Origin of the sequence: Hyphomonas sp. (genome assembly GCF_013823385.1) — a bacterium.
Lineage (GTDB): Bacteria > Pseudomonadota > Alphaproteobacteria > Caulobacterales > Hyphomonadaceae > Hyphomonas.
The window spans coordinates 1-57,671 of the sequence record NZ_PNMA01000006.1; the positions used below are offsets into that span (position 1 = coordinate 1).

Consider the following 57,671-nt stretch of genomic DNA (forward strand, 5'->3'; position numbering starts at 1 on the left):
GCCGATGCCCAGGATGATGCCCGCGATGCCCGGCAGGGTCAGCGTTGCGCCCAGGAATGTCAGGATACCGATGGTCAGCGCCACGTTGAGAAACAGGGCCAGCGAGGCTATGAGACCCCAGCCGCGATAGAGCAGCGTCATGAAGCCCACCACCAGCGCAAAGCCGATCACGCCGGTATAGAGGCCCATATTGATCACGTCGGCGCCAAGGTCTGGCCCCACCGTGCGCTCCTCGATCACCGTCAGCGGCGCGGGCAGAGCCCCGGCCCGCAGCAGCGCGGAGAGAACCACCGTATCCTCAATCGTGAAATGGCCGGTGATCTGGCCGGAACCGCCGAGGATTGGCCCCTGAATGACCGGCGCGGTGAGCACCTTCCCGTCCAGCACGATGGCGAAGGGCTTGCCGACATTCTGCTTGGTAATCTCGGCGAACTGTTTTGTGCCGAGGGCATCAAACCGGAAGGTGACAATCGGCTGGTTGGTCTTCTGGTCAAAGCCGGACCGGGCGTCCGACAGGCGCTCGCCGCTCAGGGCCACCCGGTCATAGATCGGCATCGGCTGGCCGGTCTTGGCATCCGGCAGCAGGCTGACGCCTTCGGGCGGTGGCGCGCCATAGGTTTCCGGCGCCACCATATGGAACGACATCTGCGCGGTGGAGCCGAGCAGTTCGCGCAGGCGCGTGGGATCCTGCAGGCCGGGCAGCTGGACGAGGATACGGTCAGCCCCCACGCGCTGGATCGTCGGCTCGGCGACGCCCACCTGGTCCACCCTCTGGCGGACAATCTCGACGCTCTGGGCAATCGCCTGGTTGATGCGGTCTGCCGTGCCAGCTTCCGACAGGGACAGCATGATGAGATCGCCGCTCGGCTGGATCACTATGTCCGGCACCGAGCCTTTGAGACCCACCTGCTGTACAGGCGTCACCTGCTCGCGCAGCTTGTGGAGAATGCGCGCGCGGCCATCAGGATCGGTGATCCGGACGGTCACGGTATCGCCGTCCACCTCCACCTTGCCGCGCACCGCTTCGGTGCTCATCAGGGTGCGTGTTTCAGCGGCGAGGGATTTCAGCCGGTCGGCCTGCAGCGCCGGCGCGTCCACCTCCAGAACAAGATGAGAGCCGCCCCGCAGGTCCAGTCCCAGAGTGATCTGCTTCTTCGGAAGCCAGTCCGGCATCGCCGCGATCTGCTGGGGGGATAACACGTTCGGCAGGGCCGCGAGCAGCCCGATGACGATAATGAGAATATAGGTGACCAGTGCGGTCCGGCTAGTGCGCATGCTGAGTTCCTTCGAGTGCCTGAAACCGGAGGCCATCGAGCATGGCGGCCGGTGATGGCGCCGCGCGGAGTGCTGGGTCCGCAGGCGGCGCGAATGGGCTGCAGGTCATCCGATAGGCGGCCGGGACGAAGGTCCACGCAGGCTCAGAGACGGCTGGGGAAGCAGCGCCTCTGACAGGGGTACGAGCATGAGGAGTATGATCTCCGCCCCGGCCTGGGATCTGCCTGCGAGGGAGGCAAGGCAGACCACATCTGATCGGGATGAACGGCAGGCTGCGCTACTGGCGCAGCGATCCGTGCATCAGGCCGGAACGGGGGGCGCGCGAGGCGCGGAAAAACGGGTGGAGAGATGCGGCGCAGCGTCCGCGCAGAGCGGCGGATCAGGCAGCGACTCCTGAGCGGCCGGCGGGAAGGAATAACCCTCAAACACCGCAAAAACGGCCGGGGGCATGTCATCGCCATCCGATGGCACCACCTGCAGGCGCAGGCGCCCGTCGCGGTCAGCCTTCGGCAGAACGGCGTGGGCAATCCCGGCCGATCCGTTGCTGGCTTCAGCCACGGAGAGCACAGGCTGGGCCGCCATGTTCACGGACGAAATCGCCGCCGCCATGAGCATCATGAGCCCGAGCCCTGCGATCAGCAGGCTTCTGGGATGCAGGATTCCTGTGCGGGAGGGTCTGCGGCTCATCGCGCCTATTTAGACATTGTGCCACGACTGCGCCATAGAAAAACGTCAGCCTGGGGATTGGACTCACCCGGCATCCCTCTCCCCGGCCCCTGCATGAAACGCGCACCGCTCCCGCCCCCTCCAGAAGCTGAGCCTTCCTCACAAAGGAGGCGAACCAAACGAAGCCGCTTGACGGGCATGGCAATAGTGAGTAAATACTCACTTATAAACGAAGACGACACTCTCAGAGGTCCGCCATGTTGAATGCAGCCCTTCTTGGCACAGGCGCCCGCGCCGGAGGCAAACGCCTCCCCTCCGCCGAAATCGATGCGCGCCTGGGCAAGCCAGCCGGCTGGCTGGAAGCCGCCAGCGGCGTCATTTGCCGCCCTGTCCTGGCCGAGGGCGAAACGCAGGAGAGCCTGGCGCTGGACGCGGCGCGGCAGGCGCTGGCGGACGCAAATCTTGATGCGTCAGACGTTGACCTTCTCCTCTTTGCCTCCGCCGTCGGCCGCCAGCCGATCCCCTCAACCGCCACGCTGCTGAAGCGGGAGCTGGGCCTCAACCGCTGCGCCTCTCCCGCCTTTGACGTGAACGCCACCTGCCTCAGCGCGGTGGCCGCGATGGAAATCGCCGCGCTCTATATCGGCGCCGGCCGCGCCCGGCATGTGCTGATTGTTGCCAGCGAGATCGCCACCCGCGCCCTGCCGTGGGCGGATGATCCGGCCACCGCTGCCCTGTTCGGCGATGGCGCCGCCGCCATCGTGCTCGGCCCCGCGCAGCCTGCCGGCCTGCACCTGCGCGAGGTTGCCATCGAAACCTGGGCGGAAGGCTATGACTATTGCGCCCTGCCCGCTGGCGGCACCCGCTATGACTTTCACACCAATCGCGCCGCCTTCGAGGAGAACGCCTTCTTCCGAATGGACGGCCACGCCCTGTTCAAGCTGACGCGCACGCGCCTGCCGGCTTTCATAGACCGGCTGCTCGCCCGCACCGGCTGGCGTCAGGAGGAGGTGGATCTCGTCATCCCCCACCAGGCAAGCCCCCTTGCACTCGAGCATATGGCGCGCAAATGCGGCTTTGCGCGCGACCGCGTGCTCTCCACCGTCACCCAGACGGGAAACCTCGTGGCCGCCTCCATCCCGATGACGCTCGACACCGCCCGCCGCGAAGGCCGTATCTCAACCGACAGCAAGATCCTGCTGATCGGCACATCCGCAGGCGTCTCCATCGGCGGGGCCACGCTGGAAGGATGAGCGGCACGATCATCACCGGCGCCACGGGTTTTCTCGGCGGCGCGATTGCCAGGCGCCTGCTGCAGGAGGGCGGCCGCGTCATCGCGCTCGGCCGGGACCGCGCAAAGCTCGCAGCTCTGGAAGCCCTTGGCGCCGAGACCTGCGCGTTTGATCTTGCCTCGGATGATCCGCTCCCGGCGCTTGATGCAGACGGCCTCATCCACTGCGCCGCGCTTTCCTCCCCCTGGGGCACGCGCGCTGCCTTCGCGCGCGCCAACATCACCGGCACGCGCCGCGCCATTCTGCTGGCCCATCAGGCCGGCGCCCGCCGCCTTGTCCACATTTCCTCGCCCAGCGTCTATTTCCGCTTTGCCGATCAGGAGGGCGTGGCCGAAGACGCGCCCCTGCCGCCCCCGGTCAACGCCTATGCCGCTACCAAGGCGGCAAGCGAAACGCTGGTTCTGGCGGCGCCGGAGCTTTCCCCGGTCATCCTGCGCCCGCGCGGGCTTTATGGCCCCGGCGACACCGCCCTCCTGCCCCGCCTGCTGCGCGCGGGCGCCAGCCGCCCCCTGCCCCTGATGCGCGGCGGCGTTGCGGCGACAGATCTCACCTATATCGACGACGTGGCGGACGCCGCGATCACCGCCCTGCGCGCCCCCGCGCCTCCTTCCCACATCTACAACGTATCGGGCGGAGAAGCCCTTTCCATCCGCGAAGTGGCCGAGCGCGCGGGGGCCATGGCGGGCATTCCCGTCCGCTGGCGGAAGATGCCCTGGCCCCTTGTGCTGGCCGCCGCGCGCGCCGGCGAAGCGCTCTGCAGCGCGCTGCCCGGCCGGCCGGAACCCCCGGTCACGGCCTACAGCGCGGGCCTCTTCGCATTCCGCCAGACACTCAATCTTGACCGAATCAAACGGGAACTTGGCTGGCACCCGCGTGTTTCTTTTGACGAAGGCGTAGCCCGAACGTTCCGGAAGGTGACCCCATGATTGAACCGGACTTCCCCAACAGCGCCTTTGTGACTGCGCCCGAGCGGCTTGTTCTGAAGGGCGGCGGCTGGCGCCCATTGCGCATCCCCGTGCGCTATGGCCGCTTTGATCACCGTATTTTCGGGCGGTGCCTGATCGATACCGGCTATTCGCCGCGCGTCACCACCGGCCAGCGCAGCGCGCCGCTTTGGCTCTATTCGAAAATTCTCGCCCCGAAGCTGACAGACCGCGCCCTGCCCCGCGCCGAGCCTGCGATCAACGTCATCCTGCTTTCCCATCTTCATGCCGATCATGTCAGTGCCCTGAGGGATTATCCTGAGGCGCGCATCTTCGCCGATGGCGCCGCCCTTGACCACTTCCTGGCGAAAGGCTGGCTCGCGCGCACGCACAAGGGATGCTTCCGCGAGCTTCTGCCGGATGATCTTAAGGAAAGGGTGATCCGGTTTGAAACCCTGCCCCGCGAGGAAGCGCCCCTAGGCCTTGGCGAAGCGGCAGACATTTTCGGAGATGGCAGCGTGCTAGCCGTTCCCCTGCCCGGCCATATGCGGGGCCATACCGGCTTCCTGTTCAGAAATCCCGTAGCGCCAATTCTTTACGCGGCAGATGCGGACTGGCTGTCCCGCGCCATTCTGGAGGATCGCTCTCCGGGCTATCCCGCCCGGTTTATCCTGGACGACCCGGAAGCCGCCGCGCAAACGGCGATCCGTATCCGGAACTTTGTGTCTCTCGGCGGCAGGCTTGCGCTTTGCCATGATCCGGAGGCGCCCGCATGAACCCCGCCGCCGCCTCGTTCACCCTTGCCGCCTTCATCGAGGCGCGCCGCCGCCAGATGCTCTACCGGACCCGCGAAAGCATGTTGCGGGCACAGGAGCGGCGGCTTTACGCATTCCTGCGCCGCAAGGCCGGCAGGGTGCCTGCCTTCGAGGGCATCCGGGGGCGCTTCCTGCAGGATTGGCCGGTCATGGACAAGGCGGCCCTGATGGCGGATTTTGCCCGCTATAACCGCCTTGGCCTCACTGCCGCCGAAGGCTGGGCCCATCTGGAAGCGGGCACCGCGCCCAAAGGCTACGCCATCGGCGCCAGCACCGGCACCTCGGGCAATCGCGGGCTCTACATCGTCTCGGAACGCGAGCGCTATCGCTGGCTCGGCACCATCCTCGCCCATGCGCTGCCGGATTTCCTCTGCCGCCGCCACCGCGTGGCGATCGTCCTGCCCGCCAACAGCCGGCTCTATGACGCTGCCAATGAAAGCGGGCGGCTGCAGCTGCGCTTCTTCGATCTGGGCCTCGGCAGCGAGGCGCAGTTTGCGCCGCTGGCGGAATTTCAGCCCACGGTCATCGTTGCGCCGCCGAAATTCCTGCGCGCCCTGGCCGAGAGCGATACGCAGATCACCCCGCAGCGCCTCTTCTCGGGCGCCGAAGTGCTGGATGAGGAAGACCGCCGCATCATAGAGACCCGCTTCGATCTCATAGTCCGCGAGATCTATATGGCCACAGAGGGCCTCTTCGGCATCGCCTGCCGGCATGGCACGCTGCACCTCCTGGAAGATCAGGTCGCATTCGAATTCCTGCCCGTCGAGGGCAGCGCAAGCCTGGTTACGCCCCTGATCACCGATTTCTCCCGCGAGACGCAGGTAATGATCCGTTACCAGATGAACGACGTGCTGGAATTTGCGCCCATCCCATGTCCCTGCGGCCGGCCACACCGGGCGATCCAGCAGGTACATGGCCGCTGCGATGATATCTTCACCCTGCCGAGCTTCGGCAGCCCCGTGCGGATTACGCCGGATGTGATCCGCAATGCCGTGCTGAAAGCGGACAAGCGCATCTCCGATTTCCGTGTCATCCAGACGGGCCGGAACACCGTGCGCGTGGAACTGAACGCTGAAGAAGCCGATTGCCTGCCTGCGGCGGCAGCGAGCCTGCGCGCCCTGTTCACAGCCTGCGGCGCCGCGCCGGAGATCAAGCCGGTCGCCACCGTGCTGATCCCACCTTCAGATCGCAAATTGCGGCGGGTGCGCGTGGATATTGCATGAAGGTCTCGATCCAGACCCTGGGCAGCCTGGGCGATGTGATGCCCTACATCACCACCGCGCGCGCCCTGATGGCCGGCGGCGCGGACGTGACCCTGATGGCGCCGCGCGACTATACCGCCACCATCGCCGCCCATGGCGTGACGCCTGCGCCGCCGCCGGCCTTCTCGCTCAATGAATGGAACGCGGAGGCTGAGCGGCGCGGCACACTGACCAATCCGGTCAGATTTTTCGCCCAGTGGAACGAGATGATCGTGCCCTATGTGGACGATATCACCCGTCATTGCCTGAAGGCGGCGGAAGGCGCCGATATCGTTCTCGGCAACAGCATCTGCGCGCCCGCGCGCGTTGCCGCCGAGGCCTACGGCATTCCCTATATCCTCAGCGCGCAGCAGACAGCCCTCAGCCCGACCCGGCAGGTTCCCTGCGCCATGATGTGGCATCCCTGGCATGGCAACTGGCTGACGCCGGTGGCCTATGGCGCGGTCGGCCTTGCCCAGCGGCTGATGCTGCACGCCCTAAAGGGCCATCGCCGCGCCCTCGGCCTGCCGGCCATGCCCAACGGCGGCACAAGCCGGCATCTGGGCCAGCCGCTGCCGCGCGTCACCAGCGTCTCGCCCGCCCTCATTTCCGCTCCGCCATCAGACTGGAAGCCGAACGACTATCTGATGCCCTATCCCTCGCTGGATATTCAGGGGCCGGAGGTTTTGCCCCCTGCCCTGATGGACTTCCTGCGGGCCGGCGGAGCGCCCATCCATGTCGGCCTCGGCTCCTTCGAGAGCGATGCCGAGCAGGAACAGATGTCCCGCCTCATGCGCGCCATCCGGCGGCTGGGCCTGCGCGCCATTCTCTCTGCCGGCCTTGCGGAGAGGTTGCCTGCCGACCTCACGGAAGGCCATCTGGTGGCCGGCCCCGTGCCCCATCCGGCGCTCTTTCCGCTCTGCGCCGGGGTGATCCATCATGGCGGCGCCGGCACGCTCGACACCGCCCTGCGCGCAGGCGTGCCGCAGCTGATCGTGCCAGACCGGCTGGACCAGTTCTGGCATGCCGCGCGCCTGCGCGAGATCGGCGTCGCCCCCGCCCATATCACCGGCAGGACGACGGAAGACGAGATGGCCGCGCTGTTGACCGCGCTGACCAGCGCTGAAATGGCCGCCCGCGCCCAGGCCCTGGCCCCGCCCCTGCGCGCCCGTGATGGCGCGGCAGACCTTGCCGCCTTCACACGCGCCGAAACAGAGCGTTTCCAACATAATGCGAAATCACGCCCATCAGGATGAACACCGCCTGCCCGCCTGCCAGCAGCGCCCATTTGTGCGCCCGGATATAGGCCTCGACATCCACATCCCCGCGTGCGGCGCCCCAGGCAATCAGATAGCCGAGCGCCACGAACATGCCGACGCCCAGCGTCACGCCGATGGCCGATCCGGCGGCAAAGCGCGGCCAGGCCATGCCCGTGCTGCCGCAAACGGGCGGCATGAACCACGCCACCGGCCCCAGCAGCCGCGACGCGGCCACCGCCTTGATGCCATGCCGGCCCAGCAGCCGCCGCGTCTTGTGCAGCACGGCCCGGCGTGACCGGCGCGCCAGCACAAATCGGTGAAACCAGGGCCGCATCTGCCGCCCGATGAAGAAGCCCGTCTGATCGGCCGCATACGCCCCCGCCAGCACCGCCGCGACCGCCCAGAGCGCATGCTCGGTAAACAGCAGGCCGCCCGCCATCAGGAAGAAGGCTTCCCCGAACACGAAGAAACAGAAGCCCAGCGTCGCATCGAGGAAGGCGCCGAGAAAGAGCGTCAGAAGCAGCGAAACCGACATGGCATTCCCGGCCAGATGGACGAAGGCCGCCGCGATGTCCGCAGCGGCCTTGCCTGTCTACAATTCCTGTCCGGATTTGTCCCGATCTGTCACCAGACTGTCCGGGCCTGTCCTATTTGAGGCGCGAAAGGACGCTGAACGGGCTATCGGAAGGCTTGGATGGCTCCTTCGCAGGCGCTGACTTGCCAACCGGCGCAGACCCGCCCTTGGGCGCTGGTCCAGCCGGGCGCTTGCCGCCCTGTTTCATGCTGAGGCCAATCCGGTTGCGCGCCACATCCACATCCATGACCACGACGCTGACAACCTGCCCGGTCTTCACCACTTCATGCGGGTCCTTGATGAAGGTGTCCGACATTTCGGAGATATGAACGAGGCCATCCTGCTTCACGCCCACATCCACGAAGGCACCGAACGCGGTCACATTGGTCACCACGCCCTCAAGCCGCATACCGGGCTTCAGGTCGGTCACCTTCTCGATGCCCTCCTGGAAGGTTGCCGTCTTGAATTCGGGGCGCGGGTCACGGCCCGGCTTTTCCAGCTCTTTCAGGATGTCCTTGATGGTCGGCACACCGAATGTGGCGTCGGCAAAGTCTTCCGGTTTCAGCTTTGAAATGAAGGCTTTATCGCCGATGATCGTCTCGACCTTGCGGCCCGCCGCCTTGGCGATACGCTCCACCACCGGATAGGCTTCGGGGTGGACGGCGGAGGCGTCCAGCGGGTTCTTGCCGTTCATGATGCGCAGGAATCCGGCGGCCTGCTCATAGGCCTTCGGCCCGAAGCGCGGCACCTTCTTGAGTTCGGTGCGCGCCTTGAACGGGCCGTTCTGCTCCCGATACGCCACGATGTTGGCAGCAATCGTCGCATTGAGACCGGCCACCCGCGAGAGCAGCGCCACAGACGCCGTATTCACGTCCACGCCCACCGCGTTCACACAGTCTTCCACCACCCCGTCGAGCGAGCGGGCAAGCCCGGCCTGGTCCACATCATGCTGGTACTGGCCCACGCCGATGGCCTTGGGCTCAATCTTCACAAGTTCGGCCAGCGGATCCTGCAGGCGCCGGGCGATGGAGACAGCGCCGCGCAGGCTGACGTCCAGGTCCGGGAATTCCTTCGCCGCAAGTTCCGACGCCGAATAGACCGAGGCGCCCGCTTCCGACACCATGATCTTGGTGAGCTTCAGCTCCGGCAGCTTGGTACCGAGATCGCCAACCAGCTTCTCAGTCTCGCGGCCAGCCGTGCCGTTGCCCACGCTGACGAGTTCCACCTTGTGACGCTTGCACAGCGTTGCCAGCGTCATCAGCGATCCGGCCCAGTCTTTCTTGGGTTCATGCGGATAGATGGTCGCCGTTTCCAGCAGCTTGCCGGTCGCGGCCACCACGGCCACCTTGCAGCCCGTGCGGATGCCGGGGTCGATCCCCATCACCACTTTCGGGCCCGCAGGCGCCGCCATCAGCAGGTCATGCATGTTGCGCGAGAACACCTTGATCGCCTCGCGGTCGGCGCCTTCCTTCACGCGGCTGATCACATCGCGCGAGGATGAGGGCTCCATCTTGCTTTTCCAGGCAGCTTCTGCCGTTTCCATCAGCCAATCGTCGCCGGGGCGGCCCTTCTTGGCGATCCCGAATTCGGTGCGGATTTCGCGCAGCGCCGGGTGTTCGCGGCCCTGCTCCACCGGCACGGCCAGCTTCACCTTCAGCACGCCTTCCTTCTGTCCACGGAGGACAGCGAGAGCGCGGTGGGACGGCATCTGCGTGACGGGCTCATCAAAGTCAAAATAATCGGAAAACTTGGCGCCTTCCTGCTCCTTGCCTTTGACGAGGCTGGAGCCGAGCTTGCCTTCTTTCCAGACGGTCTCACGAACCTTGCCGACAAGGCGCGGCGTCTCGGCGATCCGCTCCACCAGAATATCCCGCGCGCCTTCCAGCGCAGCGTCAAGATCCTTCACGCCCTTGCCGGATGCGATGAAGGCCTTGGCCTCATCAAAAGGCGAGAGCGAGGGGTTGGCCAAAAGCCGCTCGGCCAGCGGCTCGAGGCCCGCTTCCTTCGCAATGGTCGCCTTGGTGCGCCGCTTTTGCTTGTAGGGCGCGTAGAGGTCTTCCAGCGCCACCTTGGTCATCGCCCAGTTGATCTCGCGCTCCAGCGCCGGGGTAAGCTTGCCCTGCTCGCGGATGGCGCTGAGCACCGTTTCGCGGCGCTTGGCGAGGTCGGTGAGATAATCGAGGCGTTCAGCAAGATTGCGCAGCTGCGTATCGTCCAGCCCGCCCGTGCGTTCCTTGCGGTAGCGGGCGATGAAGGGCACCGTCGCGCCTTCCTCCAGCAGTTCGATAACGGCCTGAACCTGCCGCTCCTGCACGCCCAGCTCATCGGCAATGATGCGGGCAATCGAAGGGGGAGCAGCCTGGGAAGAAGAACGAACCTGTCCGGTCATGAACGCGCGCCTTGTGCAAACGTTGGAAACTCTTGCCCACTCTGGGGCAAGCTTTCTCAATCCAACAGAACTCGTTTACACCTCGTTTACGCTCTGCATTCTCCGCGCGGGCGGTGTTTCAGTTTTACGGGCCCGCGCAGCCCTCCGGCAGAACACCCGCCATCCTGGCCGCCTCGATCTCCGCCTGCGCCAGCCTTGCCTGCGCCAGGAAGACCGGATCGGAATGCAGCTTCGCCACGGTGGCCGCGCCCATCACGCGCCCGGCCTCCACATCGCTCCGCCAGTGAACCCCGCACACCATCCGGCTCTCTGCAAACGCATAGCCGCGCTGCAGCAGGGCGTCTGCCTTCTCCGGCGCCAGCTCCGCCAGCACCAGCCCCCACGCCCAGCCAAGTGCCGCATGGCCGGAGGGGTAAGACCCGTCCCCGCGCAGCATCTCCTCCTCATGCGGCACGCAGCTTTCCTCCTCCAGCAGGGCGAAGGGCCGGGTGCGCTGATACATCTGCTTGGCGCCATAGGTGGAAAAGCCCGCATCAGTCAGCGTCCGCCGCATCAGGGTATAGAGATGGGGCGTGCCCGCCTCAGTAATGTCGACACCCAGCGCGCAGCTGTAGGAATGGATCGCCTGGGGAAATTTCAGCTCATTATCGGCCTGCGCCTGCGTCCAGCGGGCCGTGCCCTTCAGCGCGCGGGTCGTCTGGTAGGCTTCCAGATCGGCCATCGCCGCGGCAGAGCCCTCCGCTGGCGGCGGCGGCAGCAGGGCGGCGCTTTTAGGCAGCCTCTGAGCGCCCAGATAGCCGTTTAGAATACCGCTGCCTTCGCGCATCTCGCCAATCTCGGCCTGCGCCGTCGGCGGCAGGCGCGCGGCGTCCGCCTCAGGGGCTGGCCCGTTCGCCTGGCACGCGGCCATCATCAGAATGCCAGCCATCGCGGCCGCGCGCGTGAGATACTTCATCGAAACGCCCCCTTCCAACAAGGATTCGGAGCGTACCCTACATGCCAGCCGCGCGGCTGTCTTGATCCGGCAATCTGGCGCTTTGGTGAAGGGAAATGCCTAGGCTTTCTCGGCAGCGGCAGCGCGCAGATTGTCCCGAAGGTCGGCCAGCGTGCCCCGCAGCGCCGCCAGCTTCTCCACCGGCATGCCCGCCGCCTCAAAGATCTGCTGGGGCACGCAGGAGGCCTCCTCCAGCACCTTCCGGCCCTTGGCTGTCAGCGAAATCCGCACCTGCCGCTCATCGGCCTTGTCCCGCCTGCGCGTCACGAAACCTGCCGTCTCCAGCCGTTTCAGCAGCGGGGTCAGCGTATTGGACTCAAGGAACAGGTGCTCGCCCAGCTCGCTCACCGTCTGCCCTTCAGCCTGCCAGAGGGCAATCATCACCAGATATTGCGGATAGGTCAGCCCGAACCGGTCGAGGATCGGCTTGTAGACCCGGTTGAAGGCCAGCCCTGCCGAATAGACGGCGAAACACACCGCATGATCCAGCAACGCCGGACCTGTCACGGGGGAACCTTCGGCGGGGGTCTCGCGTTTTTTCCTCATGGGAGAAATATAAATCGCGCGCGATTTAATCGCAAGGCTTGAAGTCTTAACGGCGGCGCGCAATATGTATCGCACGCGATTTAATCGCCAGCGATTATGATTACTGGAACCAACACGAAAGGATGTTCCCCATGGCCATCAATGTTCTCTACAAAACCACCGCAACCGCCACTGGCGGCCGCGATGGCCGCGCCAAGACGGCAGACGGCGCGCTCGATGTCGCCCTCGCCCTGCCCAAGGAGCTGGGTGGCAGCGGCAATGGCAATAATCCCGAACAGCTTTTCGCCGCCGGCTATGCTTCCTGCTTCCTCAGCGCAATGAAGGCCGTCTCCTCCGCCGGCAACCATTTCAAGCTGCCCGCCGACACCACCGTTTCGGCCACCGTCGGCATCGGCCCGCGCGAAGACAAGGGCTTCGGCCTGGTCGTGAAGCTGGATATCGCCATTCCGGGGGTCGACCACGATGACGCTGAGAAGCTCGTCGCTGAAGCGCATGAGGTTTGCCCCTACTCGCACGCGACGCGCGGCAACATTGATGTCAGCCTGAACGTGCTCTGATCCTGCCGGGAAGGCGCCGCGCAAAAGCCGGCGCAGCGCCTTCCTCAGCGGGCCGCTTTGCGTCCGCCTGGATTCGCCTGGACATCCTGCCCGAGGGCTAAAATCACCCTCCTTTATGTTTGTATAGGATACATTGACGGGGCTTATCTCTTACGGAAACCTGCGCCCGAGTCGGCTCTAAAAACTGTAATCCAATGTTTTTAATAGATATTTTTTCAGTGCCCTCTGCGCCTCAACTACCCCTGGATGCATTTGCGCCGCCGCTGGCTGTGGTGCCCGCAGCACACCTCCTGAACCGTCATAAAAAAGAACTCAAAACCGTTTGACTGGCCGTTAAGGGTTTCCTATCGCTGCCACGGGGCACAGACCCCGGCAGCGTCGACACCATCGCGCGGCTGATAATGGCGGGAGGCGTCCTCACTGCGTGCGTGTCACGGCAAGAGGCTTCCTTGGAACAGACGAAAGCACTACGCGGCGCGGCCCTCACATGCCGTGATCCCTGAGGCTTTGCCCTGTCTGGCCATCATCTGCGCGTGCCTGCGCCAGCCCAGATGATTATCAGCCCAGGGAGAATTCTCTTGAAGAAACTCAATTGCCGCCCACTGCTCACCGGCTCGTCCGTGCTGGCCTTGGCCACCCTTTTTGCGCCCATCGCTGCCGCCCAGACCGAGCAGCAGCCCGCCGAGGAAGAAGCCGCGCAGGCCGATCTGAAGCTCAACCAGATCGTCGTGACGGCCACCCGCCGTGCCACCAATCTTCAGGAAACCGCCATCGCGGTCACCTCGGTTGATTCTGAATTCATGGCCGAAGCGCGCGTCGAGAATATCGGCGACATCACGTCCGTTTCGCCCAGCGTTACCTTCCGCAACACCTCCAACCCCGCCACTTCGGCCAACCTCCAGATCCGCGGCATCGGCACCACCGGCGCCAGCCGTGCCTTCGAGGGCGCTGTGGGCGTGTTCGTCGACGGTGTTTACCGCTCGCGCCCCGGCGCCGCGCTGCAGAACTTCCTCGATGTCGGCAGCCTGCAGGTGCTGCGCGGCCCACAGGGCACGCTGTTCGGCAAGAACACCTCTGCCGGCGCCATCCTGCTGGAAAGCTCGATGCCGGTCCTCGGCGAGACGGGCGGCGACTACTCGCTCACCATCGGCAATTATGAAGCCGTCACCGGCTCCGTCACGGTCAACGCCCCGATCGGCGAGAACGCAGCCCTGCGCATTTCCGCCATCAGCGCCAACCGCGCCGGCTTCTTCGAAAATCCCAACACCGGCGAAGACTATAACGAGCGCCGCGGCAATGGCCTCAAGGCCCAGCTCCTCTACGAGCCGACTGATGACTTCCGTATCCGGCTGATCGCAGACTATGCCCGCTCGGACGAAAACTGCTGCTTCGGCACGGTGGACAGCGATCCCGGCCCGATCCAGGATGTGGTCGACCAGATCATCCGCGAACGCGGCCTGGTGCCCACGTCCCGCCGCAAGGATCAGTATCAGTCGGTCCTGAACTATTCGCCGGACCAGCTGGTCGAAGACACCGGCTACACTGTCAAGGCTGACTGGAATGTCGGCCCCGGCAAGCTGTCCTCTGTCACCGCGCTTCGTCAGTACAAGGTCGATCAGACGACCGATGCAGACTTCTCCGGCGCAGACCTTCTGCTGCTGCACGAGAAGTTCAAGAGCAACTTCTTCTCCCAGGAATTCAGCTATTCCGGCGAGCATGGCTTCGGCGCGGAAGGCAATGCCAACTATGTGGCCGGCGTCTTCTATTCCGACGAATCCATCAAGTCGGGCCGCACCGGCTGGTGGGGCGAAGACCTGCAACGCGTCTACGCCGCCACCCTGCCCGCCACGCTCGTCTTTGATGCCTCTCCCGGTTTGCGCTCAGTGGAGGTCATCGAAGGCAACAACGAGTCCCTCGCTTTCTTCGGCCAGTGGGATGGCCGCCTGAACGAGAAATGGGGCTTCACCGCCGGCCTCCGCTGGTCGCAGGAAAAGAAGCAGGGCCAATTCGAAAACCTTTACTACCGCCCCAACCCGCTGGACGTGTACAAGGTGCTCGGCGTTCAGCCTGCACCCCACTTCAACGAGTCCAAGACCGACGAAGCCTTCAGCGGCACGCTCGGCATCCAGTATCACTTCAATGAAGATGCGATGCTCTATGCCAGCTACAACCGCGGCTTCAAGGCAGGCGGGGTGAACCTCGACGCCAACGCCGCCGGCGGCTTCCGTCAGAACCCGGACTACTTCCCCGGCGCCATCCCCGGCGATCCGCGCTATGATCCGGAATTCGTCAATGCCTATGAGCTCGGTCTGAAAACCCAGTTCTGGGATCGCCGCGGCCGCGCCAACTTCTCGGCCTTCTATAACGACATGACCGATCTGCAGGTCGCCCGCTTCGTCGGCACGCAGTTCCAAGTGCTCAATGCCGGCACGGCAGAGGTCTATGGCCTTGAGGTCGAAAGTGCGCTCGAGATAACCGACTTCCTGTCGCTTGACGCCGCTATCACCTACCTGCCCGAAGCCAAGCTCGGCGAAGATGCCTCGCTCGGCCCGGTCCTCTCTGGCCGCCGCTTTGCCGTCGCCCCGGAGCTTTCCGGCAGCGTGTCCCTGAAACTCGACAAGCCGATCAGCGACTCCTATTCGCTCGTCGGCCGCATCAACCAGCAATATTCGGGCGGTTACCTCACCAACAACTCGAACATGCTGGAACAGGGCGGCTTCGGCCTGTTGAACTTCAACCTGGGCGTCAAATCCGCCGCTGGCTGGACGCTCGAAGGCTGGATCCAGAACGCTTTTGACAAGCGCTATGTCACGAACCATTTCGCGACCACGCTCCAGTCTGGCGACAACAACGCCTATATGAGCGCCCCGCGCACCTATGGCGTCACGCTGCGCGGCTCGTTCTGAGCCAAACCTTACGTAAAGTAAGCTGCAACATCTCGCGGTCACCCCTCCAAAAAGGGGTGACCGTCCTTCTAAATCTGGCAATAAGCCGTCTCACAAGTCCGACAGAAACGCCCAGAGGAACGCCGCCCGATGTCCCAGACGCTCCTGCCGCCCAGCATTGCCAGCAACCCGCAGAGCCGCATTCGCCTCACCTTGTGGCTGCTCCTCATCGTCAACGCGTTCAACTTCGTTGACCGCCAGATCGTCAACATCCTGGCCGAACCGATCAAGAATGATCTTGGCCTCTCAGACACCCAGATCGGCCTGATGACCGGCCTGGCTTTCGCGCTGGTCTACACCACCCTCGGCATCCCGATTGCTCGGTGGGCGGACAACCCGAAATCAAACCGTGTCGGCATCGTCGCCGGGTCGCTCGCCATCTGGTCGGGCATGACGGCGCTCTGCGGCCTGGCCACGAACTTCTGGCAGCTCTTGCTGGCGCGCATCGGTGTCGGCATCGGCGAGGCAGGCTGCACGCCCGCCTCTCATTCCCTTATCGGCGATACGGTGCCGCCTGAAAAGCGCGGCTCGGCCATCGCCTTCTTCGGCCTTGGCATTCCGATCGGCTCGCTGATGGGCATGGTCATCGGCGGCGTGCTCGCCGATACGGTCGGCTGGCGGATTGCCTTCATGGTCGCCGGTGTGCCCGGCATCCTGCTGGCCCTCGTTCTCTGGTTCGCCGTAAAGGAGCCCCGCAAGGCGGGCACGGTGGCCGAAGCGGCCGCCCGCCTCAAGGCCAGCCAGGCGGTCCGCCGCTCCACCATCATGGAAACCCTGCAGGAAGTTCTCACGTCCAAGGTCTTCATCTTCGCCACGCTCGGCGCCTCTTTCGTTGCCTTCCTCGGCTATGGCAAAGGCGTCTGGAACGGCATCTTCCTCATCCGCTCGCATGGGCTGGAACTCTGGCAGGTCGGCGTCTTCTACGGCGTCGGCTCGGGCATTGGCGGCATCCTCGGCACATGGCTGGGCGGCTGGACATCCGACAAGTTCGGCGTGAACAAGCCCGCTCACTATATGCTCGCTCCGGCCGTCGCCATGCTGCTCACCGTGCCCATCCTGCTCATCGGCTATGTCGGCCCGGTCTGGGTGGCCATCCCGATGCTGACGATCTCGGCCGCTCTTTCGGGCGTCTATTACGCGCCCACTTTCGGCTGTGTTCAGCTGCTGATCAGCCCGGCCTCCCGCGCGGTTGCCGTTTCGCTGATGCTGTTCACGCTCAACCTGATCGGCCTTGGCCTCGGCCCGCTCCTCTTCGGCATCCTGTCGGATGTCCTGGCCCCGATGGCGGGCGCCGAAAGCGTGCGCTGGTCGCTCTATGTGGCGGGCGTGATGGGGGTGATCCCGGCTGTGCTCTACTGGCTCGCCAGCCGGAACATCCACCGCGAGCTTGCCGAGAAAGCCGCGCGCGATGCGGCCCTCTCCTGACGCAAATAATGGGCCGGGCGGGAGAACCCCTGCCCGGCCTTTTCTATAGAAGGCGTTAAACCCCCGGCCCGGTAAAGCGGATATTGCCCGCCGCCAGCCCCTTCAACACAATCTCCGTGCCGCCACTCTTCATCATCCATTCCAGCCGGTGATCCCGGTACTGACGCTTGAAGAGGCCCGCCTTCACCGCCTGATCCACCTGGTTCATGCCGGTGATCGAAGCCACGGACTCCCGCTGCGCCTGCGCCACGCTCTCCCGCGCATTCGCCCGGACGAGCCATGCCCCAAGACGCGTTCCCTCCGAAGGACGGATGCCAAAGCCGGCCGCGCCATTGAGATAGGGCACCACGCTCAGATCACCCCAGCCGAAGCGCTCCCCGTTGAACCATTCCCGGTCGCCCAGATAGCCTTCCAGAACGCTGAAGAAGGCCTCGGCCTGCTGGCGCGCCTTCGCCTCCATCGCGTCTTTCAACGCGCCCTCGGCGCGGCGGAAGAAATTGAGTTCGCCCAGCCCCCAGGTGATTGCTTCAAACTGGGTGTCCATCACGTCTTCGATCATCCGTACACGCGCCCGGCCGGCGGGCGCCGTCGGCAGCATGGCAGGCTCGGGCCACACATCCTCGATATATTCCAGGATGATCGTGCTGTCGAAAATCTCCACATCGCCATGGATCAGCGCTGGCACCTCGCCGCGCGGATTGGCTCTGGCAAAGCCCCCGCCGGTTGCGCCCGTGCCGATGCCCTCGGGCAGGCGCGCCTCAAACGGCACGCCCTTCTCCCGCAGAGAAATCTTCACCTTCTGCACATAGGGCGACAGCGGATGTTCATAGAGGATCAGCTCCGCCATACGCCGCGCTCCTCAATATCCCGCCAGACGGCCCAGCGGCCGCCCGTCGACGATCTGGTCCAGATACTCGCTCATGCCATAGCCGAGCTTCCCGTCGCAGCGATACTCGGTCATCGCCTCGGTAATGCGCGTCGTCAGCTCCGTCCCGTCCGGCGCCGTCCGCCGGTTGCGCAGCGGTATGAGGGAGAGCACCTTGCCGGTAACGGTATATTCCTTGCCGCTCTTTGTACGGATCTTTGCCTCAAGGTCTGTCTGGTATTCGCTGTCGTCCCAATTGCTCGAAAGCTCGGCGGCAACGATCTGGTCATAGATGCCATCGCGGAACACCATGCCGCTCTGATGCACCCCGCCTTTGCCATCGCCCATCACATTGAACATCATGCCAAAGTCCGGCCCAAAATTCATCGGGCACCAGCGATACCATTCAATCGCCTGCCAGTGGCGCGGCCCCCAGGATTTGTCGCGCAGGCCATGCCCGTCGATCTCCAGCCGCTCGCCGCCGCAGTCGATAAAGCCCTTTGCGGCGCAATGCTGCTCATAATGAGCCTTGGCGAAAGACTTCTCGGGGTCAATCTCGATCGGCGAACCATCGGCCTTCACCGTCTCCCCGCCATACATCGGCGAGAGGCCGGTATAGGTCATCTCCATCTTGCAGGGCAGGCGCGGATTGTTGCGGAAGGCCACCTTCGGATCCGCCATCTGCCCCGGCTCCTTCAGCACCAGCAGCTCGCCAGCATAAGTCACCTTCAGCGTCTTGAACGGCTCCACCACATCAATGCGCAGGCCGCCCGCGTTCATCTGTGAATTGTCACTGATCTCCGGCCGCGCAAACATGAAACCAACCCGGCCGTCGGGAAAGTAGACGCACATCGACATTTCGGCATAGCGCTGGTTGGGCCGGTTGCCGAGGCGGAACCAGGCCCCCGCCCGCTTGCCCGCGTCGAACACGTTGAAATACATGCTTTCATTGTAATTCTCGGCGGTTCCCGGATTGTGCGTGAACTCGTCTTCCGGCGCCAGAATGGTCTTGTAGCCTTCAGCAGCTGCGGCCATGGCAATCTCCCCTGATATTCAGTTATCAGACGAACCTGCCATGCGTTTCCGGCGAGACAAGCCTGTCCTCGCGTCAGACCCCGCCCCTATCCGGAACAGCCCCTATGCCTGCCGCCGGGTCAGCGCGCCGATGAAGGAGTGCCGGTCGCCGGGGAAGGTCTGCCACACATGCGTCACGGGCATGCCGTTGAGCCATGTCCGCCGCTCCAGCATCAGGCAGGGGGCGCCCTCGGCAATGTCCAGATGCGCGGCGATGCCCCCCTCCGCCGCCACCGCGAAGATCCGGTGCTCGGCCTGCGACCAGGGCACATGTCCCAGCAGCCAGGTGCCCGGCGGCGTCTCGGAGAAATCCTCCGCCTCAATCTCCGGCACGGCCGACAGGCTCACCAGCCGCCGCTCATGGCCGAAGGGTTGCCCATCGGCCCGGTGAACCCCGCGCAGCTCGATCAGCCGCCCGTCCCTCCCGGCCAGCGCCGCCTCCTCCAGCCCCTTCGCTGCCCGCACCGCCCGGTGCAGCAGCTGGTAGCCATAGGCATGCCCCTTCCGCTCCAGGTCGAGCCGGATGTCGGGAATGTCGAGGATGGTCGAGTCGCTCGGCGGGTGCGCCACGAACGACCCCGCCCGCTTGCGCCGCACGATCAGCCCCCGGCTCGCCAGCTCGCTCACCGCCTTGTTCACCGTCATGCGGGAGCAGGCATAAATTTCCATCAGCTCGCGCTCGAGCGGGATGCGGTCATCTGGCTTCAGGGCGCCGGAAAGGATCTTCCGCTCGAGGTCCGAGCGGATGCGTTCGCTGACCGAAACTGTCTCGTTTGTGTCCGGCATTTGTCCCGAAGTGTCCTGTTTTGTCCCGGTTTGGCCGGAAGTGGCCGAAAATGGCATCGATTTTGTCACGCCAGAAGCCGCCTGAGAGCGGCCTTGTAGCGCGCCTCGATTGCCGGGCGTTGAACATGTTGTCCACCGCATACGACGCGCTCTCCCCGCCTCCAGACCTCTGAGATCGCTTGGCTTTTTCCCCGGAACACCCAAGCGTCCAGCAGGGCGTCTCCCCCATCTTCGGCTTCGGGCAGCGCGCCGGCGTTGATCGCCACGAAATCCGCCGGGTTGCCCGGCGCCAGCCCAGCAGGAATGCCCGCGGCCCGCCCGCCACCAGCCAGGGCGTGTTCAAACAGCGAGCGCCCCGTTGAGGCATAGCCCGCCCCGGTCATGGCATTGCGCGAGAGGCCTTTGAGTCTCTGGGAATATTCCAGCATCCGGAGCTCATCGGCCGCGTTGATCGACACATTGGAATCGGTGCCAACGCCGTAGTGTCCGCCATAGGAAACAAAGGCGCGCCCATCGAAAATCCCGTCGCCCAAATTCGCCTCGGTCACCGGGCAAAGTCCCACCACCGCCCCGCTCTTTGCTATCCGGTGGATTTCCCGGTCGTTCGTATGCGTCGCATGTACAAGGCACCAGCGCCCGTCCACCGGCGCATTGTGCAGCAGCCACTCCACAGGCCGCGCGCCAGACCAGGCAAGGCAGTCCTCAACTTCCTTCACCTGTTCGGCGATATGGATGTGGACAGGCCCGGCCTTGTCCATCAACAGCAACGTCTTCAACTCGCCCGGCGTCACCGCGCGCAGGCTGTGCGGCGCGATGCCCAGCACAAAATCATGCTGATTGACCGTATGCTGTCCAACATCTTCCAGCAGCCCGGCAAAGCCCTCCAGGTCGCTCAGAAACCGTTTCTGGCCGTCGGCTGGCGGCTGGCCGCCAAAGCCCGAATGGGCATAAAAAACCGGCAGCAGCGTCAGCCCGATGCCTGTCTCTTCTGCAGCGCGCACGATCTGTCCGGCCATCTCTGCCGGGTCGTCATAGCGCTGCCCGTCCGGGGCGTTGTGGAGATAGTGAAACTCGCAGACCCGCGTAAACCCCGCCTCCAGCATCTCGGCATAGGCCATCGCCGTTATCGCGTGGATATCCTCCGGCCCAATCCGGCTGGCAAACCGGTAGAGTAGACTGCGCCAGGACCAGAAACTGTCCTGATCCTTTCCGCGCACTTCCGTCAGCCCGGACATCGCCCTCTGAAAGGCGTGGGAATGCAGGTTGGGCAGCCCTGGCAGCACCGTCCGCCCCCGAACCGCCCCCGAAGGAGGCGTCACACCTGTAGAAATTTTTTCGATCGCTCCGCCCGCAATCGTGATCTCGAGTCCCGTTGCCCAGCCGGACGGCAGCAAGCCGCAATCAAACCAGAGACGCTCTGAAGATTTCCCCGCCACTGGACATCCCTCCGACTCTTCTATTATGTCTATACATATTAAAAGAATATCGGCGCGAGCACAACGGGGAGCGGAGGATGCCCAAAAAGCGTATCTGGACCAACGCCCGCCTCGCCACGATGTCGCCCCGCCTGCCCGGCCTCGGCATTGTCGAGAAGGGCGCCCTCGCCGCCGAGGGAGAGCGGATCACCTATGCCGGCTCGGCAGATGAGGCGCCCCCGACAGACGGGCATGAAGTCATCGATTGCGAAGGCCGCTGGCTGCTCCCCGGCCTGATCGACTGCCACACCCATCTCGTCTGGGCGGGCAGCCGCGCGCATGAGTTTGAACGCCGCCTCGCCGGGGCAAGCTATGAGGAAATCGCCCGCGCAGGCGGCGGCATCCGCGCCACAGTCAGCGCCGTCCGCGCCGCCAGCGAGGATCAACTCGTCGCCGAAAGCCAGCCCCGGCTTGACGCCCTGATCGCCGAAGGCGTCACCACAGTCGAGATAAAATCCGGCTACGGATTGAGTGTCGAACATGAATTGAAACAGCTCCGGGCCGCCCGCGCGCTCGCCAGGGTTCGCCCAATTGACATCGAAACCACACTGCTCGCCGCCCATGCCCTGCCGCCGGAATATGAAGGCCGCGCAGACGCCTATATTGATCTTGTCTGTACAGAGATTATACCGGCAGCGTCAGATGCGGGCTTGGCCAGCGCCGTTGACGCGTTCTGCGAAACCATTGGCTTCACGCCGCAACAGACAGACCGTGTGCTGACCGCCGCGCGCGCCCATGGCCTTGCGGTGAAGCTCCACGCAGACCAGCTCTCAAACCTGCAGGGCGGCGCCCTCGCCGCCGGCCATAATGCGCTGTCAGCGGATCATCTCGAATATCTCGATGACACCGGCATCGCCGCCATGGCCGCAGCGGGCACCGTCGCCGTCATGCTGCCCGGCGCCTATTACTTCCTGCGCGACACCCACGCCCCACCACTGGAAGCGCTGAGGAGGGCAGGTGTTTCCCTTGCGATTTCAACAGATTGCAACCCCGGCACCTCACCGCTCACCTCTATTCTCCTCGCCATGAATATGGGCGCCACCCTGTTCCGGATGACGGTGGAGGAATGCCTCCTCGGCACCACGCGCCACGCCGCCCGCGCGCTCGGCCTTCAGGATGAAACCGGAACACTCGAGGCCGGAAAGCTCTGCAATCTGAGCATCTGGGACATTGAGCGCCCCGCAGGACTCGTCAGCAATATGGGCCTCAACCGGCTCCACACCCGCATCTGGAGGGGCCAATGACCGCCATCACCCTGACACCCGGCGCCGTGCCCCTCTCCAGCTGGCGCGCCCTCTGGCAAGGCGCCACGCCCCGGCTTGATCCCTCCAGCGCAGACGCCATCTCCGCCAGCGCGGCTGCCGTCGCGCGCATCCTCGCCAAAGGCGAGCCCGTCTACGGCATCAATACCGGCTTTGGAAAACTCGCCACCGTCCGCATTCCGGATGACCAGCTTGAAACCCTCCAGCGCAACATCGTCCTCTCCCATGCCGCCGGCGTTGGGGAACCTTCGCCTGCAAATATCGTCCGTCTGATGATGGCCCTGAAGATGGCCAATCTCGGCCAGGGCGCTTCGGGCGTCCGTGCAGAAGCCATTGCGCTGATGGAATCCATGCTCGCCGCTGACCTGCTGCCGCTTGTCCCCGCGCAGGGCTCGGTCGGCGCCTCGGGAGACCTCGCCCCCCTCGCCCATATGGCCTGCGCCATGATCGGGGCCGGTGAAGTGTTCCTGAAAGGCGAGCGGATGGACGCCGAAACAGGCTTTGCCAAAGCGGGCCTCGCGCCCCTTCCCGCGCTCGCCGCCAAGGAAGGCCTCGCCCTGCTCAACGGCACGCAATTCTCCACCGCCTGCGCCCTTGCCGGCCTGTTCGAGGCCGAACGCATCCTGCAATCCTCCCTCGTCACCGGCGCCCTCTCGACCGAGGCCGCCAAGGGCTCGGACGCTCCCTTCGACGCCCGCATTCACCAGCTGCGCGGCCATAAAGGCCAGATCGATTGCGCAGCTGTCCTGCGCGATCTGATGGCTGGCTCTGCCATCCGCGCGTCGCATCTGGAAAACGACACGCGCGTCCAGGACCCGTATTGCATCCGCTGCCAGCCCCAGGTCGCCGGCGCCGCGCTCACCCTGCTGCGCCAGGCCGCCGACACGCTGCTGACCGAAGCCAACGGCGTATCCGACAATCCACTGATCTTTCCGGAGACGGACGAAGCGCTTTCCGGCGGCAACTTTCATGCAGAGCCTGTCGCTTTTGCGGCAGACATGATCGCCATGGCCCTCTGCGAGATCGGCTCCATTGCCGAACGCCGCATCGCCATGCTGGTCGATCCTGCGCTCTCCGGCGTGCCCGCATTCCTGACGCCCCAGCCGGGCCTCAATTCCGGCTTCATGATCCCGCAGGTCACCGCTGCCGCCCTGGTCTCCGAGAACAAGCAGATGGCCTATCCCGCCAGTGTCGATTCCATCCCGACTTCCGCCAATCAGGAAGACCATGTCTCGATGGCCGCTCATGGCGCGCGCCGCCTGCTGAAGATGGCGGAGAATGTGAATTATGTGCTCGGCATCGAGCTTATCGCCGCCGCGCAGGCGTGCGATTTCCATGCGCCGCTGAAATCCAGCGTCGCGCTTGAATCCGTGCGCGCGCTCGTCCGGTCCAGAGTGCCACCCCTCGATCATGACCGCCTCATGCATCCGGATATTGAAGCCGCCACCATGCTCATCCGCACCGGCGCCGCACTCGGCAGTGTGCGGATCGCGCTCCCCTCTCTGGAGGCAGGCGCATGACCGGCTGGCTCACCATCCGCGAAGGCACACGCCCCCTTATCGTTGCCTTCCCGCACACCGGCACCAGCCTGCCGGAAGACATTGCCGGCCATTTCGTCTCGCCCGAGCGCGCCCGGCGCGATACTGACTGGTGGGTAGACCAGCTTTACGCTTTCGCCGCAGATATGGGCGCAACGATCCTCCACACGGCCATTTCCCGCTCCGTCATCGATGTAAACCGTGATCCCTCCGGGGCCTCGCTCTATCCGGGCCAGAACACCACCACCCTCTGCCCCCTGACGACCTTTGATGGCGCGCCCCTCTACAAGCCGGGCCGGGAGCCGGACGATGCCGAAATTGAGCGCCGCCGCGCCGCCTTTCACACTCCCTATCATAAGGCCCTTGAAAGCCAGATCGCGCGCCTCCGCGCAGCCCATGGCGGGGTTGTCCTCTATGACGCTCATTCCATCCGCTCACAGATCCCGGACCTGTTCGACGGCCTGCTGCCGGTGTTCAATGTCGGCAGCAATTATCAGACTACCTGCGCGCCGCCGCTCGCCGATAGGGTCACGGAAATCTGCGCAGCATCCGGCGAGCCGACCGTCCTTGACGGCCGTTTCCGGGGCGGCTGGACCGTGCGTCATCATGGTAAACCCACCAGCGGCGTTCATGCCATCCAGATGGAACTATCCTGCCGTGGCTATCTGCGTGAACCCATCGGCGCCGTCACCGATGACGACTGGCCCGTGCCGTTTGACGCTGAATATGCAGCGCCGATGATCGAAACCCTGCGCCAGGTGCTCGACGCCTGTCTCGCTTTCGCCGAAACGCCCTGAGGAGAAACGCCATGCCCTATCCCGCCAATGTCCTCGAAATCCGCGCGCCCCGGGGCACGGAGCTGAACGCAAAAAGCTGGCTGACCGAAGCCCCCCTCCGGATGCTGATGAATAATCTTGATCCGGATGTGGCCGAACGCCCGGAAGACCTCGTCGTCTATGGCGGCATCGGCCGCGCCGCCCGCAGTTGGGAAGCCTTTGACGCGATCGTCTCTACTCTGAAGCGCCTCAAGGACAATGAAACCCTCCTCATCCAGTCCGGCAAGCCGGTCGGCGTCTTCCGCACCCATGCCGATGCGCCCCGCGTGCTCCTCGCCAATTCAAACCTCGTTCCCCAATGGGCAAGCTGGGACCATTTCAACGAACTCGACCGCAAGGGCCTGATGATGTACGGCCAGATGACAGCGGGCAGCTGGATCTATATCGGCGCGCAGGGAATCGTTCAGGGCACGTATGAAACATTCGTGGAGATGGGCCGCCAGCATCATGGCGGAAACCTGAAGGGCAAATGGCTGCTCACTGCCGGTCTCGGCGGCATGGGCGGCGCCCAGCCTCTGGCATCCGTCTTCGCCGGCGCCTCCTGTCTCGCCATCGAATGCCAGCTTTCCAGCATTGAGATGCGGCTACGCACCGGCTATCTCGATGCGTGGACGGACGATCTTGAAAAAGCCCTCGCCATGATCGCTGAAAGCTGCGCTTCAGGCATGCCAAAGTCTGTCGGCCTCCTGGGCAATGCCTGCGAAATTCTCCCGAAGATTCTGGAACTTGACCAACTTCCAGACCTGCTGACAGACCAGACGTCTGCTCATGATCCCGTCAACGGATACCTCCCCGAAGGCTGGCGGGTTGAAGATTGGAAAGCCCGCCGCCTCAGCGATCCCGGGGCCGTGGAGAAGGCCGCCCGCGCCTCGATGGCCAAACATGTGCGCGCCATGCTGGAATTCCAGAAGCGCGGCGTGCCGACTGTCGACTATGGCAACAACATCCGCCAGGTGGCGCTGGATGAAGGCGTGGTGAACGCGTTTGATTTCCCCGGCTTTGTGCCCGCCTATATCCGGCCCCTCTTCTGCCGCGGCATCGGCCCCTTCCGCTGGGCCGCGCTCTCGGGCGATCCGGAAGACATTTACAGGACGGATCAGAAGGTGAAGGAGCTCATCCCGGACAATCCCCATCTCCACAACTGGCTGGACATGGCCCGTGAGCGGATCAAATTCCAGGGCCTGCCCGCGCGTATCTGCTGGGTGGGCCTCGGAGACCGCCACCGCCTCGGCCTCGCCTTCAACGAGATGGTGGCGAGCGGCGAACTCAAAGCCCCCGTCGTCATCGGGCGCGATCACCTCGATTCCGGCTCCGTCGCCTCCCCCAACCGCGAAACCGAAGCCATGAAGGATGGCTCCGATGCGGTCTCGGACTGGCCGCTCCTCAACGCCCTTCTTAACTGCGCATCCGGCGCCACCTGGGTTTCGCTGCATCATGGCGGCGGCGTCGGCATGGGCTATTCCCAGCATGCCGGCATGGTCATCTGCTGCGATGGCACAGAGGCCGCCGCCCGCCGCATAGAACGCGTCCTGTGGAACGATCCGGCCTCTGGCGTCATGCGCCATGCCGATGCCGGCTATGACATCGCCATCGACTGCGCCCGCCAGCACGGACTTGACCTGCCCAGCCTCAAAGGCTGAGCGGACCGCGCCTCAGGCCGGATTGCCGGCATAGACCAGAGGCTCTGTCTCAAAGCCCAGATCCTGTGCTTTCTTCAGGATACGGTCGAGTGTCGCTTTCGGCGGCTCGGGATCTCGCGCGAGGATCCAGAGATACTTGCCGCTCGGCGCGCCGACCAGCACGGCCGAATAGTCCGGCTCCAGATGAAGCACCCAATAATCGCCTTCCGCAAAAGGCACCCAGGACGGGGCAAACTTCACCTTGAGTTTCGCCCCATTCGAGCCTTCCACGACACGTGCCTTGCCCTCGGCGACATCCTTCTCGCCATTTTCCTTGGTGCAGGTGTTGGTAACGGAAATCTTTCCGTCCGGTAGCTGAGCATATTCCGCCATGGCCGTCACACATCCGCGCTCAAACCAGTTGGGATAGCGCGCAATCTCATGCCATTTGCCAACATAGCGGTCGAGGTCCACCGAAACGACCGTTGGCAGCTCCGCGCTTGTCTGGCGATAGTCCGGCTGCGACATGCATGCCGCCAGCACTAGCGCAGAGAGCGGCATCAGCGCATATCCGAGTTTCATATCTGTCTCCATTCCTCTTGGGAAAATCATGATTGCGGGGCTTCGCCCCGTCACTGGAACGTATAACTGATAAACGCGCCGAAAGTTGCCTGATCCTCATCCCCGCGAAGCTGCACCAGAGGCGCGTCTGCCGCGTCACCAGACAGCCGGTCATAGCCTGCCAGGAAAACCGCGCTCCACGCGCCGTCACGGCTCAGCGGAAGAATGACGGTCGCGCCCACCCCATAGGAATGCACCCCGCCGCCCGCCTGATATTGCGGCAGGCCGGAGGCGATGGCCTGAGCAGGCGTCACGCCGAAATAGGCCGCCGTATACTGATCATCCACCAGCCGCAGGCGCGGCCCGGCAGACCAGATCAGCGGGGGGCCGAGTTCGGTCCAAACCCCGCTCCAGCGCGCGCCGAGATCGGCCACCAGCCCGTCATGCCCGGATACTGCCTGGCGCAGCTCCGCGTTGAGCTTGATGCCGCCCAGCCTGTATTCAACAAAGCCGCCCAGCTCGATGCTGGTATCGACATCACCCAGCCCGCGCAAATCGCCTGTCTTGCCACCGCTCAGCGCAAAGGTCTGATCGCCGCTGTCATCTCTGGAAAAGCGGATGCGGGCAATCGGCCCCGCGCGCAGGCGCTCGCCCTTCACTAGATTGTAGCCTGCTCCCTCCTGCACGGAGGCAAAGAAACGGTCGCCATATTTCAGCTGAACATTCGGCAGCAGTTTGAGGCTGTAATCATCATCGCCCTCATAGGAGGGGGAATAGAGCGCGCCCGTGCCAAGGGTCAGGGCCCAGCCATCGGTTGCGGGTTGCGATTGTGCGGCGGCCATTCCTGCGAATGCGGCGGCGGCGGCGCCTGAAATGAAAATGCGAACCAATGGAACCTCCGGATCTGGCTCGCTTTACGGCGCGGCGAGGCGACTGGATCAGAAGGATACACAGCTTTCTGATGTGCCAGCCGGCGCTATTTCGCGATGCCGCGGAGCACGGTCTCGGCCGCAAAGGCAGCATATTCCCGGGCGAGTTCCTGCCCCACCTTCTTTTCCCCGATCATCTCGCGCAGCGTGATGCGGGTGGAGAAGATATACTGGCAGGCGCCATTGATCAGGAAGTAGACGTATTTGTAATCGACTTCGCGGAACTGCCCGGCGGCAATCCCGGCGGTGATGATCTGCTTCTGCGCTTCGATCAGCGGCAGGAGGAAGCTCGACCAGATCAGCCGCGTACCTTCCGCTTCGGGATCATCCAGAAAGTGCTCCAGAAGGCGGTTGAGATAGGGAAAGCGGGCATAGGTGCGGATGATGCCCTGAATATGCACCCGCAGCTTGGTTGCCGGGTCGAGGTTCATCGCCATCAGCTCGGTCAGCTGCTTGATCGACTGGGCGGTGTCGCGCTGGGCCAGGGCCAGCAGCAGGCCATCCTTGGAGCCGAAATGGTATTTCACCAGCGGCGCCGTCACGCCGGCACGCTTGGCTATCTGGTGGAGGGAAACGTCGATGGAGCCGATTTCCGACATCAGCTCACCCGCTGCCTCCAGCAGCATTTCGCGCCCTGAACGTTCCGCTACGGCATCCACCAATTCGATATTCTCCGGTGTGCCGGCCATTTAAATACCACCCCTCACTTCGCGCTACTTGATGAACGAAAAGCCCAGGAGGCGCAAGCATGGGGCCGCCCGGCAGGGTGGCTGCGGAAAATCATTCCGCCTGCGGCTGAAACGGCCAGCTGCCCATAAGCATATGCCCGTGTTGACAGCAGGCGAGCGCCAAACGACCCTGCGCGAAATCTTCAAGGGAGTCGCGCCAGATGGCAGGCCACATTCTGAAATCGGCGGCAGCGGGCAGGGTCCTGCTCCTGGCCGGGGTTGCCCTTCTGGCGGGCTGCTCCAGAGAGACCGGCGAAGCGCCCGCCCCTTCAGAGGTCAGCGCCCCGATGCCGGGCCGCCAGATCGCTGAAAATCTCTGCGCGGGGTGCCATGCCATTGGTCTTGAAGGCGAAAGCCCCCATGCCGATGCCCCGCCTTTCCGCACGCTTTCGGAAAAATATCCGGTCCGCCTGCTGGAAGAGGCGCTCGCCGAAGGCATTACGGTGGGCCATGAAGATATGCCGGAATTTCAGCTGGAGGCCGACCAGGTGGAACAGCTGATCCTCTATCTGGAATCCATCCAGGCGAAGTAGAAGCCCCCCATCAGCGGGCCGGTAAAATCACCGCCTCCGGATAGGCGCCCGGCACCATCGGAGTGCCGGCTGCAAAATCGGCGGCCATCTGGAAATAGCCCGGGGCGATATGGGTGAAATCCCGCGTGCCATCGGGCAGAATGCTGAAGCCCCGCATGCCGTGATCGTAGCCGGGATACTCCGCAAGGGTGATCCGGCGGCCTTCATATTGCAGGGTTTTCAGGCGAGAGCGGGTGTAGGTAGGCGGGGCGTCCCGGTCGGCACCTGCGAGGATCCAGAGGACCGGCGCATTGACCTGGCGCAGCACGGGTTCGCCCTCATGCCGCCAGCTGGTGCCAACCGAACGCAGCGGACCAGCGACCCGCAACACGACGTCGGAATGCTGCAGGATCTCGCCGGTGAACTCGCCTTTGACATAGCGATACCAAGGCTCGTTCCTGTAGATTTTCTTCAGGTTTTCAAGCTCGGCAAAGCCTGATTTGAAGTCTGACACCATCACGGTGCCGGCGGCGTCCGCCAGCATGCCTGCCGCCATCTGCGCCGCCGGCCCGAAGCCGGCTTCGGCCACATCCTGAATGGTCTGGGCGCGGTTTTCCGCCAGCGGGCTTTCCAGCAAGCCATAGGAAACGATGACAAAATCCGGCTTCACCGACACCGCCGCCATGGGCGCCACCCAGCCGCCCTGGCTGGCGCCGTGCAGGCCAAACCGGCCGAGCCTCTGCCCCGCCAGACGGCGCGCTTCAGCCGCCGCAGCGGCCGCATCGGTCGCCAGCAGGCTGAAGTCCTGCGTGTAGTCACCTTTTGAGGTGCCCGTGCCCCGCTTGTCGTAGATGAACACGCCTACGCCCTGCAGGGGCAGAAGATGCTGGAAGGCATCATGCGCCACCGCCGAATACCGCCCGGATCCCTGCACCTGCACCACTACTGGCACAGCCTCAGTGCCCGCCGGCAGGATCAGCCGGCCGGCCAGCTGGGTGCCCCTGGCACCGGTGAATACCGTGTCCTGAACCACCACCTCAACCGGGACGGCTGAAGCGCCCTCAAAAAAGGTGAGCCCGCCTTCGCAGGTGAACTCGATCTGCCGGCTTTCAGGCTGACCGGTCCAGCCCATGTATGCCTTCCAGCCTTCCTTCTCGAAGGCAAACCGCCCCGTCTGGCCGTCCAGCGCGCGCCAGCGCAGCCCGTCCTCGGTTGGCGTGATGGCGAGCCCGCCGCCATCCTCGAGCCGCCAGCTGCCACCGCAGGCAGGGTCGCCAGCGACGGGGCCAGAGGATAGCCCCGGAATGGACGGCATGGCCGGAAGGGCAGGCATTTCCGGAAAGTTCGGCATCCGGCCAGAACAGGAAACCAGCAGGCCGGCCATCAGCGCCGCAGCGAATATGCCGAGCTTTTCCATGCCCCGAATCCTTATTGTTTCCATAGCCCTTTCCCCCAGCAATGAAGCCCCTTGGCCGGAAACACAATGATCTGCCGGAAACGCGAATATAAGGCTTGATTGCCTTAGCGTTATGTCCCGCTCAAATAACAGGTGTGGCGGATGAGGGCGGCCAACGCCCCGCGCAATAGCCACGACAGGGAGGAACAATCCGGCAGGCTTTCTGCCGGTCGCAGGCCATGGAAGGCGATTCACAATCCTTTGCCGCAGAGACTCAGCCGACCGCCCGGCAGCGCGCGGCTGCGTTTGTCCGGTCGCGGCGCGGGCGCATGTGGATCGCGGGCGCGGCCGCCCTGATGCTGCTGGTCCTGGGCATCCGTTTCCTGATGGACCGGGGGGCTTACGTCTCCACCTCCGACGCCCGCATCGCCGCCGAGATGATTGCCGTTTCCACCGACATTTCCGGGCGCATCACCAGTGTTCAGGTGAAGGAAGGCGACCGGGTATCGGCCGGGGATATTCTTTATACCATTGACGACCGCGAGGCCGTCTTCACGCTGGCGCAGCTGGAGGCGGAAGCCACGCGGCTGCGCGCCGAAATGGCCCGCGAGGAAACCCGCGCGGGCCTCGCCACCTCCAAGGCCGGCAGCGAGGTTGCCGCGCGCCGGGCCGGCACCGTGTCAGCGGTCGCCAGTGTTGAGGCCGCCCGCTCCAATCTGGAGATCGCCCAGCGCGACTATGACCGCACCAAGGACCTGTTCGACCGGGGCCTGATGCCGCAATCCAATCTCGACCAGGCCAAGAATGTACTCGACACGCGCGCCCAGGCCCTGCGGCGCGCGCAGGCAGAGCGGGAAACCGCCGCCGCCGACCACCGCACCGCCAGCATCGTGGGCCAGGAAGTGCGCCTCATCGACTATGAGCTGACCGTGCTGCGCGCGGCGCTGGACCAGGCCGAGGCGCGGGTAGAGGCGCAGAAGGTGGTGGTGGAACAGCACACCATCCGCAGTCCGATCGACGGGGTGGTGGATGAGCTGTTCTTCGACAATGGCGAGCATTCCCTGCGCGGCTACCGGATGGCCCTGCTGCATGATCCGGACGCTATGTGGGTTTCGGCCAATATCAAGGAGACCGATATCCGGCATGTGCGCCCGGCTGCGCAAGTGCAGGTGCGCGCTGACAGTGACCCGTCTCACCCCATTTCCGGACGGGTAACCCGTGTGCATGATGCCACCGTCGGCGAAGCGGCGATGATGCCCAATCCCAACGCCAATGGCGTCTTCACCAAGATCACGCAGCGCATACGGGTGCGGATAGACCTGGAGCCGACGCAGGTGGAGCTGCGCCCCGGAACGATGGTGCGGGTGCGCATCCGCAAGACAGACGCGGGCACAGGGGCCGCCGGAGAAACGGCGTGACAATCGCGCCCGGCATTCTGCCCGCTGGCAGGCCCGGCCCTGAACGCAGCCCCGTACCCATCGACATTCCCGCCATGGCGGGGCCATCGGTACGGGCGCAGTTTGAGCGCTTCGGCGGCATTTATCGCTGGATCCTGCTGTTCACGATGCTGACCGGCTCGATGGCGACCATGCTGGCCGCCACGACGATCAACGTAGCCCTGCCCGCGATCATCGGCGCCTTTGGCCTTGGCCAGGATCAGGCGCAGTGGATGTCCACCGCGTTCCTCGCCTCTTCCACCATCGCGATGCTGGCGAATGCCTGGGCGATGGCGACCTTCGGGCCGCGCGCGACCTACACATTCGGCATGATCGTGTTCGTGATTGGCTCCCTGCTCGGCGCGGTGAGCAGCACGCTGGAACTGCTGATCCTGTCGCGGGGTCTGCAGGGCATATCGGCGGGCCTGTTGCAGCCGATGTCGATGTTCCTGATCTTCCAGACATTTCCGGACAACAAGCGCGGCATGGCGATGGGGGTGTTTTCCATCGGCGTGGTGCTGGCGCCCGCCTTTGGCCCGGCGCTGGGAGGGATTGCCGTGGATCTGGCCAGCTGGCGGCTGGTGTTCGTGGCCACACTCCCCCTCGCCCTGGTTGCCATGGCGATTGCGCCTTTCCTGATGCCGAAGGGAGACCGCAATCCCAATATGCCGCGCCCGCCGCTGGACTGGCAGGGCCTCAGCCTGCTGGCAATTGCCGTGATCGGACTATTGGCCGCCTTTGCCGGGGGTAACCGGGACGGTTGGGATTCGGACAAGACGCTGCTGCGCTTTGGCATCGGGATTGTGGCGGGCATGCTGTTTTTCCTGTGGGAACGCGGGCACCCGTTTCCGGCGCTGAACCCCAAGATTTTCACCTATCGCCAGTTCTGGTCTGCCGGGCTGATCATCTCTGCAACCGGCATTGCGATCTATGGATCAACCTATCTCATTCCGATGTTCGTGCAGCTGGTGCAGGGCTATTCGCCGACAGCGGCGGGGGTGATGATGATCCCGGCCGGCATTGCCATGATGATCGGCTTTCCGATTGCGGGCCGGTTGACCGACAGGATGGATGCGCGGTGGCTGCTGGGCTTTGGCATTCTCAGCTTTGCGGTGTCGGCCTGGCTGCTATCACATGTTTCGGCGATGACGCCTTACTGGGTGCTGGTCGGGTGGATCGTGCTCAGCCGGATCGGGATCAGTTTCTGCATGCCGCCTTCCAACACCACAGCGGCGCGGGCTGTGCCGCCGCATCTGCTGGCCTCGGCAGCGGGCGGGGTGTCGTTCCTGATGCAGGTGGGCGGCGCATTCGGGGTGAACATCCTGGCCATCATCCTCCAGCGGCGCACGATCTTTCATGGCGACCATCTTTCGGCTGCGCTGAATGAAACCAATGCCGAGATGATGTACCAACATGCACTGCAGGCGCAGATGCTGGAGGTGCGGGGGATGGCGCAGGTGCAGGCGTTTCAGTCCGCATTTGGTGTCTTGAATCAGAAGGTTGCCGCAGAGGCGCTGGTCTATGCCTTCCGGGATTGTTTCTTCATCATCTTTGTCTGGTTTGTGTTGGTGCTGGGCGCGCTTGCCTTGATGCCGAAGCCAAAGATGGTACAGGCGCCCAGCTAGGCATTCTCAACAGGCGGCAGCAGTGGCGGCGACAGACACTCTCGCGCGGGACCGCGCGTTCATCGTTGCCAATACGCGGCTGGCGCCGGTGGAGGGGTTGCCGCTGCCGCATCGCAAGCCCTTGGAAACACTGCATATCTGGCAGGCAGACGAGATCACGCCGATCTGGGCTGCCACCGAGGCAGACCTTGACCGGCAGGGGATAGAGCCGCCCTTCTGGGCCTTTCCCTGGGCGGGGGGACAGGCGGTGGCGCGGCTGATCCTGGAGCGGCCGGAGATCGTGCGGGGCAAGCGCGTGCTGGACATCGCCTGTGGCAGCGGGATGGTTGGCATTGCAGCAGCGGCAGCAGGCGCAAGCGAAGTGTGGGTGAATGACATTGACCCGATCTGCGAGGCCGCCGCGCAGCTGAATGCCGAGGCCAATGGCGTGGCGCTGGGCTGGCTGGCGGGGAACCTGCTGGATAGTGCCGCCCCGGAGGTGGATGTGATCCTGGCGGGGGATATCTTCTACGAGATGACGATGGCGGCGCGGTTTCTGCAATGGCTGAAGCAGGCGGCGGCGCGCGGGATTGCCGCCTATGCGGGTGATCCGGGGCGGGCCTATGCGCCGGAGGGCGAGGCCGGGCTGATGGCGGAATACGAGATTGCCACCACGCTGGAGCTGGAAAGCGTGGCGCAGCGGCGGGCGCGCGTCTGGAATATATCAGTATACTGATTATTTGGTACAAGTAGGCTCCACCCCTCAGGCGAGGGCGCAGCTCTTTATCTTTTCCTGGGGCGGTATCTTCCCTCCCTTCTTTTGATCTTCTCTCCAGGCGTTTGACGGCGAGGCCGGTCAGAGTTGTATCGGGGCGGGCAATATTTTTCTGGTGGCTGGAGGGTATTGTAGGCTGGTTTTCAGGGGGGTGGGTTTGATTTTTTGAGGGCACCGGTTTTTTGGGGGATAAGGCGGGCCGGCATCGGCGTGTTGATCGGGATGGCGCGGCGGTAGCCTGGGGGATAGCGGCGGCGCGGCCCCCGCAGGAATTTGAGGGACAAGACGGGGCGCCGGCCGCTCCGGGGGCGGACATTGCGTGACACCGCATGGACATTTCCGGACAAATCCGGACAGTTTCGGACATTCCCGGACAGATCTGGACAATTCCGCGCCATCCCTGACACGGTTCTGACCAGCCCTGAAAAACGTTACCGGAAAGCCTGGAGCCATTTGCGGGCCGTCCCTCCAGACTCCCGGAGGCGTTCGGGAAGTCTTGCGGCACTCTCTTCATACTTCTCCCCGGCGCCGGGCGGGCCGGGCCGCGCCGCGCCGGTCACCGCAGGTTTCATCCGGCGGCCGGTTGCCGGCCCCCGCCCCGCCCCCGCAGGCCGCCCGTACCTGTTGCAGCAGCAGCCGGTTGTTATTGGATAATTGTCCAATAAGTGAACGGTTCCGCCGCCCCTGCCCGCAGGACGCAAACCCAACTTTGAGGCGCAGACCGGCGGTATGCGTGGCTTGTGCGCCACAGCCAGAAATCCGTAAGTATTTAATATTTTCAACGCATTAGTTTCGCAAAACCTTGATTTGAACGCCCTTGAGGCGCTCGTTAACGACCCGGCAACCGGCGCTCCTCCCGCGCCGTGCAACCGGGGTCTGACATGAAATTTCGCATCCTTTCCGCCACTGCCGTTGCCGCACTCAGCGTCTCCGGCCAGCTTGTTGCATATGCTGACGCGCCCGAAGCAGAAGACTCGCGCCGCCTGGAGGTCGTCACCGTCACGACCCAGAAGACCGAGCAGGCGCTGATCGATGTTCCGATCAACATCTCCGTGACCAACCAGAACCTGATCGACAAGCTTGCCGCTGACGACATCGAGGACCTGGCCAACTTCATTCCCGGCCTGCAGGTGCAGGCACAGAGCCTCAACGCGCCGACCTATTCGCTGCGCGGGGTTGTGGCCGATGGCGGCGCGCCGCGCGTCGCGATCTTCCAGAACGGCATCTCCATCGGGACGCCGGGCTATGCCACCAGCATCGCGATCTATGACATGGAGCGCGTCGAGGTGGTGAAGGGCCCGCAGGCAACCCTGTTTGGCCAGGGCGCCCTGATCGGCGGCATCAACTATATCCAGAACCGCGCCTCGACCGAAGGCAATTCCGGCAAGCTGCTGCTGGAAGGCGGCGACTACAACTTCATCCGCGGCGAAGGCTACTACAACCTGGCGCTGAGCGACACGTTTGCCGTTCGCCTGGCCGGGCAGATCAAGAATGTGGACGGCTATGTTCCGAACACGGCCAACTCTCCGGACCTGATGGGCCAGGATACCACCGCCGTGCGCGGCGCCATCCATTGGGAACCCACCCCGGCCATCACCGCCGATATTTTCGTCAACTATCAGGAAGACGACTCCACCGGCACGCAGTTCACCTCCGGCTTCTTCCCCGTGAATGGTGTGATTGATCCGTATGGCCCGACGGCGATGAACATCAACCCCGATCAGGTGCGCGACAAGCTGGGCAATGACCGCGAGATTTTCGCCACCACGGCAAACCTCGAATTCGCCCTCAACGACGCCTGGACGCTGACCTCGCTGACCGACTATCGCGAACTCTCCTCCAACGAGGCCTGGGACTCTGACGGCGCCGCCTTCAACCTGCTGCAATTCTATCAGGCCCGCGAAGGCGAAGCCTTCAGCCAGGAACTGCGCCTCAACTATGACAATGGCGGCCGCCTGCGCGGCTTCTTCGGCGCCAACTATTTCGACTATGAAACCCGCGACAGCCTGACCTTCTCGACCGATGAGGCCTATGCCCAGTCTCTGTTCCTGCCGCAGATCGCAGCGGGCGCTGGGGCGACCGTCGCGCAAATCCGCGGCCTGCTGATGAGCCAGGGCGTTCCCGGCGCAGCCAATATCGGCAGCTTCCAGACGCCGTTCCAGTATTCGGTGGTTGGCCTGCTGCAACAGGGCGTTCTGATCCCGCTGAACCCGGCCCATGCCGAACAGTCCAGAACGACCGATGCCCGGACCAGCTATGACGTCTTCGGCGACCTGACCTTTGACGTGACCGACCGGCTCTCGCTGACCGGCGGTCTGCGCTACACGGTCAACGAGTTGCAAGCCTCTAGCGTCGGCGAACTGCTGCGCGGCAACGCGGCCCTCGGCGGCGTGCGCAACGCTGTGACCTTTGCGCCGGGCTTCCTGATCAACGCCAACCTGCTGAACAATCCCTACACCGTTTCGGCAGAGCCGGACGGCGCATACACATGGCGTCTCAACGCGGCCTATCGCGTGTCTGACAATGTGAACACCTGGGTGTCCTATGGCCGTGGCCGCCGCCCGGAAGCCATCTCGATTTCGGGCCGCACGTCTTCCGTGGTCGACGCAGAGACCCTGGATAACGTGGAAGCCGGCATGTTCGGCCGCTTCTTTGAAGATCGCCTGCAGATGACCAGCTCGGTCTATTATGGCCAGTACGAGAACTTCCAGACCAGCCGCTTTGACCCGATCAACGGCGTGTTCGTGGTCGAGAACTCCGGCAACGCAACCCAGTATGGCTTTGAATTCGACGGCCAGGCGCTGGTGCATGACAATGTCCGCCTGCTGGGCACCTATGCCTACAACTTCTCCGAATATGATGACGAGGACAGCAACGGGAACCCGCTGCAGTTTGCCGGCAACAAGTTCCGGATGAGCCCTGTACAGAGCTTCTCGCTGGCAGCTGACATCACCCTTCAGGTTGCCACCGCCGGCACGCTGTCGATCACGCCGAGCTATGTCTGGAAGAGCAAGCAGTTCTTCGAGGACGATAACGGCTTCGACTATATCGCCAATGGCAGCGGCGGCTTCACCCGTGTCCGCGAAACCTATCCGGACGGCACGCCGGTGGTCGAGGAACAGGGCGCGTATGGCCTGGTCAATCTGCGCCTCGGCTTTGACAGCGCGGACGATCGCTGGGGCGTGTTTGCCACCGGTGAGAACCTGCTGGACAAGGAATATCTGATCGATGTCGGCAATACCGGTGGCGCCTTCGGCCTGCACACCATCATTCGCGGCAGACCGCAGATCCTGAAAGCCGGCGCGTACATCAAGTTCTGAGCCGGAACGGCAAGGAGACAGGTTTCATGAAATACACTGTTGCCCTCGCCGCCCTGCTGCTTTCCGCCTGCGCGCCTGCGCAGGTGGGGAGCACGGAGGAGGCCCCGGTGGCCGCTGCCGAAAAGGCTGCCGGCTATCGCACCCTCTCCGGGGAGAAGCCGATCATCATCGCCCATCGCGGCGCCAGCGGCCTTTATCCGGAACACACGATCCCCGGCTATGAAGCCGCGATCGCGCAAGGGGCGGACTTTATCGAGCCCGACCTCGTGATGACCAAGGATGGCGTGCTGATCGCGCGCCATGACGCCTACCTCTCCGACACCACCGATGTGGCCGATCACCCGGAATTTGCAGACCGCAAGGTGAAGCGCGCCACGCCGATGGGCGAGAAGGAAGATTGGTGGGCAGATGACTTCACGCTTGCCGAAATCAAGACGCTGAAGGCCCGCCAGCAATTCCCGGCACGCACGAAAGAGCATGACGGCAAGCTGGACATCCTGACCTTTGACGAGGTGATGGATGTGGCCCTCGCCGCCGCCAAGGATGGCCGCATCGTTGGCCTGCATATCGAAGCCAAATGGCCGGAATATTATTCTTCGGTGGGCCTCGACATGGTTGACCCGATCATCGAGGGCATGAAGGCCAAGGGCCTGGAAGAAGCCGGCATCCCGGTTTTCATCCAGAGCTTCGAGCCGCAATTCCTGGCTGCCTTTGCCGCCAAGAGCGACCTGCCGACGATCCAGAACATGGTTGGCCCGCCCTATAACAAGATGCTCGGCCTGGAATACAATCTCGATGAGATGACCACGACCGGCGTGGGCGCCGAGAAGACCTACATTCTCAATGCCGATGGCACGACGACCGACTTTGTCGAACGGGCCCATGCCAATGGCCTGCTGGTGCATGTCTATACCGTGCGCGATGACCAGCCGATGCCGGGCTATGACACTGCGCAGGCTGAGCTGAACGCGCTCATCAAGGCCGGCGCTGACGGAATCTGGGTAGATTACCCAGATACTGCCGTCGCAGTACGCGATGGTAACTGACACCGCGAAAGCGGTATGTTTCCTCCCTACCTTTCGGGGCGTCCTTCGGGGCGCCCCCTTTTTTTGTCTCGATTCAAGGTCGAAGCCTTGAGGGGTGGGAAAACATGAAAATTGCTCAGGAGTTTCCCTAGGGGAGCCGCTTGCCAGAAAAATTGGAACATGTTCCAATTATCTCGAAAATCGGGAGGAAGACTCATGGCCGCAGCGGAACTCTCACGGGTGCGCAAATCGGTGCTGCCCAAGCCGGGCGATACCTGGACCAGCATTGCCAGGCGGGAACTGCCCGCGATGGAGGAGGCAGCCGCCGTCTCCAGCCTGCAGAGCTGGAACCTGCATGTGTTCATGCGCGCCGTGGGCGCGGCTGGCGGGGTGCGCGGAGACAATCCGATCCTGCCGAGCGATGTGATCTTCATCGAACCGCCGCAGGCCAAGGCATGAGCCTCGCCGTCATCAGCGCAGTTCAGATCGCGGCCGCCCATGACGGCGACGCGGAACTGCTGGTGACGCTGACATACGAGAATGGCGGCACGACCCTCATCACGCTGGACGAATATGCCGTACGCGCATTGTTTGACGCCTGCGGGACAACGGTGCCGGAGGAAATCATCGGGGCGAGCTGGGAGCATGTCCGCGACGCGCTCATCGCCTCTTCACAACGATATGCCGGTGCATCGGCAACAGAACATTCGGGAGGAAACTGAAAATGTATGATCTGGTGATCCGGAACGGCACGGTGGTCGATGGCTCAGGCATGCCGTCTTACAGGGCGGACATTGCCGTCAGCGGCAATCGCATCGCAAAGATTGGCCGCGTGGCGGAGAAAGGCCGCGAGGAAGTGGACGCTTCCGGCAAGGTGGTCGCGCCCGGTTTCATTGATCCGCATACGCATTTCGATGCCCAGCTCTTGTGGGACGGCTATGCCAAGCCGGCCCTGTCGCATGGCGTCACGACAATTGTTCCTGGCAACTGCTCCCTGTCCCTGGCGCCGCTGAAAGCGGAACACCGCATGAAGCTTGTCGGCATGTTCAACCAGATTGAAGAAATGCCGTACAAAGCCTTCAAAGAAGGCGTCGTCTGGGACTGGGAGACATTTTCCGAATATATCACACGCATCCGCAAGGGGCTGGCCATCAATGTGGCGCCGCTGGTCGGGCATAGCGTGATCCGTCTCTGGGTGATGGGGGACGCTGCGATGGAGCGGACCGCGACGGCCGAGGAAATCGCCGGCATGCAAAGCGTGCTGCGCGAGTGTCTCGATGCCGGCGCGGTTGGCCTCTCCACGAGCTATGTGGACATGGACGAGACGCTGCTGCCCGTGCCGAGCCGGTATGCGGATGCAGGCGAAGTAGACGCGCTGGCCAGCGTTCTGGGCGAATATGGCCGTATCCTGCAGATCGTGCCGGAATTCTATGATCCGGACCTGACGATTGCGCGGCTTGATCAGCTGGCGGAAATCTCGCTGAAATATTCGATCCCGACGACCTTCTCGCCGCTGTTCATCAATGCCGACAATGTGGACGCGGTGGAGCGCGTGATGGCGCGGGTGGACGAGCAGTTTGCGCGCGGGGCCCGCGTGTGGCCGCAGGTGCAGACCCGGCCCATCGATATCAGCTTCAGCTTTGCCGTGCCGAGCCTGATCTTCGTGCGCCTGCCGAATTGGTACAAGCTGATGCGCTTTGGCACGCCCGAGCAGATCATCGAGGGCTTCACCCATCCGGAAAGCCGCCAGAAGCTGATCGCCGAGGCGACGCCGAACATGGGCCTCTGGTCATTCCTGACGCTGCGCTTTGCGCAAACCGAAGCCAACCAGAAATATGTCGGCAAGACACTGGCCGAGATTGGCCAGATGCGTGGCTGCTCGCCGCTGGAAGCGATGATCGACCTCTCGGTGGAAGAGAAGCTGGACGCGCATTTCATGGCCGCGAACATGGGCCACAATAATGATGAGCGTGTCAGCGCGATGCTGAAGCATCCGTACGTGCATATCGGCGCCAGCGATGGCGGCGCGCACATTCTCTCCTTCTCCACCTATGGCGATACGGGCTATCTGTTCTCGCATTTCGTCCGTAATCTGAAGGCCATGAGCATTGAGGAGGCGGTGAAGAAGGTGACCTCCGACACGGCAGGCATCTGGGGCATTCCGGACCGGGGCCTGATCCAGAAAGGCTATGTGGCCGACCTGGTGGTATTCGACCCGGCCACGATCGACCGGGGCGAGGAAACCTATGTTCAGGACGTGCCGGGCGACGGGAAACGCTATGTGCGCGACTCGCGCGGGGTGGATACGGTTGTCGTCGGCGGCGGTATCGCCTGGTGTGCAAAGGCGGGCTATGCCGACAAGGATACGCGCGGCGCCATCCTGCCGGGCACCGGGGCGGACACCCGCCCGCTGGTGGCCGCATGAGCTGGCCGGGTGTTACCCAGCGCCGGGTTGCCACGAACGGGATCGAGCTGAACATTGCCGAGGCGGGCGAAGGCCCGCTGGTGCTTCTGCTGCACGGGTTTCCGGAAAGCTGGTATTCCTGGCGGCATCAGTTCGCGCCGCTGGCGGCGGCGGGCTATCATGTCGTCGCGCCGGACATGCGCGGCTATGGCAAGAGCGACAAGCCGCCGGAGATTACCGATTACGTTCAGACAGAAGTGATCAAGGACATTATCGGCCTCATCCCGGCGCTCGGCTATGATAATGCCGTCGTCATCGGTCATGACTGGGGCGCGCCGACGGCCTGGGCGACCGCGCTGTTCCATCCCGGCGAGGTGCGCGCCGTAGGCGGATTATCCGTTCCCTTCATGCCGCGCTCGCCGGTGCAGCCGATGCCGATGATGCGGGAGATGTTCAAGGGGCAGTTCTTCTACCAGCTCTATTTCCAGGAGCCGGGCGTGGCGGAAGCCGAGTTCGAGAAGGATATGTATACCGCCCTGCGCAAATTCCTGATCATGGCGGCGGGCGAGACAGACCTCACCAAATTGACACCGAAGACCGAAGATGACGATCTGCTGACCAGCCTGCCCTATCCGGAGACACTTCCGAAATGGCTGACGGACGCCGATCTTGATTTCTATGTCTCCGAGTTCAAGGCATCGGGCATGCGCGGGCCGATCAACTATTATCGCAACCACGACCTTCACTGGCAGCTGACCGAAGGCGCGCCGATGGAAATCCATCAGCCTGCGATGTTCGTTGCCGGAACGGCAGACGGCGTGGTGATGATGGCGGCGGCGGCCATCGAGATGATGCCGCATTTCGTCAAGGATCTGCGGATCAACAGGATGATCCCGGGCATTGGCCACTGGACCCAGCAGGAAGCGCCAGAGGCGGTCAACGAGACCATTCTGGAATTCCTGCGCTCTATCGACTCCTGACAGGTGGGGGGACGCATGCGTGAACAAGTGATTGTGATCGGCGCCGGGATCGGCGGTCTGTGTACGGCGCTGTTGCTGGCGCCATCGGGACGGGACGTGATCGTTCTGGAACGCGATGGGCCGGTGGAAACCGGCGATCCGGACGAACTGTTCAAGACGTGGAAGCGCGTGGGCGTAGGCCATCTGCGCCAGAGCCATGCCTTCCTTGCGCGCCTGCGGACGATCATGAAGGCCGAGCACCCTGCCCTGCTCGACCAGCTGCTAGAGATGGGCGTGCGGGAGCTGCCGTTCGAGAACATGCTGACCGAGCAGCAGCAGGCGCGCTATCGACCCGATCCCAGCGATGCCGAGCTGACGATCCTCACCAGCCGCCGCACGACGCTGGAAATGGCCATGCGCCGCTATGTGGAAACGCTGCCGAATGTGACGCTGCGCTCCGGCTTTCTCGTCCGCAAGCTGATTACCCGGAAGGGAGACGACGGCGTGTTCGATGTGACCGGCGTCGAGGGCGAAGAGAATGGCATGGCAGTGACGCTGACCGCTGATGTAATTGTGGACGCCGGCGGCAAGGGCGGCTTTACCATCGAGCAGCTGATGGAGGAAGGCGCCGGCATTCGCCAAGAGAGCGAGAGCGCGGGCATTCTCTATTTCACGCGGCATTACCGTTTCCTTCCCGGCAAGACCGAGCCGGACCGCAAGGCCAACCCGCCACCGACAGGCGATCTGGGCTTTCTGAAGTTCGGCGTTTTCCCCGGCGACAATGGCAATTTCTCGATCACCGTGGCGATTCCCGAGATCGAAATGGAACTTCGCAAGTCCATTCTTGATCCGGAGATTTTCCACCAGATCACGCTGATGCTGCCGGGGCTTCGTCCGTGGACGAATTCGGAGCAGGCCGAGCCGACGAGCAAGGTGTTCGGGATGGGCGACCTGATCAGCCGCTGGCGGGATATGGTGGTGGACGGAAAACCGGCGGCGCGGGGCTATTTTGCTCTCGGCGATACGCTGGTGCGGACCAATCCCCTTTATGGCCGGGGCTGTTCCTTTGCCGCCGTTTCGGCGCAGGCGCTGCGGCAGACGCTGGACGCGACGTCTGATCCGGTGCAGCGCGCGCTCAAATATCATGAGCGTGTGACGGAGGAACTTCGCCCCTTCTATATCGTGCAGCGCCGGCAGGATCGCACGGCCATGAAACGCGCGCAGCAGACGCTGACGCCCGGCGCGAAGCAGAGCTTCCGTTCAAGGATGATGGAGAGCTTTGTGGAGGACGGCGTGAAGATTGCGCTGCGCTCTGACACTCGGCTTTTGCGCGAGGCGATGCGCGGGTTTCACATGCTGGAGCATCCGGAAAAATGGCTGGGCAAGCCGAAGAACCTCGCTGGCGTTCTCTATTACTGGGCGCGCGGGAAACGGCTGAACGCGGCGGCTTATCCGCCAAAGCCGGGCCCGGAGCGTATCGAGATGATGAAGGCATTGAAGCTGAACTATCAGGCCGACATGGAGCGGGCCGCGACCGAAAGGCCACTGGCCGCGTGAAGAAAATGGCGTCAGGAAGCGGGGAGAGGATCGTCTCATGACTTCACCCATCCTGGAGGCTGGCGCCGGCGCCATGGCTGAACCTGTTGCAGATATTGGCCGCCGCGAGCAGGCGAAGGCCGAACGCCGGCAGAAGATCATGGCGGCCGCCCGCGACATGATCCGTGAGACGGGCGACATGAACCTCTCGATGCGCGAACTGGCGAAGCGGGCCGAGGTGAGCGTCGCGACCTCGTACAATCTCTTCGGCTCCAAGCGCGCGGTTGTGATGGCGGTGCTGGAGGACGAACGGGATTTTGTTCAGAAGTATCACAAGCTGAACGTTTCAAATGCCATCGACCGGATATTCGAAGCCTATACGCTGGCCTATGGCTATTTCGTTCAGGACCCGGACTTTTATCGCCCGCTCTGGCGGGCCCTGCTGACGGCCGGGGGCAAGGATGATGATACGGGCCTAGTCAGCCCGGAGCGGCAGGCGCAGACGCGGGCAGCGTGGCATATGCTGCTGACCTCTGCGCAGGATGAGGGATTGCTGAAGACCGATACGAGCGCGGAGGCGCTGGAGCGGATGCTGTCGCATCTGGCCGGCGGGACGCTGCTTTCCTGGTCTGTCGGGATGCTGGAAACCGATGAGCTTCTGCCATCGGTGGGGCTTGGCTATGCGCTGATCTTGGCGGCCTGCGCGACGGACAAGGGCCGCAAGCGGCTGGACGCGAAGATCGCCACTTTCCGGGAGATGCTGGCCAAGGCGCAGAAGGCATAGCCGGCGCCCCTGCCTGGACAGAGGCGCCGGGCAATAGAGTTACGGCGCGGGGTAGAAACCGATATCGTCGATCTCGAACCAGGCGGTTTCGCTTGCCGCGCGGTTCACGAGCACGCCCACCTGGAGGAGATCGTCACCGGTCCATTCCGGAGCCGCTTCACGGTTTCCGGTGAAGGCGAAATCCGTGAACGGAACATTGATGCTGTTCCAGCCCTCGCCTGCCGAAACCCTGGCTTCCCAGGCGCCCTGCATGGAGAGGATGCGCAAGGTGTAGTCCCCAGCGCCGAAGAGTTCGGCCGAAACGCCTTCATAGGCGGTGGCATCTGCCGGGATGACCGAGCCGCGGCTGAGCGGGAACAGCACGCCGGCCATGGGGTTTTCCTTGCGGGCCATGCGGGCGGAGACAGAGAGGACATGATCGCCTGTTGCACGCGGGCGGCGGGTGAAGGTGATCACCGAACGCTCCATGCCGAAGTCGAGATCGGTGACCGGGAGCGTGTCGATTGCGGTGCGGCCATCGGCGCGCTCGAAATCGTCGATCAGGGCCGGGGCCGGGCGCGCGGCGAGGGTTGCCGGGAGCGGCTTAGGTGGGTTTGCGGCGTCATAAACGACGGCGCCATCCACCAGGACGAGCGAGATCTTGCGCACATCGCTGATGGTTTCCCAGGGCTTGCCATTGATGAGGACGATGTCGGCGCGCTTGCCCGCGGCGATGGTTCCGCGGTCTTCGGCGAGACCGAGGGCGGCGGCGCTGTTGGCCGTGGCGGCGATCAGCGCGTCTGCGGGCGGCAGGCCGGCAGCGACGAAAAGCTCGATTTCACGCAGGCTGGCGTCTCCATGCACCAGGCCGCCGATGCCGGCATCCGTGCCGAGCGCAACGGGGACGCCTGCGGCAAACAGGGTGCGGAGGTTTTCCTCGGCGTTGCCGTATTTCCAGACACGCTGGCGCACGGCGGCGCTTTCCATGTCGAGTTCCGGCGCGCCGGGGCGGCGTGGCTCATAGATGGCGAGGGTGGGCGCATAGAACACACCGGAGGCCACGATATCGGCGACCTCTTCTTCGGCGATCACGCGATCCTGCAGGCTGTGGGCGATGATGTCCACGCCGGCGCGGGCGGCGAGCGCGCCGCGATGCGCGGTGACCGTGTGCGTCAGAATACGGATGTTGTTCTTGTGGGCTTCGCCTGCCAGCGCGCTGAGGGTTTCCTCATTCATGCTGGTTTCTTCCGGCGACATGCCATAGCGCCAGCCATCGGTGAAAACCTTGATGTAGTCGGGCTGATACGGCAGCAGTTCCTGCACGGCGCGCTGGGCGGACTCATCGGTGAACACCCATTTCGTGGTGGTTTCGTCGCTCCAGTCAGCCCCATGACCGCCGGGCGTGCTCATGCGCGCAACCATGTTCACATGCGGTGAAGGGATCTGGCTCAGCCATTCGCGGCGCGGCTGAAAAGCCTCCGGCGGCTGATGGAAATCGAGCACCGTCGTCACGCCGGCGGCGAGATAGGCCGCAGCCACATCCGGCAGGGCGGAGGGCGTGGCACGCGGGCCCCAATGGGTGTGCACGTCATAGAAGCCGGGCAGCAGCGCGCGGCCTTCGCCCTTGATGACCTTGGCGCCGCGCGGCGCTTTCACTTTGGGCCCTGCCTCGATGATCCTGCCATCGCGGATGAGCACCGTGCCGCGCCAGGGCGCCGCGCCGGTGGCGTCAAACACCTCAACATTGGTGATGGCGGTGACCTGGCCCGGACGGGCGAAGGCAAACTGCTGCCCAAACAGGCAGACAGTGGCGAGGATCAGAACACTTAGAAGGCGGAGCACATATTTCTCCTTATGTGGGGGGCATCTTGGCTTGTGCAGAAGTGAGCGTCTGTCTCCTAAGACGCACAAGACGGCAAAATCCTCCGGTGAGATCGCATTTTTCCGGTTGTCGCAGAACCGTCACTTGTATTTATCACACAACCAAGCTGGGCGAATCCAAGATGGGCTACCAATCCCGCAAGGGCACTCGAACCGAACATACCCCTGCAGACCTTGATGTGTGGGTGCGCAAATATGGCGGCGCCTTGCGGAATTATTTCCGCAAGCGGGCCCCTGCTGCGCTCGACCCCGAAGATCTGGTGCAGGAGGTTTTCGCCAAGATTGCGCGGAAGGCGGACCTTACAGAAGTCAGCACGGTTGAATCCTATCTGTTCCGGACGGCCAACAGCGTCCTCGTCGACAGCATTCGCCGGTCGGCGGCGCGTGGCGGGGGCGCACATGAAACTTTTGAAGAAGAGCTGCACGGGCTGGCGGATTCTGATCCCGAACGCGTCTTGATAGGAAAGGAAGGAGTCAAACGGCTGATTTCAGCCCTCTACGAGCTGCCTGCCCCTGTTCGTCAGGCGTTTGCGCTCTACCATTTTGAGCAGTACAGGCACTCCGAGATTGCGAAGCATCTGAAAATATCGGTTAGTACGGTTGAAAAATATATGGCGCGAGCAAACGCACATCTGCTGACCCGGCTGGGCCGCAGTGATCGGTATTGATCTGGCGCCATGAAGGATTCGGGTTCGAGAAAGAAGATGACGGTTCATACCGCAGCAGCCGACTGGGATGCGCGCCTGCGCAATCCCGACTGCAGCGACGCTGAACGCGACGCCTTTCGCGCCTGGTACGAGGCAGACCCCAGCCACCGAGAAGCCTATGAGCTTTTACAGGAGGCTGTCTCTTCTCTCCTGTCTGTCGCCCACTCTCCGGAGATGCGCGCGCTGCGGGATGCCGCGCTGAACGCGGGCCCCACGGCCGAAAAGCGACGGTATGCGCTGGTGGCGTGCCTGGCAGTGTTCGCCCTTATGGTGCCGGTGGCGGCCAACTTCCTGCGGCAGGGCAATGCGTCCCCCGGCCAGATCGAGACCGGAGCCGAGACCTATTATGCCACGGCGGTGGGCCAACGTTCCGGCATTACGCTGGAGGATGGCTCGGTGATCACGCTGAACACCGACAGCCGGGTGCATGTGGATTATTCCGGCGAGCAGCGGCTGATCACCCTGCTCAAGGGGCAGGCCCTGTTTGAAGTGGCCAAGGATCCGACCCGCCCCTTCATCGTCACCGCCGGCGCGCAGCGTGTGGTGGCGCTGGGCACGACATTTGACGTGCGCCTCAATGAAACGGCGGTTGAAGTCATCCTGGTGGAAGGCAAAGTCGAGATTGAGGAAGTGCCAGTTTCCGGCAGGAAGAAACCGGCGCCGCTGGTGCAGCTGGCCTCGGGCGAGCGGCTGGTGGCCACGCCCAAGGCGAGCCGGCCGGAAGTGACCAAAGTTGATACCAGCAAGGCCACCAGCTGGCGCGAAGGCTATGTCACCTTCGAGAATACACCCCTCACCGAGGCCATTGCCGAGATGAACCGTTATTCCACAGTGCGGATCATTCCCGAAGGCGAGGGCCTGGCCAGTCTTCACATCACCGGCCTCTTCCGCGCCGGCCAGCAGGCACGCTTCACCGAGGCGCTTCAGGTCTATTTTCCGATCGAAGCCCAGCGCGACGGGAATGTGATCGTGCTAAAAATGTCACAACCTCGCTAGATTGTTACTTGCCTGTCATATTTGGCAGGCGGGTTTGCCCAGTCCCTTGCGTCCTAGGCATTGAAGACGCTTCCCGTGGGGAACAGGAAGCGCGCAGCCCGCAAGAAGCAATGAGGACAAGATGACAAGCAGGACTTCCCAGAACAAACTGAAGCGCGGCGTGATGAGCGGCGCTGCCCTCACCGCCCTGATGGCGGGATCGGCCATCGCAGAGCCTGTGCAGTTTTCTGTTCCTCCAGGATCGCTTTCCAAAGCCCTGACGGATTTCTCCCGCCAGAGCGATCGTGAAATCCTAGTCTCCGCAGACCTGGTGGCCGGCAAGCAGAGCACCGGCCTGGAAGGCACGTATGAGCCTGAAGATGCGCTGAGCGCGCTGATCTCCAATGCAGGGCTCAGCTACCGGGTGACGCCATCCGACGTGTTCCTGATCGACGCTTCCGCCATTGAGCAGACGAGCCCGGATCAGGAAGTCATCAACGAAAGCAGCGTTCAGGCCGAGCCCGTTATTCAGACGGCTGAGGCGGCCACCGAAGAACGCCGTGAACAGACGATCGTGGTTGTCGGCTCTCACATTCAGGGCGCGCGCACCACCGACGCCCTGCCCGTCACGCTGATCGGCCAGGAACAGCTGGCCGCGATCGGCGCAGACTCGGGCGATGACCTCTTCCGCTCCATCCCGCAGATGGGCGACGTGACCTTCAACAGCACCTACCTGCCCCAGTCGAGCAACGCGGCCCGCGGCGATGTCGGCTCTGTCAACCTGCGCAACCTCGGCATCGGCAACACGCTCGTGCTGCTCAATGGCCGCCGGGTGGTTCTCCACCCGACCTCGCGCGCCAACGAGAACCTCGTCCCGGTTCTGACCTACAACACAAACGCCATCCCGACCGCCGGCGTCAGCCGGATTGAGGTTCTGCGCGATGGCGCCGCAGCCATCTATGGCGCAGATGCCGTGGCCGGCGTGGTCAACACCGTGCTGCGCGAAGTGAACAATGGCGGCGACCTGACCGTCCAGTATGGCGGCGCGGAAGGCACTGACCTGCGCCAGCTTGATGTCAACGGCACCTTCGGCACCGATTTCGCGGACGGGCGCGGCAACATCTCCCTGTTCCTCGGCTATACGGATCGCTCCGATCTTTCGACGACGGATCAAAGCTGGACGGCGACCTCCGACCGCCGCAGCTTCTTCACCGGCACCGACTTTGAGGGCGTTGGCACGCTCGACCGCACTAGCACCATCAGCGGCTGGGGCAACTTTGCTACGGTTGGCACCGGCACCGTGCGCCAGAATGGCGTGGCTGTAACGACGGCGGCGGGCGCCTTCTCGATCATTCCATCTGCGAACGGAAACTGTGTTGCCGCCATCGCTGATGGCGTCTGCCTGCGTTCCGGCAACCGCGCAACGACCGGCGCGGACCGCAATACGCGCTATGACACCAACGCTGTCGGCACTTCGCTGATGCCGGAAGTCGAGCGGATCAACCTCTTCTCCACCTTCCGCTATGACATGCCAGGCGGCATGCAGACATTCGGCGAAGTGGGCTATTATTTTGCCGAAACGAACGCGCTGCAGCAATCCTCCACGATGCTGAGCTCTGCCCGTATCACCGTTCCGTCCACGAACTACTGGAACCCCTTCGGGGCCACGCTGCTCCCTGATGGCAGTGTCAATCCCAACCGCCTGCCCGGCCTCAACATCTCGCCGAATGGCGCCGACATCACGCTGACGAGCTATCGCTTCGATGATTTCGGGCTTTCGAATGTGAATGTTGAAAATCACCAGTTCCGTTTCCTGACGGGCGTTCGCGGCGAAATCGGCAATTTCGACTGGGAAAGCGCGCTGCTCTATTCCCGCGCTAGCGTGCGCGATGCGCAGGACGGCGTTTCGGCGACCCGCCTTCAGGAAGCTCTGTCCTGGTCGACCCCGGACGCCTACAATCCGTTCAATGGCGCCAACCCGGCAGATCCCCAGGGTCTCGACACACGCCTGTCGAATGCCGCAGCGCTTGATCATGCCCGTATCCGTACGGAGCGTTACTCGCGCACCTCGCTTGCCCAATGGGATTTCAAGCTGAGCCGCCCTGATCTCTTCACCCTGCCGGGCGGCGATGTGGGCATGGCGACGGGCCTTGAGCTGCGCCGCGACCTGCAGCTTGATGACCGCGACAAGCATGTCGACGGAACAATTACGTTCACGGACACCGAGACCGGCATCACCGTTCCCAGCGACCTGATCGGCACCAGCGATACGCCGGACACGAAAGGTTCGCGTTCGGTGGGTTCGGCCTTTATCGAATTCGCGGTGCCGCTGGTTTCACCGGAGATGAACGTTCCGCTGGTTCAAAGCCTCGAAATGCAGGCCGCCGGCCGGTATGAAAACTATTCGGATTTCGGCGATATCGCCAAGCCGAAGGTGGCTCTGTCCTGGACGGTGATCGACGGGCTTCGCTTCCGGGGTTCCTGGGCACAGTCCTTCCGCGCGCCCAACCTTGAGCAGCTGAACGCGACAGTGGTGTCCCGGTCGAACACACGCACCGACTGGGTACGCTGCGAGGCCGATGAACGGGCCGGACGCATTTCGAATTTCTCCGAATGCACAGGCTACGGATTTGCGACCACCGGCCGCCGCGCCGGCAACCCCGACCTGAAGGCCGAAACGGCTGACACCTGGACCATCGGTACCGTTCTGCAGCCGCGCATCATGCCTGATCATTTCGGCTCGCTGACGCTGACCGCAGACCTCTGGAATGTTGAGCAGGAAGGCCTGATCGGCATCTATGGCGAAGGCAACGCCCTGATCCTTGACTATCTGCTGCGCACCGAGGGTCTGAGCAATCCGGATGTCATCCGCGCTGCGCCGACGGCGGACGAGATTGCCGCCTTTGCCGGAACGGGTCTCGATCCGGTGGGCCGCGTTCTCTACGTCAATGACGCTTACCGGAACCTTCAGCCGCAGAACCTGCGCGGGGTGGATTTCTCCGCATCGCTGGCCCTGCGGGAAACGCCGATTGGCCGGTTCAATTTCGATGTGAACGTCGCGCATCTTATCGAGTATGAGCGTGCAGCGTCTCCGGATATTCAGGTGCTTCTGGATGCGCGGACAACTGCGGATGTCCGCGGGCCTGGCGAGATCAGCGCTGGCACGATCATTCCGGAAGGCGGGAACCTGATGCGTCAGGATGGTTCGCCGCGCTGGAAGTGGAACGCTTCTATGACCTGGCAGCCCACCGAAGCCATCACGATTGGCGTATATACTCAGTACACTGGCTATTTCTGGGATACATCGATCCTGAACTCGGCGGGAGAAAACTGGCGCGTGGATGACCAACAGACGGTCAACCTCTATGCCCAATACGCTTTCGATGAGGGCTTCGCGCAGAACACGCGTGTTCGCCTCGGCGTCCGCAATGTCGGCGACCAGCTGCCACCGATGGACTCCAGCTCGACCGGCTATAATGGCGCGCTCTACCAGCCTTATGGGCGTTACTGGTATGCCAGCATCCGCAAGAGCTTCTGATCAAGGCTCAGACAAAAACAAAGGCGGGCTGGAAACAGCCCGCCTTTTCTTTTTGCCCGGACGCTGCAGCGAAGCCGCGGGAAAACCGGATTATCCCTCCAGGCTGACTTCCGGCTTACGGCCTGAAATCTGATCTGCGACGACCCGCGCAGAGCCGCAGGACATGGTCCAGCCGAGTGTGCCATGGCCAGTGTTCAGCCAGAGATTCTCGAACTTCGAGCGACCGACAAAAGGCACGCCATTCGGCGTCATCGGCCGGTGGCCGCACCAGAGGTTGCGTTCCTCCGATACCGTCACGCCAGGGAAGAGGCTGAAGACAGACCGCTCCAGCGTGCGCAGACGCTGCGGGCGCAAGCTGCGGTCAAAACCGGCGAGCTCTGCCATGCCGCCAACCCGTACGCGATCCCCCAGGCGGGTGATCGCGACCTTGAAGGTTTCGTCCAGAAGCGTCGATTGCGGGGCGCGCGTTTCATCCGTGATCGGCACGGTTATGGAATAACCCTTCACCGGATAGACCGGCAGGCCGATCCCCAGCGGCCGGGCGAGCACGGGAGACCAGGCACCGCAGGCCAGAACAAAGGCGTCTGCCTCGACCGGCTTGCCGCCGATACGAGCGCTGACCCGGCCGCCGTTTTGAAAGAGGCCATCAATGGAAGTGTTCCACATGAACTGCACGCCGCGTGCTTCTGCAATTGCAGCCAAAGCATTGGTAAACTTGAAGCAATCGCCCGTCTCATCCCCAGGCAAGCGCAGCCCGCCAACGATAGGATCGATTGCATGGGCCAAGCCCGGCTCAGCGCGGCGGCAGCCCCCCACACCCAGAAGCTCGAAATCAATACCGCCGGATTTCAGGACTTCGATATCGCGCGCGGCGCCGTCATATTGTTTCTGGGTACGGAAGAGTTGCAACGTCCCCAAGGTTCGGTGATCATAATCGATGGATTCTGCGGCGCGCAGATCCCGCAGCATACCGCGGCTGTAGGTGGCCAGGCGGACCATTTTTTCCTTGTTGGCCGCGTAGCGCGCAGGCGTACAATTGCGCAGCATGGCGAGACACCAGGCCACCATGGCGGGGCTGAGCTTGTGATATTGGATGATGAGGGGGGCGTGTTCCATGAACAGCCATTTGAGCGCCTTCTGCGGCACATCCGGCGAGGCCCAGGGAGACGCATAACCCGGCGAAATCTCGCCCGCATTGCCAAAGCTGGTTTCCAGTGCCGGGCCGCTCATGCGGTCCACCACGGTCACGTCATGGCCATCGCGCGCGGCGTAGTAGGCGGTTGTGATTCCCACGACGCCGGCGCCCAGAATGACGACTTTCATGACTGTGTCTCCTCTCCACTGAGGGATGGCGAGTTGATATAGCTGCGGGCGAAACGTTGCCCGAGACTGGTTAGGATTTCGTGCGGCGTGGTGGCGATCTGGCCGGCAAGGTCCGCAACGGACTGATTGGGGCCGATCAGCTCCACACTGTCGCCGGGCCGGATACGCCCTTCGGGCAGGTTCGTCACGTCCACCATGCAGCTGTCCATGGAGATGCGGCCAAGGATGGGCAGGCGCTGCCCGGCGAACCAGGCGGCGCCCTTGCCGCTGAGCGCGCGGGGCCAGCCATCGGCGTAGCCTGCGGAAATCGTGGCGGCGCGCAGGGGACGGTCTGCGATGTAATCGAAGCCGTAGCCGATGCCTGTCCCCGCCGGGATGTTCCGCAACTGGATAACACGCGCTTCCAGGCGGATGGCAGGCTGCATTCCCGGCGCGCCGCCGGGGCCCGGCTCTACGCCGTAAAGCACAAGGCCTGGGCGGAGAACATCGCCGGCCGCTTCCGGGAGGAACAGGGCGGCGGCGGAATTGGCGAGGGACCGCGGCACTGAGGGCATGCGCGCATAGAAGCGGGCAAAGCGGCAGATCTGGTCCGCATTCGCTGGCGCGCCGGGCATGTCAGCACATGCCATATGGGTCATCAGGAGGCGGATGTTCACCTGACCGGCAAAGTCCGGCCAGTCCAGGACCTCGTCAAGTTCCGCTTCGCTCAGGCCGAGACGGGACATGCCGGTATCGACCTGAAGGGCAGCGGGCAAATCGCGCCCCAGATCAACCGCGAGCGTGTACCAGGCACGTGCCTGCTCCGGCGTGCTGAGCACGGGACGGATACCCGCCTCTGCGCAAAGCAGCTCGCTGCCGGGGGCGAGGCCATTGAGGACAAAGAGGACAGCATCTGTTGGCAGGAGGGGCTTCAGCGCAATCGCTTCGGCAAGATGGGCGACGAAGAAATCTCGCGCCCCCTGCCCTGCGAGCGTGGAGGCAACCTGGTCGGCGCCGAGGCCATAGGCATCCGCCTTCACAACGGCGCCGACGCGCGCAGCCGGGTGCATCGCGCAGAGGCGGCGATAGTTGGCGGCGATGGCGCCCATATCAATTGTCAGCCGGCCGGCCTCATCCGTAGACGGATGCCAGTTGCTCATCTGCTCAGTCTGGAATTGAGGCGCCGGCGCGGCTGCCTCAGTGTCCATCCGTGAGCAGCCCGAGGATCGCCAATTTCTCGATGCGGGGCAGCGTGCCCGCCTCGCGCACGAATTTGAAGGCGTCATCAGCGACTTCAACCGTATGGTCGATGTCGGCGTCGGTCATGGCGGCGCAGATGAACATGTTGTGCCAGGGATGGAAGTAGACGCCACGCTTCAGCAGAGCCTGGTTCCAGGCATAGCCTTTGGAATAGCCCGGATCATCATCAAACATGATGAGCGGCATTTCTGCCGGGCCGGTCTGGCGGAGGGCGAAGCCGTGACGGTTTGCGGCCTCGTCCAATCCCGTGCGCAGGCGCTGGCCGAGGGCCTGGGTGCGCTCAAGATAGTCCGTGTCGCGGATCAGGCGCAGGGTTTCGAGGCTTGCAGCCATCGGCGCGGCCGAGAACCAGAAGGAGCCGGTGGCGTAGATTGTAGCGGCGGCGTTGCGGGCCTTTTCGGCGCCAAGCAATGCCGAGATCGGGTGGCCGTTGGCGATGGCCTTGCCCCAGCTGGAGAGGTCGGGTTTCACGCCGACGCGCGCCCAGCTGGAATCGCGGGCGAGGCGAAAACCGGCGCGCACATCGTCCACGATCAACAGGGCCTCTTTCTCATCGCAGAGCTCACGGGCCCGGCGGGCGTATTCCGTTGTCGGATCTTCCTGATCGACGAAAGTATCGTGTTTAATCGGCGAAGCGAAGATGGCGGCAAGATCATCGCCCGCCTTGCGCACGGCCTCTTCGAGGCTGGCGACATCATTATAGGTGTAGAACACCTGGTTGGCGCGGTCGCTGGGCGCGGTGCCGTTCCTGACCGGCGTGCACCAGGGAGCGGCGCCGTGATAGGCGCCCTTGGCCAGCACGATCGTGTTCTTGCGGGTGAAGTTGCGGGCGACCATCATGGCCATCGTGGTGGCGTCAGTTCCGTTCTTGCAGAAGATCGCCCAGTCTGCGTGGGAAACCATCGCGGTCATCTGCTCGGCAAGCTCGACCATCAGGCCGGCGGGGCCGGTCATGGTGTCGCCTTTCTTCAGCTGGCTGATATAGGCCGCATCGATGCTTTCATGGCCGTAGCCGAAGAGATTTGGGCCGTATCCGCACATATAGTCGATGTAGCGGTTGCCGTCAGCGTCCCACATATAGGCGCCGGACGCGCGGTCAAAGAACTGCGGATAGTCATCAGGAAGCAGGCGGACGGACTGGTGACCATACATGCCGCCGGGAATGACCGCTTCGGCCCGTTCACGCAAAGCCTTGTCCACTGAGTTCGTCCACATGTTGTCCTCGCCAATTTTTCCGATAAGATAGTTTTGACTATCTTACTTAAGACCGGTATGGACGCAAGGTAAATTCGGGAGGAAATCGGATGAAACTTGATCTTCTATGCGTGGGGCTGACCACGCTGGATGTTGTGGGCCGGCCGATCACGGAAATTCCGCAGAATGAAGGCGGGCGCCTGATCGAGCAGATCGCTTGCGCGCCAGCGGGCACAGCAGCAGGCGCGGCCTGCGTGGCGGCGCGTCTGGGGCTGAGGGCCGGCGTCGCGGGCGCGATTGGCAGCGATCTGACGGGCAAGTTCGTGCGCTTCGCGCTGGAAGATGGCGGGGTGGATACCAGCCTCCTGCTAACATTGGAGGGGTATCCCACCTCCACGACCATCCTCCCGATTGATCATCAGGGCCGCCGCCCGACGCTGCATGCGCCGGGGGCTGGCTCTGTTCCGCCGCTGACGGACGCGCTGATGGCGGCCGCCACAGATGTGCGCTGCCTGCATTATGCGGCGATTGGCGCGCCGACATTTGATGGCGGGCCGGGCGAAAAACTGGTTGCGGCGGCAAAGGCAGCAGGCGCCCTGGTGACCTGTGACCTCATCGCGCCGAGGCCGGACGCGAAGGAAGAGCTTAAACGCATTCTACCCCATGTGGATTGGTTTCTGCCGAGCGCCGACGAAGCGCGGTTTCTGACCGGGATAGACGATCTCCAGTCCGCAGCAGATGCCTTCATTGCGATGGGCGCCAAGAACTGCGTGATCAAGGATGGCGGGCGCGGGGCCGTGATGGCGGTGGGCGAGCTGCGGGGGCGGCTGCCGGCATTTGACATCAAGGTGGTGGATACGACGACGTGTGGTGATTCCTTCTGCGCGGGGTTCATCACGGCGCACCTCAAAGGGCTGGGCAATCTGGAGGCGCTGAAGTTTGCCGCCGCCACGGCCGCGATGGTGGCGCAGGGGCTGGCGACCTATGGCAAGCTGGAGAGCTTTCAGCAGGTTGAAAACGCTGTCAAAACCCTGCCCGTGAAGGAGGCCGCCGCATGATGAGCGAGCAGGAAACAAAGCTGCGCGAGCAGATTGTCGAGGTGATGGCGGCGATGGACGCGCGCGGCCTCAACCGGGGGACATCTGGCAACGTATCCGCGCGCCTGGGCGAGGATATGCTGGTGACGCCGACAGGCGTGCCGCCTTCGATGCTGGCGCCCGAACATATCGTGCGGATGGGGGCAGATGGCCACTTTGATCCGGCGGGCATGAAGCCGTCCAGCGAATGGTTGATGCACTGGAAACTGTTGCAGCTGCGCCATGATGTGAACGCGGTGGTGCATTGCCATTCGCGCTTTGCGACGACGCTGGCCTGCGCCAACAAACCGATCCCTGCCCTGCACTATATGGTGGCCGTCAGCGGGGGGCCGTCTGTGCCCGTGGCGCCCTATGCGACGTTCGGCTCGGCCGAGCTGGCCGAGGCCGTTTGCGAGACACTTTCCGGACAATTCGGGACACTTATGGCCAATCACGGACAGATCGTGGTCGCGCCGAGCCTCAAACAGGCGCTTCTGATCGCCGAGGAGATCGAGGAGCAGGCCGCCATCTATTGGGGCACCCTCGCTATAGGCGGACCGACCCTTCTGGCCGATGATGAGATGACGCGCATCGCTGACCGGTTCCGCTCCTACGGGCAGAAGAAGAAGCCGTAAGGGCCAGGGTGCGGCGGGATTGCGCTTGCGCATATGATAATGATGGCTACCATTAATCCGTAGAGATTGATGGGAGCCCCCGATGCTGGCTTGTTATACTGACCGCCTGAGCCTTCACTCCGGCGAGACATTCGCCCTTCATATCAGCGTGAAGAATGGCCCCTGCCGGCTGGAGATTGCGCGCGTCGGCAAGGCGCGCGAGATCGTCCACACGCAGGATGGGATTGTGGCGGGCTATCACCCGGCGCCGGAGGATGCGGATCGCAAGGGCTGTGGCTGGCCGGTCGCGCTGGAGATGACGGCGGGCGCGGACTGGCGGACGGGCTATTACGACATCGTGCTGACGGATGCAGCCGGCGAGCAGACCCGCCATTTCGTCTGCATCAAGCCGGCCAAGGGCAAGGCAGGCTCGAAGGCAGTGCTGGTGCTGGCGACGAACACCTATCATTCCTATAACTGGTGGGGCGGCGCGAACGCCTATTCCAATGTGACGGGGCTGATGACCGGCAAGGTGCCCTTTGATCAGGCGATGGACCAGGCGATTGGGGTTTCCTCCACCCAGCGCCCGTTCACCCAGATGATCATTGCCGCGCCCGAGGGCGCCCCGCGCCTGATCAACATGCGTTCGCGCGGCTTCAAGGAGAAGCCCTGGACGGCGGACCCGGACTGGATGCGCAAACATCGCATCTCGCCCTATGACGGCTCTGCCGGCTTCCTCAACAAATGGGAACATGCCTTTGCGGCGTGGACGGAAGAAGAGGGCTACGCCTTCGACTATGTGACCGATTATGATCTGGAT

48 protein-coding genes (1 of these 48 running past the window's edge) are annotated in these 57,671 nt (G+C 63.6%); 30 read left to right on the top strand and 18 right to left on the bottom strand.

The genetic code is table 11. The features are described 5' to 3' along the window. Both secD and C0456_RS05515 read right to left on the bottom strand, forming a co-directional pair. Nucleotides 1-1,275 (bottom strand): protein translocase subunit SecD (gene secD, locus C0456_RS05510; protein WP_291049316.1); only part of this gene is annotated, 1,275 nt, incomplete at its 3' end. Nucleotides 1,276-1,575: 300 nt separating this feature from the next. Next, nucleotides 1,576-1,962: a hypothetical protein gene (locus C0456_RS05515; protein WP_291049318.1), complete on the bottom strand. Its 387-nt coding sequence runs from the start codon at nt 1,960-1,962 to the stop codon at nt 1,576-1,578. A 236-nt stretch (nt 1,963-2,198) separates the two neighbouring features. Between C0456_RS05515 and C0456_RS05520 the strand changes: the two genes are divergently transcribed. Genes C0456_RS05520 through C0456_RS05540 form a run of 5 tightly spaced genes read left to right on the top strand, consistent with a single transcriptional unit; the run spans nt 2,199 to nt 7,468 of the window. Next, nucleotides 2,199-3,194 carry a 3-oxoacyl-ACP synthase III family protein gene (locus C0456_RS05520; protein ID WP_291049320.1) on the top strand — a complete coding sequence of 332 codons (996 nt, stop codon included), beginning with the start codon at nt 2,199-2,201 and terminating at the stop codon, nt 3,192-3,194. Beyond that, complete coding sequence (locus C0456_RS05525) at nt 3,191-4,159, top strand: NAD(P)-dependent oxidoreductase (RefSeq protein WP_291049338.1); 969 nt, start codon at nt 3,191-3,193, stop codon at nt 4,157-4,159. The genes C0456_RS05520 and C0456_RS05525 overlap by 4 nt, the downstream gene beginning before the upstream one ends. Further along, a complete protein-coding gene (locus tag C0456_RS05530; RefSeq protein WP_291049340.1) occupies nt 4,156-4,932 on the top strand; it encodes an MBL fold metallo-hydrolase in 777 nt (258 codons plus the stop codon). The genes C0456_RS05525 and C0456_RS05530 overlap by 4 nt, the downstream gene beginning before the upstream one ends. After that, complete coding sequence (locus C0456_RS05535; RefSeq protein ID WP_291049342.1) at nt 4,929-6,194, top strand: F390 synthetase-related protein; 1,266 nt, start codon at nt 4,929-4,931, stop codon at nt 6,192-6,194. The genes C0456_RS05530 and C0456_RS05535 overlap by 4 nt, the downstream gene beginning before the upstream one ends. Continuing rightward, nucleotides 6,191-7,468: a glycosyltransferase gene (locus C0456_RS05540; protein ID WP_291049344.1), complete on the top strand. Its 1,278-nt coding sequence runs from the start codon at nt 6,191-6,193 to the stop codon at nt 7,466-7,468. The genes C0456_RS05535 and C0456_RS05540 overlap by 4 nt, the downstream gene beginning before the upstream one ends. On the opposite strand, the gene C0456_RS05545 is transcribed toward C0456_RS05540, so the two are convergent. The 4 genes from C0456_RS05545 to C0456_RS05560 form a co-directional block, all read right to left on the bottom strand. Beyond that, a complete protein-coding gene (locus C0456_RS05545) occupies nt 7,410-8,006 on the bottom strand; it encodes a VTT domain-containing protein (RefSeq protein WP_291049346.1) in 597 nt (198 codons plus the stop codon). The two genes, C0456_RS05540 and C0456_RS05545, sit on opposite strands and share 59 nt — an antisense overlap. 112 nt (nt 8,007-8,118) lie before the next feature. Then, nucleotides 8,119-10,434 (bottom strand): Tex family protein, encoded by a 2,316-nt coding sequence (locus tag C0456_RS05550; protein ID WP_291049348.1) that lies wholly within the window; start codon nt 10,432-10,434, stop codon nt 8,119-8,121. A 124-nt stretch (nt 10,435-10,558) separates the two neighbouring features. Next, nucleotides 10,559-11,389 carry a phosphatase PAP2 family protein gene (locus tag C0456_RS05555; protein ID WP_291049350.1) on the bottom strand — a complete coding sequence of 277 codons (831 nt, stop codon included), beginning with the start codon at nt 11,387-11,389 and terminating at the stop codon, nt 10,559-10,561. A 99-nt stretch (nt 11,390-11,488) separates the two neighbouring features. Continuing rightward, the gene (locus C0456_RS05560) at nt 11,489-11,974 is read right to left on the bottom strand and encodes a MarR family winged helix-turn-helix transcriptional regulator (RefSeq protein ID WP_291049353.1); all 486 of its coding nucleotides are present in this window, start codon (nt 11,972-11,974) and stop codon (nt 11,489-11,491) included. A 131-nt stretch (nt 11,975-12,105) separates the two neighbouring features. Here C0456_RS05560 and C0456_RS05565 point away from each other — a divergent pair, with 131 nt between their 5' ends. The 3 genes from C0456_RS05565 (at nt 12,106) to C0456_RS05575 (ending at nt 16,901) form a co-directional block, all read left to right on the top strand. Beyond that, entirely contained in the window at nt 12,106-12,531 is a 426-nt protein-coding gene (locus C0456_RS05565) for an organic hydroperoxide resistance protein (protein WP_291049355.1), read from the top strand. 578 nt (nt 12,532-13,109) lie between these two features. Then, a complete protein-coding gene (locus tag C0456_RS05570) occupies nt 13,110-15,437 on the top strand; it encodes a TonB-dependent receptor (RefSeq protein WP_291049357.1) in 2,328 nt (775 codons plus the stop codon). Nucleotides 15,438-15,566: 129 nt separating this feature from the next. Further along, entirely contained in the window at nt 15,567-16,901 is a 1,335-nt protein-coding gene (locus tag C0456_RS05575) for an MFS transporter (RefSeq protein ID WP_291049359.1), read from the top strand. A gap of 55 nt (nt 16,902-16,956) precedes the next feature. Here C0456_RS05575 and C0456_RS05580 read toward each other — a convergent pair whose 3' ends face one another. The 4 genes from C0456_RS05580 to C0456_RS05595 all read right to left on the bottom strand — a co-directional run bounded on the left by C0456_RS05580 (nt 16,957) and on the right by C0456_RS05595 (nt 21,062). Then, nucleotides 16,957-17,748, bottom strand: a complete 792-nt coding sequence (locus tag C0456_RS05580) for a glutathione S-transferase family protein (protein WP_291049361.1) — start codon at nt 17,746-17,748, stop codon at nt 16,957-16,959. A gap of 12 nt (nt 17,749-17,760) precedes the next feature. Next, entirely contained in the window at nt 17,761-18,801 is a 1,041-nt protein-coding gene (locus C0456_RS05585) for a hypothetical protein (protein WP_291049363.1), read from the bottom strand. 102 nt (nt 18,802-18,903) lie between these two features. Next, nucleotides 18,904-19,626: a UTRA domain-containing protein gene (locus C0456_RS05590; protein ID WP_291049365.1), complete on the bottom strand. Its 723-nt coding sequence runs from the start codon at nt 19,624-19,626 to the stop codon at nt 18,904-18,906. Between the two features lie 65 nt (nt 19,627-19,691). Then, nucleotides 19,692-21,062, bottom strand: a complete 1,371-nt coding sequence (locus C0456_RS05595) for a formimidoylglutamate deiminase (protein ID WP_291049367.1) — start codon at nt 21,060-21,062, stop codon at nt 19,692-19,694. Nucleotides 21,063-21,139: 77 nt separating this feature from the next. Between C0456_RS05595 and hutI the strand changes: the two genes are divergently transcribed. From hutI to hutU, 4 genes are read left to right on the top strand one after another with little or no spacing between them, the layout of a single operon-like run. Continuing rightward, complete coding sequence (gene hutI, locus C0456_RS05600) at nt 21,140-22,345, top strand: imidazolonepropionase (protein ID WP_291049369.1); 1,206 nt, start codon at nt 21,140-21,142, stop codon at nt 22,343-22,345. Continuing rightward, on the top strand, nt 22,342-23,883 hold the full coding sequence (hutH, locus tag C0456_RS05605) for a histidine ammonia-lyase (protein WP_291049371.1): 1,542 nt from the start codon (nt 22,342-22,344) through the stop codon (nt 23,881-23,883). Before hutI ends, hutH begins: the two co-directional genes overlap by 4 nt. Continuing rightward, nucleotides 23,880-24,698 (top strand): N-formylglutamate deformylase, encoded by an 819-nt coding sequence (gene hutG / locus C0456_RS05610; protein ID WP_291049373.1) that lies wholly within the window; start codon nt 23,880-23,882, stop codon nt 24,696-24,698. The genes hutH and hutG overlap by 4 nt, the downstream gene beginning before the upstream one ends. An 11-nt stretch (nt 24,699-24,709) precedes the next feature. Beyond that, a complete protein-coding gene (gene hutU / locus C0456_RS05615; RefSeq protein WP_291049375.1) occupies nt 24,710-26,377 on the top strand; it encodes a urocanate hydratase in 1,668 nt (555 codons plus the stop codon). Between the two features lie 12 nt (nt 26,378-26,389). Here the strand turns inward: hutU and C0456_RS05620 are convergent, their stop codons facing one another. The 3 genes from C0456_RS05620 to C0456_RS05630 all read right to left on the bottom strand — a co-directional run bounded on the left by C0456_RS05620 (nt 26,390) and on the right by C0456_RS05630 (nt 28,535). Next, nucleotides 26,390-26,938 carry a lipocalin family protein gene (locus C0456_RS05620; RefSeq protein WP_291049377.1) on the bottom strand — a complete coding sequence of 183 codons (549 nt, stop codon included), beginning with the start codon at nt 26,936-26,938 and terminating at the stop codon, nt 26,390-26,392. 50 nt (nt 26,939-26,988) lie between these two features. Continuing rightward, the gene (locus C0456_RS05625; protein WP_291049379.1) at nt 26,989-27,807 is read right to left on the bottom strand and encodes a MipA/OmpV family protein; all 819 of its coding nucleotides are present in this window, start codon (nt 27,805-27,807) and stop codon (nt 26,989-26,991) included. Nucleotides 27,808-27,893: 86 nt separating this feature from the next. Next, nucleotides 27,894-28,535 carry a TetR family transcriptional regulator gene (locus C0456_RS05630; protein ID WP_291049381.1) on the bottom strand — a complete coding sequence of 214 codons (642 nt, stop codon included), beginning with the start codon at nt 28,533-28,535 and terminating at the stop codon, nt 27,894-27,896. A 200-nt stretch (nt 28,536-28,735) separates the two neighbouring features. Between C0456_RS05630 and C0456_RS05635 the strand changes: the two genes are divergently transcribed. Further along, the gene (locus C0456_RS05635) at nt 28,736-29,107 is read left to right on the top strand and encodes a cytochrome c (protein ID WP_291049383.1); all 372 of its coding nucleotides are present in this window, start codon (nt 28,736-28,738) and stop codon (nt 29,105-29,107) included. 10 nt (nt 29,108-29,117) lie between these two features. On the opposite strand, the gene C0456_RS05640 is transcribed toward C0456_RS05635, so the two are convergent. Further along, on the bottom strand, nt 29,118-30,503 hold the full coding sequence (locus C0456_RS05640; protein ID WP_291049385.1) for an alpha/beta fold hydrolase: 1,386 nt from the start codon (nt 30,501-30,503) through the stop codon (nt 29,118-29,120). 218 nt (nt 30,504-30,721) lie between these two features. Between C0456_RS05640 and C0456_RS05645 the strand changes: the two genes are divergently transcribed. The 11 genes from C0456_RS05645 to C0456_RS05695 all read left to right on the top strand — a co-directional run bounded on the left by C0456_RS05645 (nt 30,722) and on the right by C0456_RS05695 (nt 44,325). Continuing rightward, the gene (locus C0456_RS05645; protein ID WP_291049387.1) at nt 30,722-31,900 is read left to right on the top strand and encodes an HlyD family secretion protein; all 1,179 of its coding nucleotides are present in this window, start codon (nt 30,722-30,724) and stop codon (nt 31,898-31,900) included. Continuing rightward, complete coding sequence (locus tag C0456_RS05650) at nt 31,897-33,543, top strand: DHA2 family efflux MFS transporter permease subunit (RefSeq protein WP_291049389.1); 1,647 nt, start codon at nt 31,897-31,899, stop codon at nt 33,541-33,543. Before C0456_RS05645 ends, C0456_RS05650 begins: the two co-directional genes overlap by 4 nt. Nucleotides 33,544-33,565: 22 nt before the next feature. Beyond that, nucleotides 33,566-34,258, top strand: a complete 693-nt coding sequence (locus C0456_RS05655) for a methyltransferase (protein ID WP_291049392.1) — start codon at nt 33,566-33,568, stop codon at nt 34,256-34,258. A 920-nt stretch (nt 34,259-35,178) separates the two neighbouring features. After that, the gene (locus C0456_RS05660; protein WP_291049394.1) at nt 35,179-37,617 is read left to right on the top strand and encodes a TonB-dependent receptor; all 2,439 of its coding nucleotides are present in this window, start codon (nt 35,179-35,181) and stop codon (nt 37,615-37,617) included. Between the two features lie 26 nt (nt 37,618-37,643). Then, nucleotides 37,644-38,663: a glycerophosphodiester phosphodiesterase family protein gene (locus C0456_RS05665; RefSeq protein WP_291049396.1), complete on the top strand. Its 1,020-nt coding sequence runs from the start codon at nt 37,644-37,646 to the stop codon at nt 38,661-38,663. Between the two features lie 195 nt (nt 38,664-38,858). Continuing rightward, the gene (locus C0456_RS05670) at nt 38,859-39,101 is read left to right on the top strand and encodes a hypothetical protein (protein WP_291049400.1); all 243 of its coding nucleotides are present in this window, start codon (nt 38,859-38,861) and stop codon (nt 39,099-39,101) included. Then, nucleotides 39,098-39,364 (top strand): hypothetical protein, encoded by a 267-nt coding sequence (locus tag C0456_RS05675; protein ID WP_291049402.1) that lies wholly within the window; start codon nt 39,098-39,100, stop codon nt 39,362-39,364. Before C0456_RS05670 ends, C0456_RS05675 begins: the two co-directional genes overlap by 4 nt. A gap of 2 nt (nt 39,365-39,366) precedes the next feature. After that, the gene (locus C0456_RS05680) at nt 39,367-41,067 is read left to right on the top strand and encodes an amidohydrolase family protein (RefSeq protein WP_291049404.1); all 1,701 of its coding nucleotides are present in this window, start codon (nt 39,367-39,369) and stop codon (nt 41,065-41,067) included. Then, the gene (locus C0456_RS05685) at nt 41,064-42,026 is read left to right on the top strand and encodes an alpha/beta hydrolase (RefSeq protein WP_291049407.1); all 963 of its coding nucleotides are present in this window, start codon (nt 41,064-41,066) and stop codon (nt 42,024-42,026) included. Before C0456_RS05680 ends, C0456_RS05685 begins: the two co-directional genes overlap by 4 nt. A gap of 15 nt (nt 42,027-42,041) precedes the next feature. After that, a complete protein-coding gene (locus tag C0456_RS05690; RefSeq protein ID WP_291049409.1) occupies nt 42,042-43,562 on the top strand; it encodes an FAD-binding protein in 1,521 nt (506 codons plus the stop codon). A 37-nt stretch (nt 43,563-43,599) separates the two neighbouring features. Continuing rightward, nucleotides 43,600-44,325: a TetR/AcrR family transcriptional regulator gene (locus C0456_RS05695; RefSeq protein ID WP_291049411.1), complete on the top strand. Its 726-nt coding sequence runs from the start codon at nt 43,600-43,602 to the stop codon at nt 44,323-44,325. Nucleotides 44,326-44,364: 39 nt separating this feature from the next. On the opposite strand, the gene C0456_RS05700 is transcribed toward C0456_RS05695, so the two are convergent. Continuing rightward, nucleotides 44,365-46,146, bottom strand: coding sequence for an amidohydrolase family protein (locus tag C0456_RS05700; RefSeq protein WP_291049414.1), 1,782 nt, complete (start codon nt 46,144-46,146; stop codon nt 44,365-44,367). Nucleotides 46,147-46,232: 86 nt separating this feature from the next. Here C0456_RS05700 and C0456_RS05705 point away from each other — a divergent pair, with 86 nt between their 5' ends. From C0456_RS05705 to C0456_RS05715, 3 genes are all read left to right on the top strand, one after another. Continuing rightward, nucleotides 46,233-46,853: an RNA polymerase sigma factor gene (locus C0456_RS05705; protein WP_291049416.1), complete on the top strand. Its 621-nt coding sequence runs from the start codon at nt 46,233-46,235 to the stop codon at nt 46,851-46,853. A gap of 36 nt (nt 46,854-46,889) precedes the next feature. Further along, nucleotides 46,890-47,888, top strand: a complete 999-nt coding sequence (locus tag C0456_RS05710) for a FecR domain-containing protein (RefSeq protein ID WP_291049418.1) — start codon at nt 46,890-46,892, stop codon at nt 47,886-47,888. A gap of 121 nt (nt 47,889-48,009) precedes the next feature. Further along, the gene (locus tag C0456_RS05715) at nt 48,010-51,405 is read left to right on the top strand and encodes a TonB-dependent receptor (RefSeq protein ID WP_291049421.1); all 3,396 of its coding nucleotides are present in this window, start codon (nt 48,010-48,012) and stop codon (nt 51,403-51,405) included. Between the two features lie 90 nt (nt 51,406-51,495). Here the strand turns inward: C0456_RS05715 and C0456_RS05720 are convergent, their stop codons facing one another. Genes C0456_RS05720 through C0456_RS05730 form a run of 3 tightly spaced genes read right to left on the bottom strand, consistent with a single transcriptional unit; the run spans nt 51,496 to nt 55,182 of the window. Then, nucleotides 51,496-52,728 (bottom strand): D-amino acid dehydrogenase, encoded by a 1,233-nt coding sequence (locus tag C0456_RS05720; protein ID WP_291049424.1) that lies wholly within the window; start codon nt 52,726-52,728, stop codon nt 51,496-51,498. Then, the gene (gene alr / locus C0456_RS05725; protein ID WP_291049427.1) at nt 52,725-53,915 is read right to left on the bottom strand and encodes an alanine racemase; all 1,191 of its coding nucleotides are present in this window, start codon (nt 53,913-53,915) and stop codon (nt 52,725-52,727) included. Before alr ends, C0456_RS05720 begins: the two co-directional genes overlap by 4 nt. Continuing rightward, nucleotides 53,905-55,182, bottom strand: coding sequence for an aminotransferase class III-fold pyridoxal phosphate-dependent enzyme (locus tag C0456_RS05730; RefSeq protein WP_291049430.1), 1,278 nt, complete (start codon nt 55,180-55,182; stop codon nt 53,905-53,907). Before C0456_RS05730 ends, alr begins: the two co-directional genes overlap by 11 nt. A gap of 89 nt (nt 55,183-55,271) precedes the next feature. Here C0456_RS05730 and C0456_RS05735 point away from each other — a divergent pair, with 89 nt between their 5' ends. The 3 genes from C0456_RS05735 to C0456_RS05745 all read left to right on the top strand — a co-directional run. Then, entirely contained in the window at nt 55,272-56,219 is a 948-nt protein-coding gene (locus C0456_RS05735; protein ID WP_291049432.1) for a carbohydrate kinase family protein, read from the top strand. Continuing rightward, nucleotides 56,219-56,872, top strand: a complete 654-nt coding sequence (locus tag C0456_RS05740; protein WP_291049435.1) for a class II aldolase/adducin family protein — start codon at nt 56,219-56,221, stop codon at nt 56,870-56,872. The genes C0456_RS05735 and C0456_RS05740 overlap by 1 nt, the downstream gene beginning before the upstream one ends. Nucleotides 56,873-56,954: 82 nt before the next feature. Next, nucleotides 56,955-57,671, top strand: partial view of a N,N-dimethylformamidase beta subunit family domain-containing protein gene (locus C0456_RS05745; RefSeq protein WP_291049437.1) — the 5' portion only. It continues 822 nt past the right edge of the window; the window shows 717 of its 1,539 coding nt (coding positions 1-717); the start codon lies at nt 56,955-56,957; its stop codon lies off the right edge, out of view.

What these genes read in the sequence shown, in the direction of transcription:
- C0456_RS05515 (WP_291049318.1), bottom strand. Translation starts at nt 1,962, where the DNA reads ATGAGCCGCAGACCCTCCCGCACAGGAATCCTGCATCCCAGAAGCCTG.
- C0456_RS05520 (WP_291049320.1), top strand. Translation starts at nt 2,199, where the DNA reads ATGTTGAATGCAGCCCTTCTTGGCACAGGCGCCCGCGCCGGAGGCAAA.
- C0456_RS05525 (WP_291049338.1), top strand. Translation starts at nt 3,191, where the DNA reads ATGAGCGGCACGATCATCACCGGCGCCACGGGTTTTCTCGGCGGCGCG.
- C0456_RS05530 (WP_291049340.1), top strand. Translation starts at nt 4,156, where the DNA reads ATGATTGAACCGGACTTCCCCAACAGCGCCTTTGTGACTGCGCCCGAG.
- C0456_RS05535 (WP_291049342.1), top strand. Translation starts at nt 4,929, where the DNA reads ATGAACCCCGCCGCCGCCTCGTTCACCCTTGCCGCCTTCATCGAGGCG.
- C0456_RS05540 (WP_291049344.1), top strand. Translation starts at nt 6,191, where the DNA reads ATGAAGGTCTCGATCCAGACCCTGGGCAGCCTGGGCGATGTGATGCCC.
- C0456_RS05545 (WP_291049346.1), bottom strand. Translation starts at nt 8,006, where the DNA reads ATGTCGGTTTCGCTGCTTCTGACGCTCTTTCTCGGCGCCTTCCTCGAT.
- C0456_RS05550 (WP_291049348.1), bottom strand. Translation starts at nt 10,434, where the DNA reads ATGACCGGACAGGTTCGTTCTTCTTCCCAGGCTGCTCCCCCTTCGATT.
- C0456_RS05555 (WP_291049350.1), bottom strand. Translation starts at nt 11,389, where the DNA reads ATGAAGTATCTCACGCGCGCGGCCGCGATGGCTGGCATTCTGATGATG.
- C0456_RS05560 (WP_291049353.1), bottom strand. Translation starts at nt 11,974, where the DNA reads ATGAGGAAAAAACGCGAGACCCCCGCCGAAGGTTCCCCCGTGACAGGT.
- C0456_RS05565 (WP_291049355.1), top strand. Translation starts at nt 12,106, where the DNA reads ATGGCCATCAATGTTCTCTACAAAACCACCGCAACCGCCACTGGCGGC.
- C0456_RS05575 (WP_291049359.1), top strand. Translation starts at nt 15,567, where the DNA reads ATGTCCCAGACGCTCCTGCCGCCCAGCATTGCCAGCAACCCGCAGAGC.
- C0456_RS05580 (WP_291049361.1), bottom strand. Translation starts at nt 17,748, where the DNA reads ATGGCGGAGCTGATCCTCTATGAACATCCGCTGTCGCCCTATGTGCAG.
- C0456_RS05585 (WP_291049363.1), bottom strand. Translation starts at nt 18,801, where the DNA reads ATGGCCGCAGCTGCTGAAGGCTACAAGACCATTCTGGCGCCGGAAGAC.
- C0456_RS05590 (WP_291049365.1), bottom strand. Translation starts at nt 19,626, where the DNA reads ATGCCGGACACAAACGAGACAGTTTCGGTCAGCGAACGCATCCGCTCG.
- hutI (WP_291049369.1), top strand. Translation starts at nt 21,140, where the DNA reads ATGCCCAAAAAGCGTATCTGGACCAACGCCCGCCTCGCCACGATGTCG.
- hutH (WP_291049371.1), top strand. Translation starts at nt 22,342, where the DNA reads ATGACCGCCATCACCCTGACACCCGGCGCCGTGCCCCTCTCCAGCTGG.
- hutG (WP_291049373.1), top strand. Translation starts at nt 23,880, where the DNA reads ATGACCGGCTGGCTCACCATCCGCGAAGGCACACGCCCCCTTATCGTT.
- hutU (WP_291049375.1), top strand. Translation starts at nt 24,710, where the DNA reads ATGCCCTATCCCGCCAATGTCCTCGAAATCCGCGCGCCCCGGGGCACG.
- C0456_RS05620 (WP_291049377.1), bottom strand. Translation starts at nt 26,938, where the DNA reads ATGAAACTCGGATATGCGCTGATGCCGCTCTCTGCGCTAGTGCTGGCG.
- C0456_RS05630 (WP_291049381.1), bottom strand. Translation starts at nt 28,535, where the DNA reads ATGGCCGGCACACCGGAGAATATCGAATTGGTGGATGCCGTAGCGGAA.
- C0456_RS05635 (WP_291049383.1), top strand. Translation starts at nt 28,736, where the DNA reads ATGGCAGGCCACATTCTGAAATCGGCGGCAGCGGGCAGGGTCCTGCTC.
- C0456_RS05640 (WP_291049385.1), bottom strand. Translation starts at nt 30,503, where the DNA reads ATGGAAAAGCTCGGCATATTCGCTGCGGCGCTGATGGCCGGCCTGCTG.
- C0456_RS05645 (WP_291049387.1), top strand. Translation starts at nt 30,722, where the DNA reads ATGGAAGGCGATTCACAATCCTTTGCCGCAGAGACTCAGCCGACCGCC.
- C0456_RS05660 (WP_291049394.1), top strand. Translation starts at nt 35,179, where the DNA reads ATGAAATTTCGCATCCTTTCCGCCACTGCCGTTGCCGCACTCAGCGTC.
- C0456_RS05665 (WP_291049396.1), top strand. Translation starts at nt 37,644, where the DNA reads ATGAAATACACTGTTGCCCTCGCCGCCCTGCTGCTTTCCGCCTGCGCG.
- C0456_RS05670 (WP_291049400.1), top strand. Translation starts at nt 38,859, where the DNA reads ATGGCCGCAGCGGAACTCTCACGGGTGCGCAAATCGGTGCTGCCCAAG.
- C0456_RS05675 (WP_291049402.1), top strand. Translation starts at nt 39,098, where the DNA reads ATGAGCCTCGCCGTCATCAGCGCAGTTCAGATCGCGGCCGCCCATGAC.
- C0456_RS05680 (WP_291049404.1), top strand. Translation starts at nt 39,367, where the DNA reads ATGTATGATCTGGTGATCCGGAACGGCACGGTGGTCGATGGCTCAGGC.
- C0456_RS05685 (WP_291049407.1), top strand. Translation starts at nt 41,064, where the DNA reads ATGAGCTGGCCGGGTGTTACCCAGCGCCGGGTTGCCACGAACGGGATC.
- C0456_RS05690 (WP_291049409.1), top strand. Translation starts at nt 42,042, where the DNA reads ATGCGTGAACAAGTGATTGTGATCGGCGCCGGGATCGGCGGTCTGTGT.
- C0456_RS05695 (WP_291049411.1), top strand. Translation starts at nt 43,600, where the DNA reads ATGACTTCACCCATCCTGGAGGCTGGCGCCGGCGCCATGGCTGAACCT.
- C0456_RS05710 (WP_291049418.1), top strand. Translation starts at nt 46,890, where the DNA reads ATGACGGTTCATACCGCAGCAGCCGACTGGGATGCGCGCCTGCGCAAT.
- C0456_RS05715 (WP_291049421.1), top strand. Translation starts at nt 48,010, where the DNA reads ATGACAAGCAGGACTTCCCAGAACAAACTGAAGCGCGGCGTGATGAGC.
- C0456_RS05720 (WP_291049424.1), bottom strand. Translation starts at nt 52,728, where the DNA reads ATGAAAGTCGTCATTCTGGGCGCCGGCGTCGTGGGAATCACAACCGCC.
- alr (WP_291049427.1), bottom strand. Translation starts at nt 53,915, where the DNA reads ATGGACACTGAGGCAGCCGCGCCGGCGCCTCAATTCCAGACTGAGCAG.
- C0456_RS05730 (WP_291049430.1), bottom strand. Translation starts at nt 55,182, where the DNA reads ATGTGGACGAACTCAGTGGACAAGGCTTTGCGTGAACGGGCCGAAGCG.
- C0456_RS05735 (WP_291049432.1), top strand. Translation starts at nt 55,272, where the DNA reads ATGAAACTTGATCTTCTATGCGTGGGGCTGACCACGCTGGATGTTGTG.
- C0456_RS05740 (WP_291049435.1), top strand. Translation starts at nt 56,219, where the DNA reads ATGAGCGAGCAGGAAACAAAGCTGCGCGAGCAGATTGTCGAGGTGATG.